The sequence below is a fragment of the Mesorhizobium sp. M1348 genome, from assembly GCF_040317925.1.
In the GTDB taxonomy this organism is placed as follows: domain Bacteria; phylum Pseudomonadota; class Alphaproteobacteria; order Rhizobiales; family Rhizobiaceae; genus Mesorhizobium.
The window spans coordinates 1-45,680 of the sequence record NZ_JAMYLH010000040.1 but is presented as its reverse complement, the minus strand read 5'-3'; the positions used below and the strand labels follow the sequence as shown (position 1 = coordinate 45,680).

Here is a 45,680-nt window from a genome sequence, read left to right as displayed (position 1 = left end):
AGCCGTTCTGCATCGGCTTGCCCGGCGCGATGAAGTGCCATTCCACCTGATGATCCTTCGACCAGGCGAGGATCGCGTTCGAGGTGAACTCGGTGCCGTGGTCAGAGACGATCATGCCCGGCTTGCCGCGCCGGGCGATCAGTTCCGTCAGTTCACGCGCCACCCGGCGGCCGGAGATCGAGGTGTCCGGGATCGCAGCCATTCGCGCGTTCACGTCGTCGACGATGTTGAGGACGCGGAAGCGCCGGCCGCAGCCGAACTGGTCATGGACGAAATCCAGCGACCAGCGCGCGTTCGGCTTCCCCTGGACCAGGATCGGAGCCCGCGTTCCTACCGCTCGGCGCCTGGAGCGTCGCTTGCGCACGGCCAGTCCTTCTTCGCGGCACAGCCGGTAGATGCGGTTGATACCCGATGCCTCGCCCTCGTGCCTGAGCAGAATGAACAGCCGCCGATAGCCGAAGCGCCGGCGCTCGTTGGCCAGGTCGCGTAGCCGGCCGCGCAGTGCCGCCGACAAGAACGATACCGGATCATCTTGCGATCAGCGCCCACAAAGGAACAGGCCCGCCGCTCCGACAGGCCCATCGTGGCCTGCAGATGCGCGACGGCTTCGCGCTTGGCGGCGGGCCCCACCATTTTTTTGAAAGAAGCTCGCAGTGCCGACGCTTCCAGCATCTGGTCGGCGAGCAGCTTCTTCAGCTTCGCGTTCTCGTCTTCCAAGGCTTTCAGCCGTTTGGCATCGGAGACGTCCATCCCGCCATACTTCGCCTTCCAGTTATACAGCGTCGCCTCGGAGATCCCATGCTTGCGCGCCAGGTCGCCCACCTTCGCCCCCGCTTCGTGCTCACGCAGAACCGCGATGATCTGCTCTTCCGTAAACCGCTTTCTCTTCATCAGTCCGTCCTTCAATCGAGGCCGGACTCTAATCTCAGATGGAGGAAAAACTCAGTGGCAGGTCATGCCCCATCAACCATCGTCATGACTCCCAATTTCGAGTTCGTGGGACTCGATGTCGATTTGCTGTCAGGCCGCTTGCCCACAGTAGCAAAAGAACGCCTCGTCAATAAAAAAGGCGTACAAAGCGCAGTCGATGAAATGTCCATTGGTCTAAGGAGGATTCATTTCGTCGACGTAGCCAGTTCGTGACCTCGAGACCGGTTAACCGGGTGCCGAAGGAGCGTCAGCATAGCGGCGCCACAGGCGAGACGCGGGACCGCCACCCCCGGCGAGAGGTGCCGTACCGCGACTGATCTGCAGTCGCGTGCCATAGATGGTGGGTTGCGGATTCCGATCTCCGGCGGATGAAGGCCTAACGCCGATCGATTTCAGAGCTGCCGCCGCAGGCCCGTTTTCCGATTTCTACGCCGAAGCGCGCCGCCGCACTATGCCAGAGCCAAACCGCTTTTCTCACCTGCTCCTGCTGCCATTATCTCCTCTGTGTCATCACCGAGCCGAAAACGGAGATGGGAACCGCGGATGAATTGTGCTCTGCCACGGGTCAGCACGGTTCCTGAATCTGTGACGTTAGAGCGAATTGACCGCGCTCTGGATACACTGGCGCTTGCTATTCACAAGGCTGGCAAAAAAGGACAAGCGTATCTCCCAATTTACGAGCGTCTTGAAAGCGAAAGGAAGAAACTGATGGCAGAGACGGGCGCAATGCTGCGCGTCCAGGAACGGCTCAAACGATCTCGGGATCGAAAGGCAAAGCAATTTTTTTGAGCTCGTCGCGTCGCCATTGCAGTGATCCGCCCGAACCATACTCCACCCGCTCGATCGTATGGCCCATCAAGATTTTGCGAAGCTCACTGTCGAGGCCTGCCTCTTTCATACGATCCTCGAAACTGTGCCGGAGCGAGTAAATCTTGTGCTTCGGAGTCGGGAACAGTTTGTGGGTTTTGAAATACTTATTTAGGTTTGCTGAAAGTGCCTCTTCACGATTACGGTAGCGCGGAAATCCCTGTGGACTTTTCTTAAAAACTTCCAAGGCGACGCCTACCAGCGGCACATCTCGCACGGACCATTCGGTCTTGATTTCGCGCGGATCATCGACGTCCTCCCTTGGGGTTATGCGAATGTAGGGAACCGGTGTGTCAAGGAAGATCACGGTCTCGTCGAGATTGCATATCTCGCTTGGCCGTGCGCCTGTCTCGATCAGCGCCAGAACGCATCGGCGCGCTTGAGCATCCAGGGATGCTAAAGCGCCTGGCCTCATGATCTGATCGGATATCCATTTGGGTTCGAATGACGGGCGTTTACGACGGCGCTTGCCACGCTCCGAAAATCGGAGGTCATCAAATGGGGTGCCTTTTTGTTCGTCGCCCAGATGAGCGAAATAGCGCCTGTAGAGGTCGCGCATGTTGCCGAGATCTCGATTGCCGGCCGACGCGGAATGTGTTGCGGGTCCGACGTCGGGCGACGGCGCAACACGCTTGAGCCAAAATCGGTAGAAGGCCAGTCCATCCTCGCGCGTGATTTCACCGATGGGCTTGTCGCCGACCAGGGCGATAAAATTGCTGACGGCCCTCTGCTTTACTTTCCTCCACATTCTGCGCTGCGAATGACTCTTACCCACAACTTCATGGGCCATGATCTCGTCGGCGTAGAGATCAAAAGCCTCTGAGATTTTGACCGGCGGCACTTGCACGCCGCCGAGGAGAGCGTCGGCCACGGCGGGGGCCGCTTGGACGCGCTCCAGCGCCTCGACACGCTTCAAGATCGCATCGACATTGTGAAAGCCTGCCACTTGTCCGTTTGAAAGGTAAGAGACGCCCATGGCTTCAGCTCGGTGAACGGCGTCACGATACTGATCAAGTGCTGATCTTGTCTCGCCGCCGCAAAGAAGCACGGCCCACAGGGTCTTGTCCGCGTCTTCAAGCCTGTCGCGCATTGCACGTGCCAGGCGGCGCTCGTCCGTTCCCAAAGACTTGCGAATGAAGGTGCCTCGATCGTCGATGCCGGCCAGCTTGGCAGGCACTCGCCGATGGTAATAGAAAATTCCGTCGCGCTGGATGAGGTAGCGATCCGGGTCCCTGGCGGGCTCTGGGAAGGCCTCTTTTCGCATGGGCCAATCTCGCGATGTATCTCAGTTTGTATCGCAGACTGTATCGCATTACGGCAAGAATTCCAAGATCCCCCGAGAGAGGGGGATCTGTCGATCTGACATTTCAATGATTTAGGAGCGTCAGTTCACTAATTTAATGGTGCGGTCGAGAAGACTCGAACTTCCACGGGTTGCCCCACAGCGACCTCAACGCTGCGCGTCTACCAATTCCGCCACGACCGCACGTGGTAGGAGCCGGAACCAACCGGCCCGCGGCGTGTAGCAAATCGTTTCCAGTGAAACAAGTGCGCGGCCAGCAATAATCGGCCGGACATCGGCATAACTCTTCAAGGGGCCGAGCGTGCCCGGAACTGGACGTTTGTACCGATTGCCGCCATATGGGTGGCGAGACGAGATATCATGACAGAACGCAGCCAGATCGCCACGTCGTTCCTGCCCTTGCCCGGCTCGGCGCCGGTCGAATGGCGCATCGAGCCCGGACTCACCGCCTATCCCGATGCGCTCGCCGTGATGGAGGCGCGCGCCGAGGCAATCCGCAGCGGCGCCGCCGGCGAGATGGTCTGGCTGGTCGAGCACCCGCCGCTCTACACCGCCGGCACCAGCGCCCGCATCGAGGACCTGATCGAGCCGGACCGTTTCCCGGTCTTTGCCGCCGGGCGCGGCGGCGAATACACCTATCATGGGCCTGGCCAGCGCGTCGCCTATGTGATGCTCGACCTGAAGCGGCGGCGCGAGGATGTCCGCGCTTTCGTCGCGGCACTCGAACAATGGATCATCGGCACGCTGGCTGCCTTCAATGTGCGCGGCGAACGCCGCGAGGACCGCGTCGGCGTCTGGGTGGTGCGGCCGGACCGCCCCGCTTTGCCCGACGGCTCGGCGGCCGAGGACAAGATCGCCGCCATCGGTATCAGGCTGAGGCGCTGGGTGAGCTTTCACGGCATCGCCATCAATGTCGAGCCGGACCTCAGCCATTTCAGCGGCATCGTGCCGTGCGGCGTCCAGGATCACGGCGTCACCAGCCTCGTCGATCTCGGCCTTCCCGTGACCATGGCCGACCTCGACCTGGCGCTGAAATCCGCTTTCGAGGACGTGTTCGGGCCTGCCGCGGTGTCGCCTGTCGAAGTGTCCCGCAGGGCCGGCTGAAACACTCGTCGAACGCCTGCGCCAAGGTGCGAAGGCGGCCCTCGCTCATCAGCGTCGAGCCACTTTTTCGGCGGCCCCTCACATCGCGCCGATCCAGATTGCCATGGAAATGAGGAACGTGCTCATGCACACCAGCGAGACGACATCCTGAACAAGATCGGTCATAACTCTCTCCTGTTGTTAGTATGTTCGTATTTTGTTCTAATTTTGTTCGAATGTCAACGACCGCGGTCCGGCATCACCGAAATCGCCCGCGGTCAATTTCGGCAGGGTTAAGAAAGGGTTGAGAGGGAGATTGCCGATCCGTTCGGGCCGAACGCGCGCACGGAATATAGCGGGAGGGCTTCTGCCAGATCACAGGCCGGCATCACCTGAATATCGACACACCCTAAAGCGGCACGACCTTGCCGTCGGCCAGCGTCACGCGGCGGTCCATGCGCGAGGCGAGCTCGTGATTGTGGGTGGCGATGAGCGCCGCCAGGCCCGATTGCCGGACCAGCGCTGCCAGCGCCTCGAACACATAGGAAGCGGTCACCGGGTCGAGATTGCCGGTCGGCTCGTCGGCCAAAAGCACCAGCGGCGCATTGGCGACGGCACGCGCAATGGCGACGCGCTGCTGCTCGCCGCCGGAGAGCTCGGAAGGGCGATGCTGCGCCCGCTTGCCGATCTGCATATAGTCGAGCAATTGCGCCGCTCGCTCGGCCGCCTCCTTGCGCGGCAGCCCTTTTATCAGCTGCGGCATCATGATGTTTTCCAACGCCGAGAATTCCGGCAGCAAATGATGGAACTGATAGACGAAGCCGACGTCGTTGCGGCGGATCGCCGTGCGCTCGTCGTCGGAAAGCCGGCCGCAGGCGCGCCCCGCCAGGATCACGTCGCCGGCGTCCGGCCGCTCCAGCAGCCCGGCCGTATGGAGCAGCGTCGACTTGCCGGTGCCCGACGGCGCCACCAGCGCCACCATCTCACCACGCTTCAGCGAAAAATCGGCGCCGTTCAGGATGGTCAGCTTGCGCGGCCCCTGCACATAGTGCCGCTCGACGCTCTTCAGCTCGATAATGGCCTCGGCCATCATTCGTACCTCAGCGCTTCGACCGGATCGAGCCTGGCCGCGCGCCACGCCGGAAACAGGGTCGCCAGGAACGATAGCGCCAGCGCCATGAGAACGACCGAGATCGTCTCGCTGACATCCATCCGGGCCGGCAGCTGGCTGAGGAAATAAAGCTCGGGATTGAACAAACGCTCGTTGGCCAGCCAGGAGAAGAACTGGCGGATGCGCTCGACGTTGAGGCAGATCAGGACGCCGAGCAGCACGCCGGCGATGGTGCCGACAACGCCGATCGCAGCGCCCGTCATCAGGAAAATGCGCAGGATCGCGCTGCGCGTCGCGCCCATGGTGCGCAGGATGGCGATGTCGTGGCCCTTGTCCTTGACCAGCATGATCAGCCCCGAAATGATGTTGAGGGCCGCCACCAGCACGATCAGCGTCAGGATCATGAACATGACGTTGCGCTCGACCTGCAGCGCGTCGAAGAACGTCTTGTTGCGTTGCCGCCAATCGACAAGGCTGATCGGCCGCTGCGCCGCCTCTTCGACCTTCGGCTTCAGCGCGTCGATATTGTCGGGATTGTCGGTGTAGATCTCGATCGTCTGGGCCCGGCCGTCCATGTTGAAATAAAGCTGCGCTTCCGAAAACGGCATGTAGACGATGGAGCTGTCATATTCCGACATGCCGACTTCGAAGATCGCGGTGACCGGATAGCCTTTCATGCGCGGCGTCGTGCCGAGCGGCGTGACGTCGCCCTCGGGCGAGATCAGCGTGATCGTATCGCCAAGCACAAGGCCGAGATTCTCGGCCATGCGGCTGCCGATGGCGACGCCTTCGCCGGTGTCGAAGCCGACGATCGAGCCCTCCTTGATGTTGTTGGCGACGATGGTGATCTTGCCGAGATCTTCACCGCGTATGCCGCGCACCAGCGCGCCGGTGCCGCCACCGACATTGCCTTGCGCCAGCACCTGCCCGTCGATCAGCGGAATGGCATATTTGACGCCGGGCACGCCGTTGATGCGGCCGGCGACCTGGGCATAGTCCTCCAGCGACATGTCGAGCGGCTGCACGATCAGGTGCCCGTTGACGCCGAGGATGCGCGTCAGCAGTTCGGCGCGAAAGCCGTTCATGACCGCCATCACGACGATCAGCGTAGCAACGCCCAGCATGATGCCGAGGAAGGAGATCGAGGCGATGACCGAGATCACCGTCTCCTTGCGGCGCGAGCGCAGATAGCGCCACGCCACCATGCGCTCGAAGCCGGAAAAGGGTCCTGCCGCCGAAGGTTTGGCTGCTGCCGCTTCGTTCATGCGGCGGCACCGAAACGCTTTTTCACGTCGCCGATCGGCAGCGTCTCGCGCTCGCCGGTCCTGCGGTTCTTGATCTCGACCTCACCGGCGGCTACACCGCGCGGCCCGACGATCACCTGCCAGGGAAGTCCGATCAGGTCAGCGGTGGCGAACTTGCCGCCGGGCCGCTGGTCGGTGTCGTCGTAGAGCACCTCCTTGCCGGCGGCGGCAAAGGCGGCATTCAGCTCGCCGCAGACGCGGTCGCATTCGGCATCGCCAGCCTTCATATTGATCAGGCCGACATCGAACGGTGCCACCGCTTCCGGCCAGATGATGCCGTTATCGTCATGGCTTGCCTCGATGATCGCCGCGACCAGCCGCGACGGGCCGATGCCGTAGGAACCGCCAGAGACGAAATGATCCTTGCCGTCGGGCCCGGTCACCTTGGCGCCCATCGGCTTGGAATATTTATCGCCGAAATGGAAGATATGCCCAACCTCGATGCCGCGCGCCGAAACCCGGTCGCCGGTCGGCACCTTCTCCCATGCCTCTTCGTCATGCATTTCGTCGGTGGCGGCATAGGCCGTCGTCCATGTCTTGACGATCTCGGCGATCTCGGCGTCATTCGAAAAGTCGGTATTCGCCCCCGGTACATCAAGCGAGAGATAGTCGCGATGGCAAAACACCTGGCTCTCGCCGGTGTCGGCCAGGATGATGAACTCATGGCTGAGGTCGCCGCCGATCGGCCCGGTGTCGGCGCGCATCGGGATAGCCTGCAGCCCCATGCGCGTGAACGTCCTGAGATAGGACACGAACATGCGGTTATAAGCGGCCTTGGCGCCTTCATAATCGAGGTCGAAGGAATAGGCGTCCTTCATCAGGAACTCGCGCGAACGCATGACGCCGAAGCGCGGGCGCACCTCGTCGCGAAACTTCCACTGGATGTGATAGAGGTTGAGCGGCAGGTCCTTGTAGGACTTGACGTAGGAGCGGAAGATCTCGGTGACCATCTCCTCGTTGGTCGGCCCATAGAGCATATCGCGGTCTTGCCGGTCCTTGATGCGCAGCATCTCCTTGCCGTAGTCTTCATAGCGGCCGCTTTCGCGCCACAGCTCGGCCGATTGGATGGTCGGCATCAGGATTTCGAGCGCGCCGGCGCGATTCTGCTCCTCGCGAATGATCCGGCAGACCTTGTCCAGCACCCGCTTGCCGAGCGGCAGCCAGGAAAAGCTGCCCTGCCCCTGCTGGCGGATCATGCCGGCGCGCAGCATCAGCCGATGGGAGACGATCTCGGCCTCGCGCGGATTTTCTTTGAGGATGGGCAGGAAATAGCGCGACAAACGCATGAACTGGTCCGTGAGAGAGGATGGCGGCGCCGGAATCGGCGCAGCGCAGGCTTGCTTGCCCCGGCTTCATAGCCATTTCATGGCGGAATGGAAACCCGGCCCAGGCGCTGCACGGCGTCGCGATCGCCGCATGCGGCCGGCTGGTCGTTTCGCAAGCAACGCCTGCCGCACTATTGTGCACTGCAGCACGAGATTGCTTGTTTCCGGGCAAAATTCTTCGTGACATTTTCACCTGGCTTAGGCTAGTGTGCCCCCATAACCGAGAGGGTAGAGAAAAATCTGCCCTCCTACGCGGTCAAAGTCTTGGGAGGATGCGATCTAGGCGCGGTAACTCGCTGCCGCCGGACACCGGAAACAGATCGGACGCGTTTAAATTGCAAGGCCTCGCGCCTTGCATTTTTTTTGTGCAATCATTTGGTTAGCACGACAGATTACCAAACTACATGACGTTGCGTCAGCCCAAACCCGCCCCGGCCTTTACTTTGGGTTGACCTTGCTGGCTCAGCTTGATTTCAGGGCGTCGGCATAGGCCTTGGATAGCCGGACACAGTAGGTAGCCGGCTAATGCGCTGGGCTCTGGTTGAAATCCGGCACGATGTGCGGGATGTCGTCGATGCCGAGGCCAAGCCCTCTCGTGATGCCGTAGAAGATACCCATGAGGACCAGCGTGGCGATCGTCGTGCGCAGCGCCGCGCGCAGCATGTGCGGCCCGCGCGGTGCGCTCGGAACCGTGCCAAGCGTCACGTCCTGGTCCTCGTCCTGCGTCCGCATGCTGAACGGCAGGACGGCGAACAACACCACCCACCAGGTGGCGAAGAACAGGGCGACAAACGAAACCCAGCTCATGCTTGCTCCAGTTCGACCAGCGTGCCGAAGAAATCCTTGGGGTGCAGAAACAATACCGGCTTGCCATGTGCGCCGGTCTTCGGATTGCCGTCGCCCAGCAAACGCGCGCCGCTGGCCTTGAGACGGTCGCGCGCCGCAACGATGTCGTCCACCTCATAGCAGACATGGTGCATGCCGCCGGACGGATTCTTCTCGAGGAATCCCGCGATCGGCGAGCCTTCGCCGAGCGGCTCCAGCAACTCGATCCTGGTGTTTCCGACATCGACGAACACCACCGTAACGCCATGCTCCGGCAGCGCTTGCGGCGCAGTCACGCGGGCGCCAAGCGTATCGCGATAGACCGCCGCAGCCGCAGCCAGATCCGGCACGGCAAGCGCGACATGGTTGAGGCGTCCGAGCATAGGGTGCTCCCGGTTAGGGGAGTAGGGGAATAGGGCAGTACGGGAGTAGGGAAAACAAGTTTGGAGAGTGCAAACTATCTGTTCTTCCCTACTCCCCTACTGCCATACTCCCCTACTCCCTCATCTTGTGACGAACACCGTCACCAGCGGCTTCTTGCCCCAGGCTTCGTTGGCCGCGCCACGCACCGCGCGCCGCACCGCCTCCTGGACCAGGTCGAGGTCTTTTCGGCGCTGGCGGGGGATGGAGTCCACGGCGCCGATTGCCGCATCGATCATCAGGTCTTCCAGGCTCTCGCCGCCGCCGTCGGCCTCGGCGACGCCGATGGCGACGAGATCCGGATCGCCGGCAAGCTCGTATTTGTCGTCGAGCACGACATTGACGGCGACATGGCCGGCAAAGGACAGCTTGCGGCGGTCGCGAATGCCCATAGCCTGGTCGGTGCCGATTAGCCTTCCGTCCTTGTAGATGCGGCCGAACGGCACCTGGTCGATGATGGCGGCGGCACCCGGATACAGCCTGAGCATGTCGCCGTCGCGCACCTGCGCCACCTGGCCGATGCCGGACGTCGACATCAGCGAGCCCTGCGCCACCAGATGCGCCGCTTCGCCATGCACGGGAACGCCGATCTGCGGCCGCACCCATTCATACATCTTGCGCAATTCGCTGCGGCGTGGATGGCCGGAGACATGCACCAGCGCATCGCCGTCCTCGATGATCTTGATGCCGAGATCGATCAGGCGGTTCTTGATTTCGAGGATCGCCTTCTCGTTGCCGGGAATGGTGCGCGAGGAAAACACCACCGTGTCGCCGGCCGTCAGCGCCACCGACTTCATCTCGTCGCGCGACAGCTTGGCAAGTGCGGCAAGCGGCTCGCCCTGGCTGCCGGTGCAGATGATGACGAGGTTTTCGCGCGGAATGAAGCCGTAATCCTCCTCGGCGATGAACTCCGGCAACCCGTCCATATAGCCGAGTTCATCAGCCACATCGATGACGCGCTTCATCGAACGGCCAAGCACCAGGCACTGGCGGCCGGCATCCCGCGCTGCCCTGGCGATGGAGACGATGCGCCCGACATTGGAGGAGAAGCTGGTGACAGCGACACGGCCCTTGGCGTTCTGGATGACGCTCTTGAGACCCTCGCCCACCGCCACTTCGGACGGCGATTCTCCTTCCCGCATCGCATTGGTGGAATCGCAGATCAGCGCCAGCACGCCCTTGTCGCCATAGGCGCGGAAGCGCGCCTCGTCGGTCATCGGCCCGACCGTCGGCGCCGGATCGATCTTCCAATCGCCGGTATGGATGACGACGCCGGCCGGCGTGGTGATCGCCAGCGACATCGGTTCGGGAATGGAGTGCGCGACGGGGATGGCCTCGATCTCGAACGGACCGACGGTAAATTTCTCGCCGGCCCGGTAGATCGTCACCGGGATCTTCGGCGCCCCTTGCTCGCCCTGCCGCTTGGCTTCCAGCAGGCCGGCGCTGAACGGCGTCATCCAGACCGGCGCCTTGAGCTTCGGCCAGATATCGTGCAGCGCCCCGTAATGGTCCTCATGCGCATGGGTGATGACGATGCCGCGCAGATTGGCGACATTCTCCTCGATGAAGCGGGTGTCGGGCAGTACCAGATCGACGCCGGGCAGGGTTGCATCGGGAAAAGTAACGCCGACATCGACGATGATCCATTCGCGCGCATTGGCCGGCCCATAGCCGTAGAGGGCGAAGTTCATGCCGATCTCGCCGACACCGCCGAGCGGCACGAAGACAAGTTCGGCGTTTTCCGCTATCGCCATGGTCTTTCCTTCCTTGCCGGTCAAAATTGTGGGCCGGTCAAATTCAAGCTGGTCAAATGCTGGCCAGTCAAACGTATTGGCCGGTCAAACGCCGGCCGAGGCAACCGCGCCGAAATGCACGTCGCCGGCAGCGATCGTCAGAACCGAACCTTGATCGTCGCGGATCACGAAACGGCAGTCCTCGTCAATGGTCTCGAAGGTGCCGCGCACCACATTACCGTCAATTCTGACAGCAACCTGCCCGCCAAGCCCCGCCGCACGCGCCAGCCAGCGCCGCCTGACGGCGGCAAGCCCACGCCCTTCGTTCCACAGCCGCGCATTCTCGCTCCAGGCATCCGACAGCGCCAGGAACAGCGTCTCGGCGTCGCAAGCAGATCCCAGCGCGTTGAGCGACGTCGCTGGATAGGGCAAATCCCTGGGATAAGCCACCACATTGACGCCGATGCCGACAGCCACCGCCGAACGGTCGCCATCCAGCATCGCCGATTCCAGCAGGATGCCGGCGAGCTTGGCGCCCGAGGCAAGCACATCGTTCGGCCATTTCAGTTCGAAACGGTTCTTGCCTTGGCTCGCACCATCGAGGCCGATCGCGATCCTGCCCTTCGGCACGACGGCGTCGAGCGCGTCGGCCAGCGCCAGTCCGGCAACGAAGCCGAGCGTCGCGGCAAGTCGAAGCTCGGTGTTGGTGATCACCAGCAGCGTCGCGGCCAGATTGCCCTCGGGCGTCGCCCAGGCGCGGCCACGGCGGCCACGCCCAGCTTCCTGTTTTTTTGAAACGACCCACAATTTGCCGGGATCGCCTGCCCGCGCGTGCTCCAGCGCCAGCGCATTGGTTGAGCCGACCGTATCGTGCGCCTCGAGCCGGAACCCTTCCGAAGCCGCGGTTGGAGCCAGCCTGAACGTCATTCCGCTAAAAGAAGGTCTTGGCCGCGGCTGCCGCGTAGGTTCCGATCGGGCCGCCAATCAGCACGTAGAACAGCACGAAGGCGCCACAGACACCGAGCACGACGCGCAGTTCGGTCGCCATCGGCACGAAGCCGCCGACCGGTTCGTCGAACCACATGATCTTGATGATGCGCAGATAATAGTAGGCGCCCACCACAGAGGCCAGCACGCCGATGATCGCCAGCGCGTAGAGATTGGCGTTGATGGCGGCGAGGAACACGTACCATTTCCCCCAGAAGCCGGCGAGCGGCGGGATACCGGCCAGCGAGAACATCAGGATGGTGAGGATCGTCGCCATGATCGGATTGGTCGCCGACAGGCCGGCGAGATCGCTGATCTGCTCGACATTGCCCTCCTTGCGCCGCATGGCGAGGATGAAGGCGAAGGTGCCGAGCGTCATCACCAGATAGATCAGCATGTAGATGGCGACGCCGCGCACGCCGTCCTGGCTGTTGGCGGCAAGGCCGACCAGCGCATAACCCATATGGCCGATGGAGGAATAGGCCATCAGCCGCTTGATGTTGGTCTGACCGATGGCCGCGAAGGCGCCGAGCGCCATCGAGGCGATCGAAATGAAGACGATGATCTGCTGCCAGTCGGCGGCGATCGGCTTGAAGGCGCCCATGGTGACGCGCACCATCAGCGCCATCGCCGCCATTTTGGGTGCCGCCGCCAGAAAAGCCGTCACCGGCGTCGGCGCGCCTTCATAGACGTCGGGCGTCCACATATGGAACGGCACCGCCGAGATCTTGAAGGCAAGGCCGGCCAGCACGAAGACCAGGCCGAAGACGAGGCCAAGCTGGCGCTCGCCGCCGCTCAGCGCCGCGGCGATCTCCTGGAAGCCGGTATTGCCGGTGTAGCCGTAGACCAGCGAGATGCCGTAAAGCAGCATGCCCGACGACAGCGCGCCAAGAACGAAATACTTCAGCCCGGCCTCGGTCGAGCGCAGATTGTCGCGGTTGATCGCCGCCAGCACGTAGATCGCCAGCGACTGCAGCTCGAGGCCGAGATAGAGCCCGATCATGCCGTTGGCCGAGATCATCAGCATCATGCCGAGCGTGCAGAGCAGGATCAGCACCGGATATTCGAACTTGTCGAAATGCTCCGCCTGGGCAAAGCGGACCGACATGACCAGCGTCACCGCCGAGCCGATCAGCGCCAGCATCTTCATGAAGCGGGCGAACGGATCCTGGATGAAGGCCTCGCCGTAGGCGTTGCCCTGCCCCGGCGAAAAGATCAGCCAGGCGCCGGCGATCACCAGCACGGCGACAGCAAGGCCGCTCACCGTGACGGTGGTGTTGGCGCGAGAATAGGCGCCGAGCATCAACAGCGCCAAGGCGCCGATGGCGAGGATCAGCTCTGGCGTCGAGAGCGACAGGCTGGAGAGAAGGTCCGGCGTCATGGTTCGCAAAACCCCAGTCAGTTCGCCGCCGCGGTCTGCGCGGCGCCGATGGATGCAGTGACATTGGTGACGAGCGCCTTGACCGATTCGGCCGTCGCGTCGAAGATCGGCGCCGGATAGACGCCGAAGAAGATGACCAGCGCAACCAGCGGATAGATGATCACCTTCTCGCGCGTCGACAGGTCGAGCAGGCCTTTCAGGCTTTCCTTGGTCAGCGCGCCGAAGATCACCTTGCGGTAGAGCCAGAGCGCATAGGCCGCCGAGAGGACGACGCCGGTGGCGGCGAAGAACGCCACCCAGGTGTTGACCCGGAACACGCCGAGCATGGTCAGGAACTCGCCGACGAAGCCGCTGGTGCCGGGCAGGCCGACATTGGCCATGGTGAAGATCATGAACACCGTTGCATATTTCGGCATGTTGTTGACCAATCCGCCATACGCGTCGATGTCACGCGTGTGCATGCGATCGTAGACGACGCCGACGCAGAGGAACAGCGCGCCGGAGACCAGGCCGTGCGACAGCATCTGGAAGATCGAACCCTGGACGCCTTCCTGGTTCATCGCGAAGATGCCCATGGTAACGAAGCCCATGTGAGCGACCGACGAATAGGCGATCAGCTTCTTCATGTCCTCCTGCATCAGCGCCACCAGCGAGGTGTAGATGATGGCGACGACGGAGAGCGTGAAGATCAGCGGCGCGAACATTTCGGATGCGATCGGAAACATCGGCAGCGAAAAACGCAGGAAGCCGTACCCGCCCATCTTGAGCAGGATGGCGGCCAGGATCACCGAGCCGGCCGTCGGTGCCTCGACATGCGCGTCCGGCAGCCAGGTATGCACCGGCCACATCGGCATCTTCACCGCAAAGGACGCGAAGAAGGCGAGCCATAGCCAGGTCTGCATATTGGCCGGGAAATTATGCGTCAGCAGCGTCGGGATATCGGTGGTGCCGGACTGGAAGAACATCGCCATGATGGCGAGCAGCATCAGCACCGAGCCGGCCAGCGTATAGAGGAAGAACTTGAACGAGGCATAGACGCGCCGCTTGCCGCCCCAAACGCCGATGATGATGAACATCGGGATCAGGCCGGCTTCGAAGAAGACGTAGAACAAGACGATGTCGAGCGCGCAGAACACGCCGATCATCAGCGTCTCGAGCAGCAGGAAAGCGATCATATAGGCCTTGACGCGCTTCTCGATCGATTCCCACGAGGCGAGAATGCAGAGCGGCATCAGGAAGGTGGTCAGGATGACGAACAGCATGGAGATGCCGTCTACGCCCATATGGTAGGAGATGCCGGAATCCAGCCAGGCAAACTTCTCGACGAACTGGAAGCCAGGCTGCGAATTGTCGAAGCCGGTCCAGATAAACAACGAAATCACAAACGTGAACGCAGTCGTGAACAGCGCGATGGCGCGGATGTTGCGGCGCGCGTTCTCGCTGTCGTCGCGCACGAAAAGGATGAGCAGCACACCAACCAGCGGCAGGAAGGTGACCAGCGATAGGATCGGCCAGGCGGTCATCAGAGCATCATCCAGGTGACGAGTGCGGCAACGCCGATCAGCATGGCGAAGGCATAGTGGTAGAGATAGCCGGTCTGCAGCTTGACGACCCGGTTGGTGACATCGACGACGCGCGCCGAAATGCCGTCCGGCCCGAGCCCGTCGATGACGGTGCCGTCGCCGGTCTTCCACAGGAAGCTGCCGAGGCGCTTTGCCGGCCGCACGAACAGGAAGTCGTAGAGCTCGTCGAAATACCATTTGTTGAGCAGGAAGGCGTAGAGCAGGCGATGGTTGGCGGCGACGCTCCGAGGCATTTCCGGCGCGCGAATGTAGAACTGCCAGGCAATCGCAAAGCCGATCAGCATGGCGATGAACGGTGACAGCTCGACCCACAACGGCACTTCGTGGATTTCGTGCAGGATGTTGTTGTCCGGCAGCGTGAACAGCGACGCCTTCCAGAATTCGGCATAGCCCTCGCCGATGAAGGCGCCGTGGAAGATCACGCCGGCAAACAGCGCGCCCGCCGCCAGGATGAACAGCGGCACCAGCATGACCGGCGGCGATTCATGGACATGGTGCATGACCTCGTGGCTGGCCCGCGGCTCGCCGTGGAAGGTCATGAAGATCAGCCGCCAGGAGTAGAAGGAGGTGAAGCAGGCGGCAACGACCAGCAATATGAAGGCAAACGCGGCGACCGCATTGTGGCCGGCGAAGGCCGCTTCGATGATGGCGTCCTTGGAAAAGAAGCCAGCCGTGCCGATGATTGTTACCGGGATGCCGACACCGGTCAGCGCCAGCGTGCCGATCACCATCATCCAGTAAGTCGTCGGGATGAGCGTCCTGAGGCCGCCCATCTTGCGCATGTCCTGCTCGTCGGAAACGGCGTGGATGACCGAGCCCGAGCCGAGGAACAGCAGCGCCTTGAAGAAGGCGTGGGTGAACAGATGGAAAATCGCCGCGCCATAGGCGCCGACGCCGAGCGCCACGAACATGTAGCCGAGCTGCGAACAGGTCGAATAGGCGATGACGCGCTTGATGTCGTTCTGGACGAGACCGACTGTCGCCGCGAAGAAGGCGGTGAAGGCGCCGATGAAGGTGACCACCGTCAGAGCCGATTGCGACAGCTCGAACAGCGGCGACAGCCGCGCCAGCATGAACACGCCTGCCGTCACCATGGTCGCGGCATGGATCAGTGCCGAGACCGGCGTCGGGCCTTCCATGGCATCCGGCAGCCAGGTGTGCAGCGGCACCTGCGCCGACTTGCCCATGGCGCCCATGAACAGGAGCAGGCAGACGACCGTCATCGCAGCCTGCTTATCGAGTGCATAGCCGAGGAAGGTCAGCACGGCCGCACCTTGCGGCGCGCCTTCCGCCGGAATGAACGTCGCCGCATTGGCAAAGATGGTGCCGAGATTGACCGAGCCGAACAGCACGAACACGCCGAATATGCCGAGCGCAAAGCCGAAGTCGCCGACGCGATTGACGATGAACGCCTTGATCGCAGCCGCATTGGCCGACGGCTTCTTGTACCAGAAGCCGATCAGCAGATAGGAGGCAAGGCCGACGCCTTCCCAGCCGAAGAACATCTGCACCAGATTGTCGGCCGTCACCAGCATCAGCATGGCGAAGGTGAACAGCGACAGATAGGCGAAGAAGCGCGGCCGGTCCGGGTCGTGATGCATGTAGCCGATCGAGTAGATATGGACCAGCGCCGACACCGTATTGACGACGACCAGCATCACCACGGTCAGCGTATCGATCCGCAGCGCCCACGACGCTTCAAGGCCGCCAGACTGGATCCAGCGCATCACCGGCACGGTGAACACCTCGCCGCCGCCGAAGCCGACCGAGAAGAAGACGACCCACGACAGCACAGCCGCGATCACCAGGAAGCCGGAGGTGATGTATTCGGAAGCCTTGGCGCCGAGCGAGGTGCCGAACAGGCCGACGATCAGGAAGCCGAGCAGCGGAAGGAAGACGATGGCCTGATACATGGTGGTTCCGTCAACCCTTCATCATGTTCACGTCTTCGACCGCGATCGAGCCGCGGTTGCGGAAGAAGACGACGAGAATGGCAAGGCCGATCGCCGCTTCGGCCGCCGCGACCGTCAGCACGAACAGCGCGAACACCTGGCCGACCAGATCGCCGAGAGCCGCCGAGAAGGCGACGAAATTGATGTTGACCGCAAGCAGGATCAGCTCGATCGACATCAGGATGACGATGACGTTCCTGCGGTTCAGGAAGATGCCGAACACGCCGAGCGTGAACAGGACCGCCGATACGGTCAGGTAGTGCGCGATGCCGACGACCATCTCAGACTCCTTCGCCCGTCTTGACCTTGCGGATTTCCACTCCGGTTGCCGCCGTGCGGCCGACCTGGGCGGCGATCGACTGCCGCTTGACGCCCGGCTTGTGGCGCAGTGTCAGCACGATGGCGCCGATCATGGCGACCAGCAGCACCAGCCCCGCCACCTGGAAGTAATAGAGGTAATCCGTATAGAGGATGTCGCCGAGCGCTGCCGTATTGGAGCGCGCGGCCAGGTCCGGGATGGGTTTCGCGACCGTCGCCGCCAGTTTCGGCGCGAATGTATAGCCGCCGAGCACGACGATCAGCTCCGCCGCCAGGATCAGCCCGACCAGCGCGCCGATCGGTGCATATTGCAGGGCGCCTTCCTTCATTTCAGCGAAATCGACGTCGAGCATCATTACGACGAACAGGAACAGCACCATGACCGCGCCGACATAGACGACGAGCAGGATCATCGCCAGGAACTCGGCGCCGGTCAGCATGAACAGGCCGGCGGCGTTGAAGAAGGTCAGGATCAGGAACAGCACCGAATGCACGGGATTACGCGCCGAAACGACCATGAACGCCGATGCCACCGCGACAAAGGCGAAGAGGTAGAAAAAGGCCGCCTCTAGTCCACTCAGCATGGGTTCCCCCGGGTTTCCTGTCCGAACAGGACGTTCGTCCTGTTTTTTGCCACCGCCTCCGGTCGGCAAGTTGCGTGTTCCTTAAACGAGGCCCCTCGCCCCGTCCATGCGTCAAATATCAGCGGTAAGGCGCATCTAGCGAGATGTTGCGCGCCAGCTCACGCTCCCAGCGGTCGCCATTGGCCAGAAGCCTGTCCTTGTCGTAATAAAGCTCCTCGCGCGTCTCCGTCGCGAACTCGAAATTCGGCCCCTCGACGATGGCGTCGACCGGGCAGGCTTCCTGGCAGAAGCCGCAATAAATGCACTTCACCATATCGATGTCGTAGCGCACGGTGCGCCGTGTGCCGTCGTTGCGGCGTGGGCCGGCTTCGATGGTGATGGCCTGTGCCGGGCAGATCGCCTCGCACAATTTGCAGGCGATGCAGCGTTCCTCGCCGTTCGGATAACGGCGCAGCGCATGTTCGCCGCGGAAGCGCGGGCTGACCGGCCCCTTCTCATGCGGATAGTTGATCGTCTCCTTCGGCGCGAAGAACTGGCGCATCGACAGGAAGAAAGCGCTGACGAAATCCTGCAAAAGCAGTGACTTGGCGGCCTGGGATAATGCTGACATCAGGCAAACCCGGTGAGTTTGAGGAATGCGGCGGTGGCGACCACCATGAACAGCGAGATCGGCAGGAAGACCTTCCAGCCGAGCCGCATCAGCTGATCGTAGCGGTAGCGCGGCACGAACGCCTTCACCATCGAGAACATGAAGAACACCAGGCAGACCTTGAGCACGAACCAGATCAGCCCCGGCACCCAGGTGAACGGCGCAAAATTGAAGGGCGGCAGCCAGCCGCCAAGGAACAGGATGGTGGCCAGCGCGCACATCAGGACGACGGCGACATATTCGCCGAGGAAGAACAACAGGAACGGCGTCGACGAATATTCGACCATATGGCCGGCGACGAGTTCCGATTCGGCTTCCACGAGGTCGAAGGGCGGACGGTTGGTCTCGGCCAGCGCCGAGATGAAGAAGACGATGAACATCGGGAACAGCGACAGCCAATGCCAGTCGAGGAAGGTGTTGGGCAGGCCGAGCCGCGTGCCCAACCCATCCTGCTGCGACAAAACGATGTCGGACAGGTTGAGCGAGCCGACGCAAAGCAGCACGGTGACGATGACGAAGCCGATGGAGACTTCGTAGGACACCATCTGCGCCGCCGAGCGCAGCGCGCCGAGGAACGGGTATTTCGAATTGGACGCCCAACCGCCCATGATCACGCCATAGACCTCGAGCGAGGAGATGGCGAAGACATAGAGGATGCCGACATTGATGTTGGCGATTGCCCAGCCTTCATTGACCGGGATCACCGCCCAGGCAGAGATCGCAAGCACCGCCGACACCAAAGGCGCCAGCAGGAAAACGCCCTTGTTGGCGCCGGACGGGATCACCGGCTCCTTGAAGACGAATTTCAAAAGATCGGCGAAGGCCTGCAGCGTGCCCCACGGGCCGACGACGTTCGGTCCGCGGCGCAATTGCACCGCCGCCCAGATCTTGCGGTCGGCGTAAAGCACATAGGCGACGAATATCAACAGAACGACGATCAGCACGACCGACTTCAAAAGGATCAGCAGCGCCGGCAGCACGTAGAAGGAGAAGAAGGTGTCCATGTCTACTCCGCCGCCTGCCTGAAGCCGTTCTTCGCCAAAGCCGAGCACTCGGCCATCACCGCGGAAGCGCGCGCGATCGGGTTGGTCAGGTAGAAATCCTTGACCGGCGAGGTGAAGGTGCCCTTGTTCAGCCGCCCGCCGAGCTTCGCCACCCTGGCGATGTCGGCCGGATCGCCGGCCGCGACATGGTCGATGCGGGCAAGATGCGGGTATTCCGCATAGAGCTTTGCGCGCAGCTGCGGCAGCGAATCGAACGGCAGCTTCTTGCCGAGTACATCCGACAGCGCCCTGAGAATCGCCCAGTCCTCGCGTGCTTCGCCGGGCGCAAAGCCGGCCCGATTGGTCTGCTGCACGCGGCCTTCGGTATTGACGAAGGTGCCCGACTTCTCGGTATAGGCGGCACCCGGCAGGATGACGTTGGCGCGATGCGCGCCCTTGTCGCCATGCGTGCCGATATAGACGACGAAAGCGCCGCCGGTCTTGGCCATGTCGATTTCGTCGGCGCCGAGCAGGAACAGCACGTCGGTCTCGCCCAGCATGCCGGCGACGTTCCTGCCGCCCTCGCCCGGCACGAAGCCGACATCGAGGCCGCCGACGCGTGCCGCGGCGGTGTGCAGCACGGCAAAGCCGTTCCAGTCGGCTCTTGCGGCGTTGACGGCGACGGCGAGCTTCGCCGCCTGGCCGAGCACGGCCGCGCCATCCGGACGCGCCAGCGCACCCTGGCCGACGATGATTAGCGGATGCGTCGCCTTCTTCAGCAGCTGGAAGAATTTGCCGTTGCCGTCGGCCAGATCCTTCAGCGATTCCGGCCCGGCGCCGAGCTGCTCGTAATCATAGCGCGTATCGCCGACATCGCCGATGACGCCGACCGGCAGATTGCCGGCCCGCCAGCGCTTGCGGATGCGGGCGTTGAGCAAGGACGCCTCGAAGCGCGGATTGGCGCCGATGATCAGCACCGCATCGGCCTGTTCGATGCCTTCGATGGTCGGGTTGAAGACATAGCTCGCCCGGCCGAGCGACGGATCGAGTGCGGCACCGTCCTGGCGGCAATCGGTGTTCTTCGAGCCGAGCGAAGCCATCAGAAGCTTCAGCGCGTAGATCTCCTCGACGGCGGCAAGATCGCCGGCAATGGCACCGATCTTTTCGGGTGCCGCATTCGACACCGCTTCCTTGATCGCGGAAAAGGCCTCGGCCCAGCTTGCCGGGGCCAGTCTGCCGTCGTTGCGCACATAGGGGCGGTCGAGGCGCTGCGTGCGCAAGCCGTCCCAGATGAAGCGGGTCTTGTCGGAAATCCACTCCTCGTTCACCGCCTCGTTGGTACGCGGCAGGATGCGCATCACTTCGCGGCCCCGGCTATCGACGCGGATCGCCGAGCCGACGGCGTCCATCACGTCGATGGATTCGGTCTTGGTCAGTTCCCACGGCCGTGCCTGGAAGGCGTAAGGTTTGGAGGTCAGCGCGCCGACCGGGCAAAGGTCGATGACATTGCCCTGCAGTTCCGACGTCATCGCGCTTTCGAGATAGGTGGTGATCTCGGCATCCTCGCCGCGGCCGATCAGGCCGAGCTCGGATATGCCCGCAATCTCGGTGGTAAAGCGGACGCAGCGCGTGCAATGGATGCAGCGGTTCATGATCGTCTTGACCAGCGGCCCGATATACTTGTCTTCGACCGCCCGCTTGTTCTCGTGATAGCGCGAGGAATCGACGCCGAACGCCATCGCCTGGTCCTGCAGGTCGCACTCGCCGCCCTGGTCGCAGATCGGGCAATCCAGCGGATGGTTGATCAGCAGGAACTCCATCACGCCTTCGCGCGCCTTCTTGACCATCGGCGTGTTGGTGAAGATTTCCGGCGGCTCGCCGTTCGGGCCGGGGCGCAGGTCGCGAACGCCCATGGCGCAGGACGCTTGAGGCTTGGGCGGGCCGCCCTTGACCTCGATCAGGCACATGCGGCAATTGCCGGCGATCGACAGCCGCTCGTGGAAGCAGAAGCGCGGCACTTCCGCGCCGGCGTCCTCGGCCGCCTGCAGCAGCGTGTAATGGTCGGGTACAGTAATCTCTTTCCCGTCGACCTTGAGCTTTGCCATTTCGCCTCAAACCCCTGCGGACGTTCCGCAATCTTTCCTTCCGGGCGCAGCCGAGACCGCACACGATATTGAATTCACTTTTTGGCCCCGGCCAACGCGGCCGCCTGACCGATCCAGCCGTCACGGCCGATGCGGCCCTTCAATGACAGGTAATCTTCGACCCAGGCGATCTCTTGCGGCGCCCACCCGGCAATCTGGGCGTATGTCCAGATGCCAAGGCCGTTCAGCACCTTTTCCAGTTTCGGCCCGATGCCCGAGATCGCCTTGAGGTCGGCGGGCTCGGCTGGCCGGTCCATCGGCTTGGGCTGCTTGAAATCCTCCGGCATCAGCCCGGCCGACGCATCCGCTGCAACGGTGCTCGCATTCGCCAAGCTCCGCGCCGCAGTGCTCGTCGCAATGTCGGTCACATCGTTGGCGAAGGACTGCGCCTCGGCAATCAGGGTTTTGGTGGCTGCGCGCGCCTTTGTCGAGGAGCTTTTGCCGGTCGCAGAAACGCGTTCCGTCCGGGTCTCGAAATCCTCGGCGACCGGCTGCCAAAGCCGCTGCGAGGTCTCGGCCGCGCCTGAGAGCACGCCCATCCAGATACCAAAGGCGTGGTTGGCAAGGCCGATGCCGAGTGCCGTCATCGCCGCCGCGCCCGCGAGAGGATGCGCCAGAAGATTGACGGCATTGGCCATCTCCTTCGGCATCATCCTGGTCAGATCCTGGTTCATCTTCAACAACGGGTCCATATCGGTGGTAAAATCGTCGGGTGTCGAAAACAGCGACATAAGTGGTCTCCTGGTCGTTTCCGTCTGCCCCGCGCTCGTTTCCTCGTTTCGGACTTTCGTCCGCATTTTGAATTCTTCTATTCCGCCGCAGCCAGCACCGGTTCGGCGCGGTGTGCGTTGCGCGAAAACTCGTCGATGCGCCGCTCCACCTCGCCGCGGAAATGCCGCATCAGGCCCTGGATCGGCCATGCCGCCGCATCGCCCAGCGCGCAGATCGTGTGGCCCTCGACCTGCTTGGTCACGTCGAGCAGCATGTCGATCTCGCGCTTCTGCGCCTCGCCGCGCACCAGCCGCTCCATCACCCGCCACATCCAGCCGGTGCCCTCACGGCATGGCGTGCACTGGCCGCAGCTTTCGTGCTTGTAGAAGTAGGACAGCCGCGCGATCGCCTTCACGATATCGGTGGATTTGTCCATGACGATGACAGCCGCCGTGCCGAGGCCCGATTTCAGGTCGCGCAGCGCATCGAAATCCATCGGCGCGTCGATGATCTGCTCGGCCGGCACCAGCGGCACCGAGGCGCCGCCCGGAATGACCGCCAGCAGATTGTCCCAGCCGCCGCGAATGCCGCCGCAATGCGTCTCGATCAGTTCGCGGAACGGGATCGACATCGCCTCTTCGACGGTGCACGGATTGTTGACGTGGCCGGAGATGCAGAACAGCTTGGTGCCGACATTGTTGGGCCGGCCGAAGGACGAGAACCAGGCGGCACCGCGGCGCAGGATGGTCGGCGCGACAGCGATCGACTCGACATTGTTGACCGTCGTCGGGCAGCCATAGAGGCCGACATTGGCCGGAAATGGCGGCTTCAGCCGCGGCTGGCCCTTCTTGCCCTCGAGGCTTTCGAGCAGCGCCGTTTCCTCGCCGCAGATATAGGCGCCGGCGCCATGATGCATGTAGATGTCGAAATCGTAGCCGGAGGTGTTGTTCTTGCCGATCAGCTTGGCCGCATAGGCCTCGTCGATGGCGCGTTGCAGCGCCTCGCGCTCGCGGATGAACTCGCCGCGCACATAGATGTAGGCGGCGACCGCGCCCATGGCGAAGCCGGCAAGCAGGCAGCCTTCGATCAGCGTGTGCGGGTCGTGGCGCAGTATGTCGCGGTCCTTGCAGGTGCCGGGCTCGGATTCGTCGGCGTTGACGACGAGATAGCTCGGCCGGCCGTCGCTTTGCTTGGGCATGAACGACCATTTCAGCCCGGTCGGGAAACCGGCGCCGCCGCGGCCGCGCAGGCCGCTCGCCTTCATCTCGTTGACGATCCATTCGCGCCCCTTGGCAATGATGCCGGGCGTATTGTCCCAGGCACCGCGCGCCATGGCGCCGGCCAGCGACTTGTCGAAGCGGCCGTAGATGTTGTTGAAGATGCGGTCCCTGTCCTGAAGCATTGCTCGTTCCTCAGACCGGCTTCTTGCCGGTCGGCCGGCTCTTGTTTCCGGGCGATGGCTTGGCCGGCTTGGCGGCAGCCTTCGCCGGTTTAACCTTGGCCTCCGGCGCTTTGAAAGCAGCCGCCGGCTCGGCCTTGTTCTTGGGGCCTTTGCGCTGTTTCGAGACGTCCTCGACCTGCGGTTCGGCCTTGTTGGCATTGGCGGCCGAATGCAGAGGCGCTGCAACGCTCGCCGCCTTCTCCGCCGCGGGCGCGACTTTCGTCGCCGACGGCGATTTCAGCGCCGGGCTGGTCTCGACCGCATCGGTCTTCGGCTTGCTGGCATTCGAGGGCGCAACCGGCGCCGGCGCGGCAGGAGCGGCTGGCGGGACCGGCGCCGCGGCCGCCGGCGCCGCTTCCTTGGCGGCCTTGGTCGCCGCCCTGGTTTCCCGGTCGCGGGTCGCCTTCAGGATCGCCTTTTCGCTCTTGAGAGTCGTCAGGCCGCTGGACGGCTCGGAAGTGACACGGCCGTTTTGCGGTCCCGGTTTCACCGTAGCGCCCTTGCCGGCGTCATAAAGGTCGATGATCTCGGCAAGCCGCTCCGGCGTCAAATCCTCATAGGTGTCCTTGAATATCATCACCATCGGTGCGTTGACGCAGGCGCCGAGGCACTCAACCTCTTCCCACGACAGCGTGCCCTTGTCGTTGGTGTGGAACTGGTCGTGATGGATCTTCGAGCGGCACACATCCATCAGCGCTTCCGAGCCGCGCAGCATGCAGGGCGTGGTGCCGCAGACCTGGATATGGGCGCGGGTGCCGACCGGATTGAGCTGGTACTGCGTATAGAAGGTGGCGACTTCCAGCCCGCGAATATAGGGCATGCCGAGCATGTCGGAGATCGTCTCGATCGCCGCCTTGGTCACCCAGCCTTCCTGCTCCTGCGCCAGCATGAGCAAGGGGATGATCGCGGATTGCTGGCGCCCCTTCGGATATTTCTTGATCCACTGCTTCGCCGCTGCCGCATTCGCCCGGTTGAAGGCGAAGGAGGCTGGCTGGAGGCTGGCTTCTGCGAGACGGCGGACTGACATTTAGCGATCGACCTCACCAAACACGATGTCGAGGGAGCCGAGAACGGCGGTGACGTCGGCCAACATGTGGCCGCGGCACAAAAAGTCCATGGCTTGCAGATGCGCGAAGCCGGGCGCGCGCAGCTTGCAGCGATAGGGCTTGTTAGTGCCGTCGGAGACGAGATAGACGCCGAACTCGCCCTTCGGCGCCTCGACTGCCGCATAGACCTCGCCGGCCGGCACGCGGTAGCCTTCGGTGTAGAGCTTGAAATGATGGATCAGCGCTTCCATCGAGCGCTTCATCGCCGCGCGCTTCGGCGGCACCACCTTGCCGTCGAGGTTAGACACCGGCCCGCTGCCCTCCTTGCCGAGCAACAGGTCGACGCACTGGCGCATGATTTTCGCCGACTGCCGCATCTCTTCCATGCGCACCAGATAGCGGTCGAAACAGTCGCCGTTCTTGCCGATCGGAATGTCGAAGTCCAGCTCGGCATAGCATTCGTAGGGCTGCGATTTGCGCAGATCCCACGGCGCACCCGAGCCGCGCACCATGACGCCGGAAAAGCCCCAGGCCCAGGCGTCCGCCAGGGAGACGGTAGCGATGTCGACATTGCGCTGCTTGAAGATACGGTTGCCGGTCAAAAGCGCGTCGAGGTCGTCGACCGACTTCAGGAACGGGTCGATCCACTTGCCGATGTCCTCGATCAGCTTCTGCGGCAGGTCCTGATGCACGCCGCCCGGCCGGAAATAGGCCGCGTGCATGCGCGAGCCGCTGGCCCGCTCATAGAACACCATCAGCTTTTCACGTTCGACGAAGCCCCACAGCGGCGGCGTCAGCGCGCCGACATCCATCGCCTGCGTCGTCACATTGAGGATGTGCGACATGATGCGGCCGATCTCAGAGTAGAGAACTCGAATAAGCTGCCCGCGCTTCGGCACCTCGATACCGAGCAGCCGCTCCGCGGCAAGCGCGAAGGCATGTTCCTGGTTCATCGGCGCGCAATAGTCGAGCCGGTCGAGATAGGGCACGGCCTGCAGATAGGTCTTGTGCTCGATCAGCTTTTCCGTGCCGCGATGCAAAAGCCCGATATGCGGATCGACGCGATCGACCACCTCGCCATCAAGCTCCAGCACGAGGCGCAAAACGCCATGCGCCGCTGGATGCTGCGGGCCAAAATTGATGTTGAAGTTGCGAACGGAGGTTTCAGCCATTTACTGCTTTGCCTTCTCATCTCCCGGAAGCACGTAATCCGTACCTTCCCACGGAGACAGAAAATCGAAATTGCGGAATTCCTGTTTCAATTCCACCGGCTCGTAGATGACGCGCTTGGCTTCGTCGTCGTAGCGCACCTCGACGAAGCCGGTCAGCGGAAAGTCCTTGCGCAGCGGATGGCCCTCGAAGCCGTAGTCGGTCAGGATCCGCCGCAGATCGGGATGGCCCGAAAACAGCACGCCATAGAGGTCGTAGGTCTCGCGCTCGAACCAGTCCGCGCCGGGATATATGCCGGTGATCGACGGCACCAGCGTCTCTTCGTCGGCCTGGACCTTGATGCGGATGCGGATATTCTGCCTCGGCGACAGCAAATGATAGACGACGTCGAAGCGCTTTGCCCGCGACGGATAATCGGCGCCGCAGACGTCGATGATCGAGATGAACTGGCATTTCGGGTCGTCGCGCAGGAAGGTCACCACCTCGATCAGGTCGCGCGGCTCGACCGAGATGGTGAGTTCGCCATAGGCGAGCACCGCCTCGCCGATCCGGCCGGTCAGCTTCTCGCCGAGATAGGTCGAGAGGTCATTCAACGCCTGGGACATGCCGCTCACCGTTCGATCGTGCCGGTGCGGCGGATCTTCTTCTGCAGCAGAAGGATGCCGTAGAGCAGCGCTTCGGCGCTCGGCGGGCAGCCGGGCACGTAGATGTCGACCGGCACGATGCGGTCGCAGCCGCGCACCACCGAATAGGAATAGTGATAATAGCCGCCGCCATTGGCGCAGGAGCCCATCGAGATGACGTAGCGCGGCTCGGGCATCTGGTCGTAGACCTTGCGCAGCGCCGGCGCCATCTTGTTGGTCAGCGTGCCGGCAACGATCATGATGTCGGACTGGCGCGGAGACGCGCGCGGCGCGACACCGAACCTCTCCGAGTCATAGCGCGGCATCGAGGTATGGATCATCTCGACCGCGCAGCAGGCGAGACCGAAGGTCATGAACATCAGCGAGCCGCTGCGCGCCCAGGTGATCAGCGCCTCGGTCGAGGTGACGAGAAAGCCCTTGTCGGCCAGCTCGTTGTTGATCTCCAGGAAGAATGGATCGTCCTCCCCCACCGGCCTGCCGGTGTTGGGGTCGATGAGGCCCTTGGGCTTCGGCGCGACGAGCGTGCCGGAATTGTCGCTCAATCCCATTCCAGCGCTCCTTTCTTCCATTCATAGGCAAAGCCGATGGTCAGCACCGCCAAAAACACCATCATCGACCAGAAACCGAGCATGCCGATCTGACTGAACGACACCGCCCAAGGAAACAGGAAGGCCACCTCCAGGTCGAAGATGATGAACAGGATCGACACCAGGTAGAAGCGGATGTCGAACTTCATGCGGGCGTCGTCGAACGAGTTGAAGCCGCACTCATAGGCCGAAAGCTTTTCCGGATCGGGGTTGCGGTAGGCCACCAGGAAGGGTGCGGCGAGCAGCGCCAGCCCGACCACCAGCGCCACGCCGATGAACAGGACTATGGGCAGGTACGAACCTAAAAGTGCGTTCATGCTGCAGTTTCCGTTGGCGGCCAATCCACTCTGATTACAGCACCGGACCCACTTGCGGAAGCGTGACAGTTTAACCACTGAACCGTTTTAAGGGGCTCTATGCTGCAACGCGGCGAGGGTTAGCGCAGCGCTTTCGGCGAAGCAAGTCAAACCTTGTTCAAATCGCGGTGCTGGACGGCATATCCGGGAAAACTGGTCCGATCCGCTCCTGTTTGATTTCCTTCACTTTCTACTCCACTTTTCTCTCCTGACATGGATGCCGCCAAAACCCTGCTAGCATGGCGCGGAAATCGCAGATTCTCTGCTGTGTCCAACATCATCAGGATACCCCTTGATGAAAGAAAAAATCTCGCTTCGCATGGCCCGTCGCATCGCGCTGGCGGCACAGGGATTCAATGACCCCCGCCCCGCCGGTACGCCCGACCGCAGGCATCTGGCCCGCGTGCTTGCCCGTACCGGCCTGCTGCAGATCGATTCCGTCAGCGCCGTGGTGCGCGCCCACTATATGCCGCTCTATTCGCGGCTTGGCCCCTACAAGCTTGCGCTGCTCGACGCCGCCGCCGCAACGCGCAAGCGCATGGTCTTCGAATATTGGGCGCACGAAGCCTCCTTCTTGCCGGTCGAGACCTATCCGCTGATGCGCTGGCGCATGCAGCGGGCCGAGCGCGGCGACGAAATGTACAGCGGACTGGCCAAATGGGGCCGCGAGCACGCCGCCTATATCGAAGACATCTATCGCGAGGTCGCCGAACGAGGCCCGATCGCGGCTTCGGCTTTCGAAGGCCAGAAGGGTTCGGGCGGCTGGTGGGGCTGGAGCCATGCCAAGCATGCCTTCGAATGGCTGTTCTGGGCCGGCCGCATCACCACCGCGTATCGCCGCGGCTTCGAGCGGTTCTACGATCTGCCGGAGCACGTACTGCCGCCAGCGGTACTCGCTTTGCCAGTGCCATCCTCCGAGGACGCCCACCGCGAATTGCTGCGTATCTCCGCCCGCGCCCACGGCGTCGCCACGGCAGGCGATCTGCGCGACTATTTCCGCCTCTCGCCCGCCGATATCAAGGGTCGCATCGAGGAGCTGGTCGAGGCCGGCGACCTGTTACCGGTGAGCGTCGAAGGCTGGAACAAGCCGGCCTATCTCCACAAGAACGCCCGTTTGCCGCGCAGGATCGAGGCGCGCGCCTTGCTCGCGCCGTTCGATCCCGTCGTCTTCGAGCGGTCGCGCACCGAGCGGTTATTCGACTTCCACTACCGCATCGAGATCTATACGCCGGCCGAAAAGCGCCGGTATGGCTATTATGTGCTGCCGTTCCTGCTCGGCGACAGCATCGTCGGGCGCGTCGACCTCAGGGCCGACCGCCCGGCCGGCGTATTGCGCGTCCATGCCGCATATGCGGAGCCCGGCGCCCCGCCACAAACCGCTGCCGAACTCTTCGAGGAATTGAAGCTGATGCAGGGTTGGCTCGGGCTTGAGCGCATCGAGGTGACAGCTGCCGGCGACCTTGGCCAGCCGCTCGCAGATATCGCCGCGTCATAGACGTGCGTTGACACGACTGCCTTCACAAGCCTAAATCCGTTCCAGACGGTCCCCTGCCCGCAACGGCAAGGGCCAAGAGGGAATGCGGTGCGAAATCTCAATTTCAAATCCGCGGCTGTCCCCGCAACTGTAAGCGACGAGCCTCGGCCGAAAACCACTGGGATATTCCCGGGAAGGCGGCACTCAGGCGATGACCCGCGAGCCAGGAGACCTGCCGTCTAGGACAAATGAATCCGATCGCCTGGCGGGTTTTCCGGGCAAGGAGCCTGATTTGGAACGCGACAGCAGTTTTTCGGCTGAGACAGCGGATTTATTGTCCGGCCATGGTGATTCCCCGGCCGGAGTTACCGTCATCGTCTGCTCGTCCTGCCGTGACGAGACCGGTTCGGACGCTCATCCCCGCGCCGGCGAACTGCTCGCCGAGGACACGCGCCGCGCCGCTTCCAGCGAAAACATCAAAATCCGCACCGTCGAATGCCTCGGCAATTGCAAGCGCCGGCTCAGCGCCGCCATACTGCGCGACGGCTGCTGGAGTTACGTCTTCGGCGACCTGACTGCGACCAGCGGCGCCGATCTCGTGACCGGCGCAAAGCTGTTCGCCACCTCGACGGATGGGCTCATTCCATGGCGCGGCCGTCCCGATTGCCTGAAGCGCGGCCTGGTTGCCCGCATCCCTCCCCTTGACCTTTTGAAGGACTCGATATGACCGCTGCCTCCCTTTCGCGCGTTCCCTGCACCGTCGTCACCGGCTTTCTCGGCGCCGGCAAGACGACGTTGATCCGCCATTTGCTCGAAAACGCCAAAGGCAAGCGCCTGGCCATCATCGTCAACGAGTTCGGCGACATCGGCATCGACGGCGAGATCCTGAAGGGCTGCGGCATTGACACCTGCCCCGAGGAAAACATCGTCGAACTGGCCAATGGCTGCATCTGCTGCACAGTGGCCGACGATTTCGTTCCGGCGCTCGACCAGATCCTGTCGCTGACGCCGAGGGTCGACCATATCCTGATCGAGACGTCCGGGCTGGCCCTGCCCAAGCCGCTGGTCCAGGCCTTCCAGTGGCCGTCGGTGAAAAGCCGTGTCACGGTCGATGGCGTCATCGCCGTCGTCGACGGGCCGGCGCTGGCTGATGGCCGCGTCGCCAACGACATGGATGCCCTGCAGGCGCAGCGCGCGCAGGACGAGACGCTCGAACACGACGATCCGGTCGAGGAAGTATTCGAGGACCAGCTCGCTTGCGCCGACCTGATCATCCTGTCGAAGAGCGACCTGATGGACGCAGCCGGCTTGGCCCGTGCCAATGCCGTCATCGGCAAGCACGTTGCGCGGGCGGTGAAGATCGTGCCGACTTCGCAAGGCAAGGTCGATCCGTCGGTGCTGCTCGGCCTCGGCCTCGCCGTCGAGGACGACATCGAGAACCGCAAGACCCATCACGACGACGAGCTCGACCACGAACATGACGACTTTGACTCGTTCGTCATCGACATCGCGTCCGTGTCCAACCCGGACGAGCTGGCACTACGCGTCGCCACGGCGGCGGAGGAAGAAAACGTGTTGCGCGTCAAAGGTTTCGTCGAAGTCGGCGGCAAGCCGATGCGGCTCCTGCTGCAGGCCGTCGGTCCGCGCGTCAATCACTATTACGATCGCGCCTGGACCGCTGAAGACGACCGCCGCTCGCGCCTTGTCGTCATCGGCCTGAAAGGGCTGAACCGCCCGGCGATCGAGCGTATCCTCGCCGGCTGACCCCAGGTAACGAGCCGCGATGCACATCCTCACCACCACATCCGCCTCGCTCGACGATCTCGCCGAGCCTGTCGATCTCAGGCAAACGCCTGCGGATGTCGTGGCCCTGTCCTTCACCGACAGCGACCTGGCCGGGCTGGCGGCGGCGTGGAAGGCAGATGCGCACCGCCTGCCGTCGATGCGGCTCGCCGCCTTGCGCGACCTGCGCCATCCGATGTCCGTCGACCTGTGGATCGACAGCGTCGCCCGCCACGCCAAGGTCATTCTGGTCCGCATCCTCGGCGGCTATGAGTGGTGGCGCTATGGCTGCGACCAGCTCGCCGTTATCGCGCGAAATCGCGGTATCAAGCTGGCGCTGCTGCCCGGCGAGAGCCACGACGAGGATTTGCGGCTGATCGAAGGCTCGACGCTGCCGCGCGAGGAGTTGGACGGCCTGCTTGGCTATTTCCGCGAGGGCGGACCGGCGAATATGACGGCGCTGGTGCAGAGGTTGGCAAGTCTCGCCGGATCGGGTGTGGCGGTCGCTGAACCAGTCAGCGTGCCAAAGGCGGGATTTTACGAGCCGGGACGCGGTGTCCTCCCCCTCCCCCTCGAGGGGAGGGTCCGGCCGCAGGCCGGGGGTGGGGTCCTCTCCGACGCGCGCCAACACTCTGAAGCGCGCCGACAGAAAAAAACGTCGAGCACTGCCGCAACGACCCCACCCGGCCCTTTGGGCCACCCTCCCCTCGAGGGGGAGGGGGACGTCGTGCCAATCCTGTTCTACCGCTCGATGCTGCTCGCTGCCGACGTGGCGCCCATCGATGCGCTTTTCGAAGCGCTGAGCGCGCGCGGCATAGCGCCGGTCCCTATCTTCGTCTCCAGCCTCAAGGACCCGGCATCGCTCGCCTTTGTCGAAACCGCGCTTGCAACCCTGAAGCCTGCCGCCATCATCACCGCCACAGCTTTCGCCTCGGGTGCCGAGCCTGGCGTCGAAACCCTGTTCGACCGCGCCGGCGTGCCAGTGTTCCAGGTCATCGTCGCGACCACCCGCCGCGACATCTGGCAAAACAATCAGCGCGGCCTGGCGCCCGCCGACCTTGCCATGCATGTCGTCCTGCCCGAGCTCGACGGCCGCATCCTGGCCGGCGCTATTTCATTCAAGGGCGAAAGCGAAACCGATCCCGCATTGGCCTTCCGCGCCTTCGCCAACCGGCCTGAGCCCGACCGCGTGGCGCAAGTGGCGAACCGTGTCGAGGCCTTCGTGCGCCTGCAGCGGACGCCCCGCGCGGAACGCAAGCTCGCCATCCTGATCCCCGACTATCCGAGCGCCCCCGGCCGCACCGGCTATGCGGTTGGCCTCGACGTGCCGTCCAGCGTGCTGGCGATGCTGCATGACCTCAGCGAACAGGGCTACGCCGTTGAAGGGATTCCGCAAACGCCGCGCAAGTTGCTGGAGATGCTGGAGCGTGGAGGTGAAGGGTTGGGGTTTGAGGACTATCTCAAGTACTCGGCGGAATTGCCTGCTGAGGCGATAGCTGCCGTGACGGCCGCATGGGGGAATGCGGAAGATGACACAAGTTTGTGCGAGGCACCCCCCTCTGTCCTGCCGGACATCTCCCCCTCAAGGGGGGAGATCGGCGGTTTCGCCGCCGGCTCTCCCTTAACGCCCTCGGTAATTGGCGAAAGCAGAGACAACAGCGCAATCTCCCCCCTTGAGGGGGAGATGTCCGGCAGGACAGAGGGGGGTGTTCAAGCGCCTGCCGCCGCAAAATTCCCCTTCCGCGCAGCCACCTTCGGCAACGTCACCGTGGCACTCGCCCCTGACCGCGGGCGCTCAGCCGACCGCCGCGCCGACTATCACGACCCGACGCTGCCGCCGCGCCATGCGCTGGTCGCCTTTGGCCTTTGGCTGCGCAAGTCGCTCGGCATCCATGCAATCGTCCATGTCGGCGCCCACGGCACGCTGGAATGGCTGCCCGGCAAGACCGTCGCGCTCAGCGAAAACTGCTTTCCCGAAATCGTCACCGGCGCCCTGCCCGTCATTTATCCGTTCATCGTCTCCAACCCCGGCGAGGCAGCACAGGCCAAGCGGCGCATTGCTGCCGTCACCCTTGGCCATCTGCCGCCGCCGCTGACCGGCGCCGGGCTTGACGAAAACCAGCATAGGCTTGAACGACTGGTCGACGAATATGCCCAGGCCGACGGGCTCGACCGCCGCCGCCGCGACCGCCTGGCAAAGCTGATCGTCGAGACGGCGGAAAAGACGGGCCTCGCCTCGGACGCCGGGGTTGCCCAAACCGACGCTCCCGACGAAGCGCTGCGCCGCGTCGACGCCTGGCTCTGCGATCTCAAGGATTTCGCCATCAAGGACGGCCTGCATATCTACGGTCGCTCGCCGGAAGGCGAGGCTGATCCGGTACGGCGGCAAAGCGCAGCAGCTGAAAAAACCGCACTGCTTGCCGCCCTCGACGGCCGGCATGTCGCTGCCGGTCCGGCCGGTGCACCAGCGCGTGGCCGGCGCGATGTGCTGCCGACCGGCCGCAATCTGTTCACCGCCGACCCGCGCACCATGCCGACGCCGACATCCTTCGATCTCGGCAGGGCGGCCGCCGACGAGGTCTTGCGCAGCTACATGCAATCGCATGGCGACTGGCCGCGCTCGCTGGTCATCGACCTCTGGGGCTCGGCCTCGCTGCGCACCGGCGGCGAGGAGATCGCGCAAGGCCTGGCGCTGATGGGCTGCCGGCCGCAATGGGATTCCGCCACCGGCCGCATCACCGGCATCGAGGTGCTGCCGCCGGCAACGCTCGGCCGCCCGCGCGTCGACGTTACATGGCGCATATCAGGCCTGTTCCGCGACATGTTCCCGACCCAGATCGCGCTGATCGACGCCGCGGCCAACACCGTCGCCGCCCGCGACGAGGACGCTTGCGAAAACCCGCTGGCGGCGAGGACGCGTGCAGACGGGAAGATCAGCCCGCGCATTTTCGGCACCTCACCCGGCACCTACGGCGCCGGTGTCGAGGATTTGTTGTCGAGCGGCGACTGGGCCGCGCGCGAAGAGATCGGCCGCGCCTACCTCGACGCCACCTCGCACGCCTATGGCGGCTCCGAGGGCGAAGGCGTTTCGGCGCCCGGCGCTTTTGAGGGCCGCATCGCTGAGGCCGACCTTCTGGTTCATACCGGCGACGACCCCGGCCGCGACATCCTCGAAGGCTCGGCCGACGTCGCCTTTATCGGCGGCTTTTCGGCAGCGCTTGCCACGCTCGGCAAAAACGCCGACGTGATCGTGCTCGACACCACGGACCCGCAAAAGCCGAAGCCGCGCTCGGTTGGCGAGGCCGTATCCCGGGTCGTGCGGGCGCGCGCCGTCAATCCGCGCTTCATCGCCGGCCAGATGCGCCACGGGCCGCGCGGTGCTTCGGAATTCGCCGAGACAGTTGATCGGCTGGTCGGCTTTGCCGAGACTACCCATGCCATATCAGGCACGCTGATCGAGGCCGTGCACGACGCCTATCTCGGCGACCCCGTGGTCCGCGCCTTCATCCTGCGCGAAAACCCTTCAGCCGCAAAAGTCATCGCCGAGCGTTTTCTCTCGGCCCGGCGGCGCGGTCTCTGGCATCCGCTGCGCAATTCGATCGATGACGATCTCGCCGCACTAATTGCCGAAGCACAAGCGCTGGGGGTGGCGGCATGAACGCTTTCTCGCGCCGTGGCGCCTGCCCCGCTTTATCGGCACCGATGCAAACCGGCGACGGGCTGCTGGTGCGGCTCAATCCGGTCGCTGGAGGGCTGTTGCCGAAGTCGTTGATCGGACTCTGCGAATCCGCCTTGCGCCATGGCAACGGCATCGTGGAAGTGACCGCCCGCGGCAGCCTGCAGATACGCGGCCTGATGCCGGCAAGCGCGCGGCTTCTGGCGATGGAGGTCGATGCGCTGGGTATTGCCGTTCGCACCGGCGTGCCGGTCGAGACCGGCCCGCTGGCCGGGCTCGACCCGGAGGAGATAGCCGACCCGCGCCCGATGGCGGAGCGGATTCGGGCGGCAATTGATGGAGCCGGCTTGGCGCAGCGCCTCGGCCCAAAGGTTTCAGTGATTGTCGATGGTGGCGGACGGCTGACGATGGATGCGGTTACGGCCGATGTCAGGCTGGCTGCGATGCGGACCGCCGACGGAATTAAGTGGCGGGTATCGCTCGCCGGGGATGCGCAGGGTGCCACGCCGCTGGCGATGTCCGAGGAAGATGCGGCTTGTGACATCGCCGTCGCCATTCTCAGGATGGTTGCCGAAAAGGGCCGCGATGCCCATGCGCGGGATTTGACCGAGAGACAGTTGGGATCTCTGGCAAGTTGGCGCGTTTTACCCCCCTCTGTCCTGCCGGACATCTCCCCCTCAAGGGGGGAGATCGGCGGTTTTGTCGTTGGCTCTTCCTCCGCAGCGTCGGACATTGCCGAAAATAGAGATCAAAGCGCAATCTCCCCCCTTGAGGGGGAGATGTCCGGCAGGACAGAGGGGGGTGCGACGGAACGCCAGCCCATCGGAGTTTTTAACCTAGCCACCACCGGAACCGCCCTCGGTATCGGCCTCCCCTTCGGCAGCATACCAGCGCAAAAGCTCATCGACCTGACGCAAGAGGCCCTCACCCTCGGCGCCGCCGAAATCCGCCTGGCGCCGGGTCGCGCGCTGCTTTTACTCGGCCTCTCCCAAGCCGCATGTCTTTCACTCCAGAAAACCGCCGCAACCGTCGGCTTTGTCACCGACGCAGCCGATCCGCGCACCAGGATCGCCGCCTGCCCCGGCGCACCCGCCTGCGCCTCCGGCCGGATCGCCACCCGCGACATCGCCGAGATCATCGCTACAGAAAACCGCGACATCCTCGATTCCTCGCTAACGCTGCACATCTCCGGCTGCGCCAAGGGCTGCGCCCGTCCCGGCCCGGCGGCGCTGACCCTGGTCGGCGGCGAAAACGGAGCCGGACTTGTCGTGGACGGGACGGCAAAGGCATTGCCCGCCGGATACAGGCCGGGCTACGACGCTGCGCACGGCATCGGCCGCATTGCAGCGGCGATCCGCAGCGCACGACATCCCGGCGAAACTGCTGCTGCTTGCCTGGCAAGGCTCGGCGCGGACGGCATCACCGAAATCTACCGACAGGAATGAGCATGCCCGCCCAGAACGCCTACGACTACATCCATGATGGCACGGCGATCTACGAGCGCTCCTTCGCCATTATCCGCGCCGAGGCCGACCTGTCGCGCTTTTCCGAAGCCGAGGCCGACATCGCCATCCGCATGATCCACGCCTGCGGCCAGGTCGAGGCTGCGCGGCACTTCGTTTTCTCGAGCGACTTCGTCGCCGCCGCGCGCACGGCGTTGGGGGCCGGCGCGCCGATCTTCTGCGACGCGCAGATGGTCTCGCATGGCGTCACGCGCGCCCGGCTTCCGGCCGGCAACGAGGTAATCTGTACGCTGCGCGATCCGCAGACCGCCGACATCGCGAAAAAGATCGGCAACACCCGCTCGGCCGCCGCCATCGACCTGTGGGGCGAGCGAATGGCCGGTTCGGTCGTCGCCATCGGCAATGCGCCGACAGCCCTTTTCTATCTGCTGGAAAAGCTGCGCGACGGCGCGCCAAAGCCGGCGGCGATCGTCGGCATGCCGGTTGGGTTTGTCGGCGCCGCTGAATCGAAGGATGCGCTGGCCGAAAATTCCTATGGCGTGCCTTACGCCATCGTGCGCGGCCGGCTGGGCGGCAGCGCCATGACCGCCGCCGCCCTTAATGCGTTGGCAAGGCCGGGCCTATGAATGCGATTGCAAAAGGCAGGCTGGTCGGCGTCGGCACCGGTCCTGGCGACCCGGAACTATTGACGCTGAAGGCAGTGCGCGCGCTGGCCGAGGCCGATGTCGTCGCGCATTTCGCCAAGCGCGGCAACAACAGCAACGCGCGCGCGATCGTCGGCGCGCATTTTCGCCCCGATTTGATTGAACTGCCGCTGCTCTATCCGGTGACGACCGAAATCGACAAGGATCACCGCGACTACCGGTCGCAGATAACGGATTTCTACGAGCAGTCGGCCGAAAAGGTCGCCGAGCACCTCAGCGCCGGCAGGATGGTCGCGGTACTGTCGGAGGGCGATCCGCTTTTCTACGGCTCCTATATGCATCTGCATGTCCGGCTGGCGCACCGCTTTCCGACCGAAGTCATTCCCGGCGTCACCGCCATGTCCGGCTGCTGGTCGGCGACCGGCCTGCCGATCGTCCAGGGCGACGATGTGCTGACAGTGCTGCCGGGCACGATGAGTGAATTCGAGCTGACGCGTCGCCTCGCCGATACCGACGCTGCGGTGATCATGAAGGTCGGACGCAACCTGCCCAAGATCAGGCGCGCGCTGGAGGCAACCGACAAGCTGGCGCGGGCCATCTATGTCGAGCGCGGCACCATGCCGGGCGGCGTCTCGATGCGGCTTGCCGACAAAAACGACGACCAGGCGCCCTATTTCGCCATCGTGCTGGTGGCCGGCTGGTCGGGCCGGCCAAATGCATTGAGAGCCGAAGCATGAGCGGCCGCCTGACCGTCATCGGCCTGGGGCCAGGCAACGCCGACCAGGTGACGCCGGAAGCCAGCCGCGCCGTTGCCGAGGCGAAATTCTTCTACGGCTACAAGCCTTATCTCGACCGGCTCGACCTGCGCGCGGACCAGACCCGCATCGCCTCCGACAATCGCGAGGAACTCGCCCGCTCCAGGGACGCGCTGCTGAAGGCCGCGGAAGGCCACGATGTCGCCGTCGTATCCGGCGGCGATCCCGGCGTCTTCGCCATGGCGGCAGCCGTCTGCGAGGCGATAGAGGCGGGCCCACTCGAATGGCGCGCGGTCGACATCTCTATCGTGCCCGGCATCACCGCCATGCTCGCCGTCGCCGCCCGCATCGGCGCGCCGCTCGGCCATGATTTCTGCGCCATCTCGCTGTCCGACAATCTGAAGCCGTGGGACCTGATCGAGCTACGCCTGCTTGCTGCGGCGGGCGCCGGCTTCGTCATCGCGCTCTACAATCCGATCAGCAAGGCACGTCCCTGGCAGCTTGGCCGCGCCTTCGAATGCCTGTCGGCGATCCTGCCCGGCACCACGCCGGTGATCTTTGGCCGTGCCGCCGGCCGCCCTGACGAGCGCATCGAGGTTTTTCTACTGGCCGACGCCGATGCCGAGAAGGCCGACATGGCGAGCTGCATCATCATCGGCTCGTCTGAAACCAGGATCATCAAGCGGGGTGACAAGGCGGCGCTGGTCTACACGCCGCGTTCGGCAGCGGGCCCAAGAACATGACTGACCAGAAAATGATCGACCATCGCGGCAAGAGATTCGATCGTTTCGGTCGACGCGACGTCCGGCAGCGCCGGCCTGCGGATCATCACAACCTCGATTCCCAGCGCTCGCGCCGCCGCGATCTTGCCGTAGGTCGCCTCGCCGCCGCTGTTTTTGGAAACAACGACTTCGATGCCACGGCTTTCGAGCAGCGCGCGCTCATCGACCTCATGAAACGGCCCGCGCGCCAAGAGATAGGTCGCGTCGGGCACAGCGAGCCTGGGCTCGACCGGGTCGACACTGCGGATGAGATAATGATGCTGGGGAGCTGCCTCGAAGGCGGCGACCTCCTGCCGCCCGAGCGCCAGGAACACGCGGCGCGGCACCGATCCCAGAGCCGTCACCGCGCTGTTAACACTATCGACCAACATCCAGTGGTCACCTTCGGCTGGGTCCCAGCCCGGACGCCTGAGCGCAACGATAGTCACGCCGGTCATGCGCGCCGCTTCCGCAGCATTGGCGGAGATTTGCGCCGCATAGGGATGCGTGGCGTCAATCAGCAGGTCGATCTGGTTCTGGCGGAGATATGCCGACAGCCCGTCGGCACCGCCGAAGCCGCCGACCCGCACCGGCACCCCTTGCGCGACCGGGCTTTCGGTGCGGCCGGCCAGCGACAGCATGACCGAAATATCCGCGCGCACGGCCAGCTTTCCGGCCAATTGCCGGGCTTCGGTGGTTCCGCCGAGGATCAGAATGCGGTAGGTCATCATGCCTGCTGAAGGTCCGCGCGGCGCCAAGCTCACCTCAAAGTGGCTCACGATCATCGGCATCGGCGAGGACGGTGTAGCGGGTCTCGGCGACGAGGCCAAGCGGTTGATCGCGGAGGCCGAATTCGTCTTCGGCGGCAAGCGCCACCTTGCCCTCGTCGCGTCGCTCGCCAAAGGTGAAGCGCGCGCCTGGCCGACGCCTTTCGATGCCGAGCTGCGCGACGTGCTGGCGCTCTCCGGCAGACGCGTCTGCGTGCTGGCCTCCGGCGATCCCTTCTACCACGGTGTCGGCGTCACCCTCGCCCGCAAGGTCGCGGCAGAGGATATGCGGGTGATCCCCGCGCCCTCGGCCTTTTCGCTGGCCGCCTCACGCCTGGGCTGGGCGCTGCAGGACGTCGAGACCATTTCGTTGCATGGCCGCTCGCTCGACCTGATCCGGCCGTTGCTGCATCCTTGCACCCGCATTCTCGCACTGACCTCGGACAGCGATGCACCGGGAGCGATTGCCGGTCTGCTGACAGAGCTCGGCTTCGGCGCCTCGCAGCTGACCGTTCTGGAGGCGCTCGGCGGCTCGAACGAAAGGCTGCGCTCAGCGAGCGCCGGCACCTTCGACCTCGCAAAGATCAATCCGCTCAACGTGCTCGCGATCGAAGTTGAATCGACTCCGCAAGCACGCATCCTGCCGCTGACAGCGGGACTTGCCGATCATTTGTTCGAGCATGACGGCCAGATCACAAAGCGCGAAGTGCGCGCCGTCACCCTGTCCGCTCTCGCGCCAAGGCGCGGCGAACTGCTGTGGGACATCGGCGCCGGGTCGGGCTCCATCGGTATCGAATGGATGCTGGCCCATCCTTCCATGCGCGCCATCGCCATTGAGGTCGATCCGGCCCGCGCCGCGCGCATCGGACGCAACGCCGCGGCCTGCGGCGTTCCCGGTCTCGCCGTCGTCGAAGGTTCGGCACCGCAAGCTCTTGCCGGACTGGAAACGCCGGCCGCGATCTTCATCGGCGGCGGCGGCAGCGATGCCGGCGTGCTGGAAAGAGCCCTCGATGCCTTACCTGTCGGCGGCCGCCTCGTCGCCAACGCGGTGACGCTGGAGATGGAGGCGCTGCTGCTTTCCCGTCAGACTGCGTTCGGCGGCGAGCTCACCCGCATCGCGGTATCCCGTGCTTCGCCGGTCGGTTCAATGCAGGCGTGGCGGCCAGCTATGCCGGTCACCCAATGGAGCTGGGTCAAGCCATGATGGTCGCGGGCATCGGCAGCCGCAAAGGCGTCAGCGCGCGGGACGTGCTTGCTGCGGTAGAAACCGCCCTGGAAGCGCACGGGCTTGCCCTGCCCGCGCTTTCGGCCCTCGCGACCGCGTCTCTCAAGCAGGATGAAGCGGCAATCTTCGCCGCCGGACGCGAACTCCGCCTTCCGGTAATCGTTGTCGAGCAGGCCGAACTCAAAGCTGCGTCTACGACCAGCCACTCCGACCTATCGCAGGAGCATGCCGGCACGCCGTCTGTTTCCGAAGCCTCGGCGCTTGCCGCCGCCGGCAAAGGCGCAAAACTGCTCGGGCCGCGCACCGTGCTCGGTGCTGTCACCTGCGCCATCGCCATCAGCGGAGATGCGGCATGACCGTCCATTTCATCGGCGCCGGTCCAGGTGCTGCCGACCTCATCACCTTGCGCGGCAGCCGCCTGCTCGGCAGTTGTCCCGTCTGCCTCTATGCCGGATCGATCGTCGCGCCGGAGCTGTTGCAGCACTGCGCGCCCGGGACGCGGTTGATCGACACCGCGCCGATGTCGCTCGACGAGATCGAGGCCGAATATCTGGCCGCCCACGCGGCCGGCCATGACGTCGCTCGCCTGCATTCCGGCGACCTTTCGGTGTGGAGCGCCGTTGCCGAACAGATCCGCCGGCTGGAAAAGCACGGCATCCCTTACACGCTGACGCCAGGCGTGCCGTCTTTTGCCGCCGCGGCCGCCGCGCTGCGCCGCGAGCTGACCATTCCGGAAGTCGCGCAAAGCCTGGTGCTGACCCGCATCTCCGGCCGCGCGTCAAAGATGCCGCCCGGCGAAACGCTGGCCGGCTTCGGCCGCACCGGCGCCACGCTGGCCATCCATCTCGCCATCCACGCCATCGACCGCGTCGTCGCAGAGCTGACGCCCTACTACGGCGTTGACTGTCCGGTCGCCGTTGTCTTCCGCGCCTCCTGGCCGGACGAGCGCGTGCTGACAGGCACGCTGGCCACCATTGAGGCGCAGCTAGGCGCCGATCCAATGGAACGCACGGCGATCATCTTCGTCGGCCGCTCGCTGGCGGCGGAAGATTTTAGCGAAAGTTCACTTTACGACGCGCACTACCAGCGGCGCTTTCGCGGACGGGACGGATTGTGAGCGGCAGCAATAGAAACACTACAGTCGAGCAGGCGCTCACCCGGCTGAACTTCAAGCCGCGCCAGCTTGAGCCCGGGCATGTCTGGTTGGCCGGCGCCGGCCCTGGCGATCCCGGCTGCCTGACGCTGGAAGTGCTGGCCGCCCTCGGACAGTGCGATGCGCTGGTTTATGACGCGCTGGTCTCGCCGGAAGTCGTCGCCGTCGCGGAGGGCGCGGAGCTGTTCTACGCCGGCAAGCGCGGCGGCAAGCCGTCGATGAAGCAGGACGACATCACCGCTCTGCTGGTCCGGCTGGCGCGCGAGGGCCGGCGCGTCGTCAGGCTGAAGGGCGGCGACCCCTATATATTCGGGCGTGGCGGCGAAGAGGCGCTGGCGCTGGCCGGGGAAACTATCCCGTTCCGCATCCTGCCCGGCCTGACGTCCAGCCTCAGCGCGCTGGCCGCAACCGGCATTCCCGGCACCATGCGCGGCATCAACAAGGCGCTGATCCTGGCAACCGGTCACGCCGCCGGCACCGATGACGATCTCGACTGGGCCGCCATCGCCCGCACCGGCCAGCCGGTGGTCATCTATATGGGCATGGCCAATCTGCCGCTGATCGTCGCTTCGCTGCTCGAGGGCGGCCTGCCATCTTCGACGCCCGCCGCCGTCATCGTTGCCGCAACGACGCCGCAGGAACGGATCGTCGTCGCCACGCTCGCTACCATTGCCGAAGAAACGGCCGCAGCCGGTCTGACCTCGCCGGCGCTGATCGTCGTTGGCGGCATCGTCGGGATGCGCGCGGCACTGGCGGGTGAGGCATGACCCGCGCCATCATCATCGGCGCGCCGCGCTCGGGCTCGGGCAAGACCAGCGTCACCATCGGCATTTTGCGCGCGCTTGCCCGGCGCGGCCTGAAAGTGCGCGGCGCCAAATCCGGCCCGGACTATATCGATCCCGGCTTCCACACCGCCGCCACGGGCTTGTCCGGCATCAATCTCGACAGCTGGGCAATGCCGCCCGCCCTGCTCAACGCGCTGGCCGGCGAAGCGACCGAAGGTGCCGATTTTATCTTCCTCGAAAGCGCCATGGGCCTGTTCGACGGGATCCCGGCTGCTCCAGGCCGTTCCGGCTCGGCTGCCGACCTTGCCCGGCTCTACGGCCTGCCGGTGCTACTTGTGCTCGATGTCTCCGGTCAATCGACCACGGCAGCGGCCGTCACCAAGGGATTTGCCACCTACGATCCGGATGTGCGCATGGCCGGTATCGTGCTCAACCGGCTGGGCAGCGAGCGCCACCGCCGGCTTTGTGGCGATGCCATCGAAGCACTCGGCCTGCCTGTCGTCGGCGCCATCCTGCGCGATCCCTCGCTCAACCTGCCCGAGCGTCATCTCGGCCTCGTCCAGGCCGGCGAATATGAGAATCTGATGGCGCATCTCGATAGGCTGGCCGACATGGTCGAGCGCTCGCTCGACCTCGACGCGATCATGGCGCTGGCGGCCCCTTTCACGCCAGCGCCCGGCAACTTCGGCGACGCGCTGCCGCCGCCAGGCCAGCGCATTGCGCTGGCCGAGGACGCGGCCTTTACCTTCCTCTATCCGCATGTCGCCGCGCATTGGCGCAAGGCCGGCGCCGAGATTGTCCCATTCTCGCCGCTCGCCGATGAAGCGCCTGGCGACAATTGCGATGTCTGCTGGCTGCCCGGCGGCTATCCCGAACTTCATGCCGGCCGCCTCGCCGCCGCCGTGAATTTCAGGGCGGGCATGGCGAGGTTCGCCGCCACGCGACCGGTGCATGGCGAGTGCGGCGGCTTCATGGTGCTCGGCGAGGCGCTCGAGGACGCGTCGGGCGAGACGCATCGGATGCTCGGCCTGCTAGGCCATTCGACCAGTTTCGCCAAGCGCAAGATGAACCTCGGCTACCGCGAGGCACGGCTGCGGTCCGGGTGTCCGCTCGGCAGCCAAGGCACGCTGATCCGCGGCCATGAATTCCACTACGCGCAGATGGTTGCGACCGGCAATGACGAGCCGCTGGCCGATCTCGCCGACGGACAAGGCAATCCTCTCGGCGCTTCGGGCTACCGGCGCGGCAATGTCAGCGGAACCTTCTTCCATGCCATTGCGAGGGGCGAGAGCATGATCCCGAACCGAAGGTCCGCGTTAGCGAAAAGTGGTAGCCGGTTTTCGGAATAGGTCATGCTCAAACTCCAGATCCCCTCGCAACGGCAGTTTCTCGACGACATCGCGCTTTGCCTCGTCTTTTTCACCCGGCTGCCGCTGTCGAGAGCCGACTTCCGTGGCCGCAGCCTTGCCGCTGCGATCTGGGCAGCACCCGTTGCCGGTCTCGCCGTCGCTCTGGCCGGTGCGCTGGTCTACGCCGTCGGAACGAGGCTCGGCCTTGCCGAGGGTCCTGCTGCAGCGTTGACCCTTGCCACAATCTTGCTTGCCACCGGCTGCCTGCATGAAGACGGGCTTTCGGATGTCGCCGACGGCTTTGGCGGCGGCAAGACGCGCGACAGGAAACTGGAGATCATGCGCGACAGCCGCATCGGTGCCTACGGCGCCTGCGCGCTCGGCATCTCGCTGCTGATCCGCTGGAGCGTGCTCTCTGGATTCGCCGGCCCGGCTCATGTCTTCTGGGCCCTCATTGCCGCGCAAGCGGCTTCGCGCGGCCTGCTCGGCGCCTTCATGCACCTGCTACCGCCGGCTCGCAGCGACGGCCTCTCGGCCGAAGCAGGCACAGTCACGGCCGAAACCGCTACAGCCGGTGCTGTGCTCGGTGCGATCGCGCTGTTGGCGCTTGGGGTCAGCGCTGCCATCTTCGCGCTCATCCTGCTTGCGCTCTTGTTTGCCGCCTTCCGCGCGCTGTGCATCAACCAGATCGGCGGCCAGACCGGCGACACCGTCGGCGCCCTCCAGCAGCTGGGCGAGATCGCAATCCTGCTCGCCGCTTCCGTTTCCCTATCCTGACTCTGTTTTGGAGAATTTGCCCCCATGCCTTTCAAATCGTTCGATGAACTACGCGCCGCCTGCCTCGATCTGCCCAACGGCAGCGACACCGCGGCAAATGCCGTCGCCCGCCGCCAGGACACGCTGACCAAGCCGCAAGGCAGCCTCGGCCGGCTGGAGACAATAGCCGCCTGGCTGGCGCGCTGGCAGGGCCGCGACATGCCAAAGCTCGACCGCGTCAAGGTCTTCGTCTTTGCCGGCAATCACGGCGTTACCGCGCAAGGCGTGTCGGCCTTCCCCTCGGAGGTCACAGTGCAGATGGTGGCAAATTTCGCCGGCGGCGGCGCCGCCATCAACCAGCTTGCCCGCATCGCCGGCGCCGAACTCGACGTCATCCCGCTCGACCTCGACCGTCCGACCGGCGACTTCACGCAAGAGCCGGCGATGGACGACGAAGCCTTCCTCGCCGCCGTCTCGGCAGGCTACGACGCGATCAGCAGGGATCTCGACCTTGTCTGCTTCGGCGAAATGGGCATCGGCAACACCACGCCGGCGGCGGCCATCTCAACCGCGCTGTTCGGCGGCGGCGCGGAGCGATGGACAGGGCGTGGCACCGGCGTCGACGACGCCGGCCTCGTGCGCAAGATCGTCGCCATCGAGGCCGGCCTGAAGCGCCACGCCCCGGCGCTAGCCGACCCCCTGAAGATAGCGGCAGCCCTCGGCGGGCGCGAGCTTGCGGCGATCTTGGGCGCAACACTGGCGGCGCGCCATCTCGGCGTGCCGGTGCTGCTCGACGGCTTCGTCTGCACCGCCGCCGCGGCACCATTGGCGAGATTGCATCCGGCCGGCCTCGCGCACACACTGGCAGCCCATGTCTCGGCCGAATCGGGCCATCGCCGCCTGTTGGAGGCGCTCGGCCTGCCGCCCCTGCTCGATCTCGGCATGCGTCTCGGCGAAGGCTCCGGCGCCTGCCTGGCGGTCAACATGGTCCGCTCGGCATTGGAGTGCCATGCCCGCATGGCAAGTTTTGCCGAGGCTGGGGTTTCGGAGAAGTAAGGACCAGACGGCTGCGATGAATGAACCGCCATATCCTTTTCGTGACCCGAAGCAGGGCATTCGCGAAGTCTATGCGCGAATTGTCCGCGATTTCGATCGGAAGGCTGGGGCCTTTGCCGGGCTCACATACAGTTCACCATGGATGTTGGCCACGGAGGATTGGGCTGAACGATCAGGCCATTCGGTCGAGGAGCTATGCGAGATGATTTCTCAAAAGCGGATTTCCTACTTTTCCAAGGAACCCGCGGATCCAGAAACCGTCCGGATTTTTGAGGATTTTCGCAACGCGGCTGAGGAGTGGAGAGAAGAGACCGGCTACGCTGATCTGCCCACGCGCCTCACCCCCGAGATGAGAAAATTTACGAATTACAAGGAGTTAAAAGCACACACGTGGAGACTGTGGAGTTCCATGGGACTGGATAGACCGTCACACGATTATTTTCTTCGTGACCTCAGCTTTAGGGGCATCATGGAAGACGCTTTTGGCCACGAGGTTCTAGGTCGTGAACCCATAAATGGGAATGAGGGAGATGGGTGAAAAGCGATCGTTGCGTCGTTTGACAGATCGCGCATATTGTCGAGGAATGACTGAACTCG

General features: G+C 64.0%; 42 protein-coding genes, 1 tRNA gene, 1 pseudogene and 1 riboswitch. Of the genes and pseudogenes, 18 read left to right on the top strand and 26 right to left on the bottom strand.

Annotated features, from left to right (window positions below; all coding sequences use genetic code 11):
• A pseudogene (locus NKH13_RS32685) lies at positions 1-891 on the bottom strand (IS3 family transposase); the annotation flags it as partial.
• A gap of 54 nt (positions 892-945) precedes the next feature.
• Here NKH13_RS32685 and NKH13_RS32680 point away from each other — a divergent pair.
• Positions 946-1,143, top strand: coding sequence for a hypothetical protein (locus NKH13_RS32680; RefSeq protein ID WP_352916967.1), 198 nt, complete (start codon positions 946-948; stop codon positions 1,141-1,143).
• 535 nt (positions 1,144-1,678) lie between these two features.
• On the opposite strand, the gene NKH13_RS32675 is transcribed toward NKH13_RS32680, so the two are convergent.
• Together NKH13_RS32675 and NKH13_RS32670 are read right to left on the bottom strand one after the other, a co-directional pair.
• Positions 1,679-3,061: a DUF6538 domain-containing protein gene (locus tag NKH13_RS32675; RefSeq protein WP_352916965.1), complete on the bottom strand. Its 1,383-nt coding sequence runs from the start codon at positions 3,059-3,061 to the stop codon at positions 1,679-1,681.
• Positions 3,062-3,198: 137 nt separating this feature from the next.
• Positions 3,199-3,283 (bottom strand) — tRNA-Leu (locus tag NKH13_RS32670).
• Between the two features lie 177 nt (positions 3,284-3,460).
• Between NKH13_RS32670 and lipB the strand changes: the two genes are divergently transcribed.
• Positions 3,461-4,204 carry a lipoyl(octanoyl) transferase LipB gene (lipB, locus tag NKH13_RS32665; protein ID WP_352718907.1) on the top strand — a complete coding sequence of 248 codons (744 nt, stop codon included), beginning with the start codon at positions 3,461-3,463 and terminating at the stop codon, positions 4,202-4,204.
• 388 nt (positions 4,205-4,592) lie between these two features.
• Here lipB and NKH13_RS32660 read toward each other — a convergent pair whose 3' ends face one another.
• From NKH13_RS32660 to NKH13_RS32555, 22 genes are all read right to left on the bottom strand, one after another.
• Positions 4,593-5,276: an ABC transporter ATP-binding protein gene (locus NKH13_RS32660; protein ID WP_254818120.1), complete on the bottom strand. Its 684-nt coding sequence runs from the start codon at positions 5,274-5,276 to the stop codon at positions 4,593-4,595.
• Positions 5,273-6,559, bottom strand: coding sequence for a lipoprotein-releasing ABC transporter permease subunit (locus NKH13_RS32655; RefSeq protein ID WP_352916963.1), 1,287 nt, complete (start codon positions 6,557-6,559; stop codon positions 5,273-5,275). Before NKH13_RS32655 ends, NKH13_RS32660 begins: the two co-directional genes overlap by 4 nt.
• Complete coding sequence (gene proS / locus NKH13_RS32650) at positions 6,556-7,884, bottom strand: proline--tRNA ligase (RefSeq protein ID WP_352916961.1); 1,329 nt, start codon at positions 7,882-7,884, stop codon at positions 6,556-6,558. Before proS ends, NKH13_RS32655 begins: the two co-directional genes overlap by 4 nt.
• A gap of 561 nt (positions 7,885-8,445) precedes the next feature.
• Positions 8,446-8,730 (bottom strand): DUF1467 family protein, encoded by a 285-nt coding sequence (locus tag NKH13_RS32645; RefSeq protein WP_292663027.1) that lies wholly within the window; start codon positions 8,728-8,730, stop codon positions 8,446-8,448.
• Entirely contained in the window at positions 8,727-9,131 is a 405-nt protein-coding gene (mce, locus tag NKH13_RS32640) for a methylmalonyl-CoA epimerase (RefSeq protein ID WP_352466858.1), read from the bottom strand. Before mce ends, NKH13_RS32645 begins: the two co-directional genes overlap by 4 nt.
• A 120-nt stretch (positions 9,132-9,251) precedes the next feature.
• Entirely contained in the window at positions 9,252-10,922 is a 1,671-nt protein-coding gene (locus NKH13_RS32635; RefSeq protein WP_352916959.1) for a ribonuclease J, read from the bottom strand.
• An 84-nt stretch (positions 10,923-11,006) separates the two neighbouring features.
• Positions 11,007-11,828, bottom strand: a complete 822-nt coding sequence (locus NKH13_RS32630) for a biotin--[acetyl-CoA-carboxylase] ligase (RefSeq protein WP_352718912.1) — start codon at positions 11,826-11,828, stop codon at positions 11,007-11,009.
• 4 nt (positions 11,829-11,832) lie between these two features.
• A complete protein-coding gene (gene nuoN, locus NKH13_RS32625; protein ID WP_352718914.1) occupies positions 11,833-13,269 on the bottom strand; it encodes an NADH-quinone oxidoreductase subunit NuoN in 1,437 nt (478 codons plus the stop codon).
• A 17-nt stretch (positions 13,270-13,286) separates the two neighbouring features.
• Complete coding sequence (locus NKH13_RS32620) at positions 13,287-14,792, bottom strand: NADH-quinone oxidoreductase subunit M (protein WP_352470238.1); 1,506 nt, start codon at positions 14,790-14,792, stop codon at positions 13,287-13,289.
• A complete protein-coding gene (gene nuoL, locus NKH13_RS32615; protein WP_352916958.1) occupies positions 14,792-16,765 on the bottom strand; it encodes an NADH-quinone oxidoreductase subunit L in 1,974 nt (657 codons plus the stop codon). Before nuoL ends, NKH13_RS32620 begins: the two co-directional genes overlap by 1 nt.
• A 10-nt stretch (positions 16,766-16,775) precedes the next feature.
• A complete protein-coding gene (nuoK, locus tag NKH13_RS32610; RefSeq protein ID WP_352916957.1) occupies positions 16,776-17,084 on the bottom strand; it encodes an NADH-quinone oxidoreductase subunit NuoK in 309 nt (102 codons plus the stop codon).
• Position 17,085: 1 nt separating this feature from the next.
• A complete protein-coding gene (locus tag NKH13_RS32605) occupies positions 17,086-17,706 on the bottom strand; it encodes an NADH-quinone oxidoreductase subunit J (RefSeq protein ID WP_352466864.1) in 621 nt (206 codons plus the stop codon).
• 118 nt (positions 17,707-17,824) lie between these two features.
• Entirely contained in the window at positions 17,825-18,316 is a 492-nt protein-coding gene (gene nuoI, locus NKH13_RS32600) for an NADH-quinone oxidoreductase subunit NuoI (RefSeq protein ID WP_023676622.1), read from the bottom strand.
• Positions 18,316-19,359 carry an NADH-quinone oxidoreductase subunit NuoH gene (nuoH, locus tag NKH13_RS32595; protein ID WP_352916955.1) on the bottom strand — a complete coding sequence of 348 codons (1,044 nt, stop codon included), beginning with the start codon at positions 19,357-19,359 and terminating at the stop codon, positions 18,316-18,318. The genes nuoI and nuoH overlap by 1 nt, the downstream gene beginning before the upstream one ends.
• 2 nt (positions 19,360-19,361) lie before the next feature.
• Entirely contained in the window at positions 19,362-21,443 is a 2,082-nt protein-coding gene (nuoG, locus tag NKH13_RS32590; RefSeq protein ID WP_352916953.1) for an NADH-quinone oxidoreductase subunit NuoG, read from the bottom strand.
• A gap of 74 nt (positions 21,444-21,517) precedes the next feature.
• The gene (locus NKH13_RS32585; RefSeq protein WP_352916951.1) at positions 21,518-22,213 is read right to left on the bottom strand and encodes a helix-hairpin-helix domain-containing protein; all 696 of its coding nucleotides are present in this window, start codon (positions 22,211-22,213) and stop codon (positions 21,518-21,520) included.
• Between the two features lie 77 nt (positions 22,214-22,290).
• Positions 22,291-23,595: an NADH-quinone oxidoreductase subunit NuoF gene (gene nuoF / locus NKH13_RS32580; protein ID WP_352916949.1), complete on the bottom strand. Its 1,305-nt coding sequence runs from the start codon at positions 23,593-23,595 to the stop codon at positions 22,291-22,293.
• Between the two features lie 10 nt (positions 23,596-23,605).
• Positions 23,606-24,661 carry an NADH-quinone oxidoreductase subunit NuoE gene (nuoE, locus tag NKH13_RS32575; RefSeq protein ID WP_352916947.1) on the bottom strand — a complete coding sequence of 352 codons (1,056 nt, stop codon included), beginning with the start codon at positions 24,659-24,661 and terminating at the stop codon, positions 23,606-23,608.
• The gene (locus tag NKH13_RS32570; RefSeq protein ID WP_023720747.1) at positions 24,662-25,852 is read right to left on the bottom strand and encodes an NADH-quinone oxidoreductase subunit D; all 1,191 of its coding nucleotides are present in this window, start codon (positions 25,850-25,852) and stop codon (positions 24,662-24,664) included.
• Complete coding sequence (locus tag NKH13_RS32565; protein WP_352916945.1) at positions 25,853-26,455, bottom strand: NADH-quinone oxidoreductase subunit C; 603 nt, start codon at positions 26,453-26,455, stop codon at positions 25,853-25,855.
• 5 nt (positions 26,456-26,460) lie between these two features.
• The gene (locus tag NKH13_RS32560; protein WP_292664697.1) at positions 26,461-27,042 is read right to left on the bottom strand and encodes a NuoB/complex I 20 kDa subunit family protein; all 582 of its coding nucleotides are present in this window, start codon (positions 27,040-27,042) and stop codon (positions 26,461-26,463) included.
• The gene (locus NKH13_RS32555; RefSeq protein WP_023720750.1) at positions 27,033-27,398 is read right to left on the bottom strand and encodes an NADH-quinone oxidoreductase subunit A; all 366 of its coding nucleotides are present in this window, start codon (positions 27,396-27,398) and stop codon (positions 27,033-27,035) included. Before NKH13_RS32555 ends, NKH13_RS32560 begins: the two co-directional genes overlap by 10 nt.
• 334 nt (positions 27,399-27,732) lie before the next feature.
• Between NKH13_RS32555 and NKH13_RS32550 the strand changes: the two genes are divergently transcribed.
• From NKH13_RS32550 to NKH13_RS32515, 8 genes are all read left to right on the top strand, one after another.
• Positions 27,733-28,932: a winged helix-turn-helix domain-containing protein gene (locus tag NKH13_RS32550; RefSeq protein WP_352916943.1), complete on the top strand. Its 1,200-nt coding sequence runs from the start codon at positions 27,733-27,735 to the stop codon at positions 28,930-28,932.
• A 29-nt stretch (positions 28,933-28,961) separates the two neighbouring features.
• Positions 28,962-29,165, top strand: a riboswitch (cobalamin riboswitch).
• A 38-nt stretch (positions 29,166-29,203) separates the two neighbouring features.
• The gene (locus NKH13_RS32545; protein ID WP_352916941.1) at positions 29,204-29,638 is read left to right on the top strand and encodes a DUF1636 family protein; all 435 of its coding nucleotides are present in this window, start codon (positions 29,204-29,206) and stop codon (positions 29,636-29,638) included.
• Entirely contained in the window at positions 29,635-30,675 is a 1,041-nt protein-coding gene (cobW, locus tag NKH13_RS32540; RefSeq protein WP_352718927.1) for a cobalamin biosynthesis protein CobW, read from the top strand. Before NKH13_RS32545 ends, cobW begins: the two co-directional genes overlap by 4 nt.
• A gap of 19 nt (positions 30,676-30,694) precedes the next feature.
• Complete coding sequence (locus NKH13_RS32535; protein WP_352916939.1) at positions 30,695-34,351, top strand: cobaltochelatase subunit CobN; 3,657 nt, start codon at positions 30,695-30,697, stop codon at positions 34,349-34,351.
• Positions 34,348-35,814 (top strand): precorrin-3B synthase, encoded by a 1,467-nt coding sequence (gene cobG, locus NKH13_RS32530; RefSeq protein WP_352916937.1) that lies wholly within the window; start codon positions 34,348-34,350, stop codon positions 35,812-35,814. The genes NKH13_RS32535 and cobG overlap by 4 nt, the downstream gene beginning before the upstream one ends.
• Positions 35,811-36,458, top strand: coding sequence for a precorrin-8X methylmutase (locus NKH13_RS32525; RefSeq protein WP_502914317.1), 648 nt, complete (start codon positions 35,811-35,813; stop codon positions 36,456-36,458). Before cobG ends, NKH13_RS32525 begins: the two co-directional genes overlap by 4 nt.
• Complete coding sequence (locus NKH13_RS32520; RefSeq protein ID WP_352916933.1) at positions 36,455-37,213, top strand: precorrin-2 C(20)-methyltransferase; 759 nt, start codon at positions 36,455-36,457, stop codon at positions 37,211-37,213. Before NKH13_RS32525 ends, NKH13_RS32520 begins: the two co-directional genes overlap by 4 nt.
• Positions 37,210-37,974: a precorrin-3B C(17)-methyltransferase gene (locus NKH13_RS32515; RefSeq protein WP_352916932.1), complete on the top strand. Its 765-nt coding sequence runs from the start codon at positions 37,210-37,212 to the stop codon at positions 37,972-37,974. Before NKH13_RS32520 ends, NKH13_RS32515 begins: the two co-directional genes overlap by 4 nt.
• Here NKH13_RS32515 and NKH13_RS32510 read toward each other — a convergent pair.
• A complete protein-coding gene (locus tag NKH13_RS32510; RefSeq protein WP_352916930.1) occupies positions 37,938-38,720 on the bottom strand; it encodes a cobalt-precorrin-6A reductase in 783 nt (260 codons plus the stop codon). The two genes, NKH13_RS32515 and NKH13_RS32510, sit on opposite strands and share 37 nt — an antisense overlap.
• A 1-nt stretch (position 38,721) precedes the next feature.
• Between NKH13_RS32510 and cbiE the strand changes: the two genes are divergently transcribed.
• Genes cbiE through NKH13_RS32470 form a run of 8 tightly spaced genes read left to right on the top strand, consistent with a single transcriptional unit; the run spans position 38,722 to position 45,621 of the window.
• Positions 38,722-39,963, top strand: coding sequence for a precorrin-6y C5,15-methyltransferase (decarboxylating) subunit CbiE (gene cbiE, locus NKH13_RS32505; protein ID WP_352916928.1), 1,242 nt, complete (start codon positions 38,722-38,724; stop codon positions 39,961-39,963).
• Positions 39,960-40,340, top strand: coding sequence for a cobalamin biosynthesis protein (locus NKH13_RS32500; RefSeq protein ID WP_292664838.1), 381 nt, complete (start codon positions 39,960-39,962; stop codon positions 40,338-40,340). The genes cbiE and NKH13_RS32500 overlap by 4 nt, the downstream gene beginning before the upstream one ends.
• The gene (gene cobM / locus NKH13_RS32495; protein WP_352916926.1) at positions 40,337-41,101 is read left to right on the top strand and encodes a precorrin-4 C(11)-methyltransferase; all 765 of its coding nucleotides are present in this window, start codon (positions 40,337-40,339) and stop codon (positions 41,099-41,101) included. Before NKH13_RS32500 ends, cobM begins: the two co-directional genes overlap by 4 nt.
• Positions 41,098-41,904, top strand: coding sequence for a uroporphyrinogen-III C-methyltransferase (gene cobA, locus NKH13_RS32490; RefSeq protein WP_352916925.1), 807 nt, complete (start codon positions 41,098-41,100; stop codon positions 41,902-41,904). Before cobM ends, cobA begins: the two co-directional genes overlap by 4 nt.
• Complete coding sequence (locus NKH13_RS32485; protein WP_352916923.1) at positions 41,901-43,271, top strand: cobyrinic acid a,c-diamide synthase CobB; 1,371 nt, start codon at positions 41,901-41,903, stop codon at positions 43,269-43,271. Before cobA ends, NKH13_RS32485 begins: the two co-directional genes overlap by 4 nt.
• 3 nt (positions 43,272-43,274) lie before the next feature.
• Entirely contained in the window at positions 43,275-44,048 is a 774-nt protein-coding gene (cobS, locus tag NKH13_RS32480; RefSeq protein WP_352916921.1) for an adenosylcobinamide-GDP ribazoletransferase, read from the top strand.
• A gap of 24 nt (positions 44,049-44,072) precedes the next feature.
• Positions 44,073-45,083 carry a nicotinate-nucleotide--dimethylbenzimidazole phosphoribosyltransferase gene (cobT, locus tag NKH13_RS32475; RefSeq protein WP_352916919.1) on the top strand — a complete coding sequence of 337 codons (1,011 nt, stop codon included), beginning with the start codon at positions 44,073-44,075 and terminating at the stop codon, positions 45,081-45,083.
• A gap of 16 nt (positions 45,084-45,099) precedes the next feature.
• Complete coding sequence (locus tag NKH13_RS32470) at positions 45,100-45,621, top strand: hypothetical protein (protein WP_352916917.1); 522 nt, start codon at positions 45,100-45,102, stop codon at positions 45,619-45,621.
• Positions 45,622-45,680: the final 59 nt, after the last annotated feature.

Coding starts and splice junctions, on each gene's coding strand:
- cobW (WP_352718927.1), top strand. CDS start 29,635: ATGACCGCTGCCTCCCTTTCGCGCGTTCCCTGCACCGTCGTCACCGGC.
- proS (WP_352916961.1), bottom strand. CDS start 7,884: ATGCGTTTGTCGCGCTATTTCCTGCCCATCCTCAAAGAAAATCCGCGC.
- nuoF (WP_352916949.1), bottom strand. CDS start 23,595: ATGCTTCAGGACAGGGACCGCATCTTCAACAACATCTACGGCCGCTTC.
- cobT (WP_352916919.1), top strand. CDS start 44,073: ATGCCTTTCAAATCGTTCGATGAACTACGCGCCGCCTGCCTCGATCTG.
- NKH13_RS32565 (WP_352916945.1), bottom strand. CDS start 26,455: ATGTCCCAGGCGTTGAATGACCTCTCGACCTATCTCGGCGAGAAGCTG.
- NKH13_RS32630 (WP_352718912.1), bottom strand. CDS start 11,828: ATGACGTTCAGGCTGGCTCCAACCGCGGCTTCGGAAGGGTTCCGGCTC.
- NKH13_RS32470 (WP_352916917.1), top strand. CDS start 45,100: ATGAATGAACCGCCATATCCTTTTCGTGACCCGAAGCAGGGCATTCGC.
- NKH13_RS32560 (WP_292664697.1), bottom strand. CDS start 27,042: ATGGGATTGAGCGACAATTCCGGCACGCTCGTCGCGCCGAAGCCCAAG.
- NKH13_RS32605 (WP_352466864.1), bottom strand. CDS start 17,706: ATGCTGAGTGGACTAGAGGCGGCCTTTTTCTACCTCTTCGCCTTTGTC.
- cobM (WP_352916926.1), top strand. CDS start 40,337: ATGACCGTCCATTTCATCGGCGCCGGTCCAGGTGCTGCCGACCTCATC.
- cbiE (WP_352916928.1), top strand. CDS start 38,722: ATGCCTGCTGAAGGTCCGCGCGGCGCCAAGCTCACCTCAAAGTGGCTC.
- nuoH (WP_352916955.1), bottom strand. CDS start 19,359: ATGGACACCTTCTTCTCCTTCTACGTGCTGCCGGCGCTGCTGATCCTT.
- cobS (WP_352916921.1), top strand. CDS start 43,275: ATGCTCAAACTCCAGATCCCCTCGCAACGGCAGTTTCTCGACGACATC.
- NKH13_RS32550 (WP_352916943.1), top strand. CDS start 27,733: ATGAAAGAAAAAATCTCGCTTCGCATGGCCCGTCGCATCGCGCTGGCG.
- NKH13_RS32485 (WP_352916923.1), top strand. CDS start 41,901: ATGACCCGCGCCATCATCATCGGCGCGCCGCGCTCGGGCTCGGGCAAG.
- NKH13_RS32655 (WP_352916963.1), bottom strand. CDS start 6,559: ATGAACGAAGCGGCAGCAGCCAAACCTTCGGCGGCAGGACCCTTTTCC.
- NKH13_RS32620 (WP_352470238.1), bottom strand. CDS start 14,792: ATGACCGCCTGGCCGATCCTATCGCTGGTCACCTTCCTGCCGCTGGTT.
- nuoK (WP_352916957.1), bottom strand. CDS start 17,084: ATGGTCGTCGGCATCGCGCACTACCTGACCGTATCGGCGGTCCTGTTC.
- nuoI (WP_023676622.1), bottom strand. CDS start 18,316: ATGTCAGCATTATCCCAGGCCGCCAAGTCACTGCTTTTGCAGGATTTC.
- NKH13_RS32510 (WP_352916930.1), bottom strand. CDS start 38,720: ATGACCTACCGCATTCTGATCCTCGGCGGAACCACCGAAGCCCGGCAA.
- nuoL (WP_352916958.1), bottom strand. CDS start 16,765: ATGTATCAGGCCATCGTCTTCCTTCCGCTGCTCGGCTTCCTGATCGTC.
- NKH13_RS32585 (WP_352916951.1), bottom strand. CDS start 22,213: ATGTCGCTGTTTTCGACACCCGACGATTTTACCACCGATATGGACCCG.
- NKH13_RS32515 (WP_352916932.1), top strand. CDS start 37,210: ATGAGCGGCCGCCTGACCGTCATCGGCCTGGGGCCAGGCAACGCCGAC.
- mce (WP_352466858.1), bottom strand. CDS start 9,131: ATGCTCGGACGCCTCAACCATGTCGCGCTTGCCGTGCCGGATCTGGCT.
- NKH13_RS32570 (WP_023720747.1), bottom strand. CDS start 25,852: ATGGCTGAAACCTCCGTTCGCAACTTCAACATCAATTTTGGCCCGCAG.
- NKH13_RS32645 (WP_292663027.1), bottom strand. CDS start 8,730: ATGAGCTGGGTTTCGTTTGTCGCCCTGTTCTTCGCCACCTGGTGGGTG.
- NKH13_RS32525 (WP_502914317.1), top strand. CDS start 35,811: ATGAGCATGCCCGCCCAGAACGCCTACGACTACATCCATGATGGCACG.
- NKH13_RS32660 (WP_254818120.1), bottom strand. CDS start 5,276: ATGATGGCCGAGGCCATTATCGAGCTGAAGAGCGTCGAGCGGCACTAT.
- NKH13_RS32675 (WP_352916965.1), bottom strand. CDS start 3,061: ATGCGAAAAGAGGCCTTCCCAGAGCCCGCCAGGGACCCGGATCGCTAC.
- NKH13_RS32535 (WP_352916939.1), top strand. CDS start 30,695: ATGCACATCCTCACCACCACATCCGCCTCGCTCGACGATCTCGCCGAG.
- nuoG (WP_352916953.1), bottom strand. CDS start 21,443: ATGGCAAAGCTCAAGGTCGACGGGAAAGAGATTACTGTACCCGACCAT.
- NKH13_RS32500 (WP_292664838.1), top strand. CDS start 39,960: ATGATGGTCGCGGGCATCGGCAGCCGCAAAGGCGTCAGCGCGCGGGAC.
- cobG (WP_352916937.1), top strand. CDS start 34,348: ATGAACGCTTTCTCGCGCCGTGGCGCCTGCCCCGCTTTATCGGCACCG.
- NKH13_RS32520 (WP_352916933.1), top strand. CDS start 36,455: ATGAATGCGATTGCAAAAGGCAGGCTGGTCGGCGTCGGCACCGGTCCT.
- lipB (WP_352718907.1), top strand. CDS start 3,461: ATGACAGAACGCAGCCAGATCGCCACGTCGTTCCTGCCCTTGCCCGGC.
- NKH13_RS32635 (WP_352916959.1), bottom strand. CDS start 10,922: ATGGCGATAGCGGAAAACGCCGAACTTGTCTTCGTGCCGCTCGGCGGT.
- nuoN (WP_352718914.1), bottom strand. CDS start 13,269: ATGACGCCGGACCTTCTCTCCAGCCTGTCGCTCTCGACGCCAGAGCTG.
- nuoE (WP_352916947.1), bottom strand. CDS start 24,661: ATGTCAGTCCGCCGTCTCGCAGAAGCCAGCCTCCAGCCAGCCTCCTTC.
- NKH13_RS32555 (WP_023720750.1), bottom strand. CDS start 27,398: ATGAACGCACTTTTAGGTTCGTACCTGCCCATAGTCCTGTTCATCGGC.